This window comes from Rhizobium ecuadorense, assembly GCF_001187535.1.
Classification (GTDB): domain Bacteria; phylum Pseudomonadota; class Alphaproteobacteria; order Rhizobiales; family Rhizobiaceae; genus Rhizobium; species Rhizobium ecuadorense.
On sequence record NZ_LFIO01000270.1, the window covers coordinates 56,406 to 113,238 of the forward strand.

54 protein-coding genes and 1 pseudogene (2 of these 55 only partly in view) are annotated in these 56,833 nt (G+C 61.9%); 24 read left to right on the forward strand and 31 right to left on the reverse strand.

Annotation, left to right across the window (positions count from 1 at the left end; all coding sequences use genetic code 11):
- The 13 genes from AF337_RS06155 to iolD all read right to left on the reverse strand — a co-directional run.
- On the reverse strand, nucleotides 1-114 hold the start of the coding sequence (locus AF337_RS06155) for an SDR family NAD(P)-dependent oxidoreductase (protein WP_049731428.1). It extends 657 nt beyond the left edge of the window; 114 of the gene's 771 nt are visible here — the first part of the coding sequence; its start codon is at nucleotides 112-114; the stop codon falls past the left edge of the window.
- 25 nt (nucleotides 115-139) lie between these two features.
- Nucleotides 140-1,450 (reverse strand): histidinol dehydrogenase, encoded by a 1,311-nt coding sequence (gene hisD / locus AF337_RS06160; protein WP_049731429.1) that lies wholly within the window; start codon nucleotides 1,448-1,450, stop codon nucleotides 140-142.
- A gap of 119 nt (nucleotides 1,451-1,569) precedes the next feature.
- Nucleotides 1,570-2,574 (reverse strand): inositol 2-dehydrogenase, encoded by a 1,005-nt coding sequence (gene iolG, locus AF337_RS06165; protein WP_049731430.1) that lies wholly within the window; start codon nucleotides 2,572-2,574, stop codon nucleotides 1,570-1,572.
- Nucleotides 2,575-2,602: 28 nt separating this feature from the next.
- A complete protein-coding gene (locus tag AF337_RS06170; RefSeq protein ID WP_049731431.1) occupies nucleotides 2,603-3,472 on the reverse strand; it encodes an SMP-30/gluconolactonase/LRE family protein in 870 nt (289 codons plus the stop codon).
- 2 nt (nucleotides 3,473-3,474) lie between these two features.
- On the reverse strand, nucleotides 3,475-4,389 hold the full coding sequence (locus AF337_RS06175; RefSeq protein ID WP_049731432.1) for a TIM barrel protein: 915 nt from the start codon (nucleotides 4,387-4,389) through the stop codon (nucleotides 3,475-3,477).
- The gene (locus AF337_RS06180; RefSeq protein WP_049731433.1) at nucleotides 4,389-5,522 is read right to left on the reverse strand and encodes a Gfo/Idh/MocA family protein; all 1,134 of its coding nucleotides are present in this window, start codon (nucleotides 5,520-5,522) and stop codon (nucleotides 4,389-4,391) included. The genes AF337_RS06175 and AF337_RS06180 overlap by 1 nt, the downstream gene beginning before the upstream one ends.
- Nucleotides 5,523-5,543: 21 nt before the next feature.
- Nucleotides 5,544-6,347, reverse strand: coding sequence for an ATP-binding cassette domain-containing protein (locus tag AF337_RS06185; protein ID WP_049731434.1), 804 nt, complete (start codon nucleotides 6,345-6,347; stop codon nucleotides 5,544-5,546).
- A gap of 11 nt (nucleotides 6,348-6,358) precedes the next feature.
- A complete protein-coding gene (locus AF337_RS06190) occupies nucleotides 6,359-7,474 on the reverse strand; it encodes an ABC transporter permease (RefSeq protein WP_049731435.1) in 1,116 nt (371 codons plus the stop codon).
- Nucleotides 7,475-7,531: 57 nt separating this feature from the next.
- Nucleotides 7,532-8,467, reverse strand: a complete 936-nt coding sequence (locus AF337_RS06195; protein ID WP_049731436.1) for a sugar ABC transporter substrate-binding protein — start codon at nucleotides 8,465-8,467, stop codon at nucleotides 7,532-7,534.
- A 58-nt stretch (nucleotides 8,468-8,525) separates the two neighbouring features.
- Nucleotides 8,526-9,296, reverse strand: a complete 771-nt coding sequence (locus tag AF337_RS06200; RefSeq protein WP_049731437.1) for an HpcH/HpaI aldolase family protein — start codon at nucleotides 9,294-9,296, stop codon at nucleotides 8,526-8,528.
- A complete protein-coding gene (locus tag AF337_RS06205; RefSeq protein WP_049731438.1) occupies nucleotides 9,286-10,263 on the reverse strand; it encodes a hydroxyacid dehydrogenase in 978 nt (325 codons plus the stop codon). Before AF337_RS06205 ends, AF337_RS06200 begins: the two co-directional genes overlap by 11 nt.
- Before the next feature lie 13 nt (nucleotides 10,264-10,276).
- A complete protein-coding gene (locus AF337_RS06210; RefSeq protein ID WP_049731439.1) occupies nucleotides 10,277-11,110 on the reverse strand; it encodes an NAD-dependent epimerase/dehydratase family protein in 834 nt (277 codons plus the stop codon).
- Between the two features lie 3 nt (nucleotides 11,111-11,113).
- Nucleotides 11,114-12,961, reverse strand: coding sequence for a 3D-(3,5/4)-trihydroxycyclohexane-1,2-dione acylhydrolase (decyclizing) (iolD, locus tag AF337_RS06215; RefSeq protein WP_049731440.1), 1,848 nt, complete (start codon nucleotides 12,959-12,961; stop codon nucleotides 11,114-11,116).
- Between the two features lie 231 nt (nucleotides 12,962-13,192).
- Between iolD and AF337_RS06220 the strand changes: the two genes are divergently transcribed.
- Complete coding sequence (locus AF337_RS06220; RefSeq protein ID WP_160320255.1) at nucleotides 13,193-13,990, forward strand: IclR family transcriptional regulator domain-containing protein; 798 nt, start codon at nucleotides 13,193-13,195, stop codon at nucleotides 13,988-13,990.
- A gap of 194 nt (nucleotides 13,991-14,184) precedes the next feature.
- Here AF337_RS06220 and AF337_RS06225 read toward each other — a convergent pair whose 3' ends face one another.
- The 9 genes from AF337_RS06225 to AF337_RS06265 all read right to left on the reverse strand — a co-directional run bounded on the left by AF337_RS06225 (nucleotide 14,185) and on the right by AF337_RS06265 (nucleotide 22,651).
- Nucleotides 14,185-15,441 carry a Zn-dependent hydrolase gene (locus tag AF337_RS06225; protein ID WP_049731442.1) on the reverse strand — a complete coding sequence of 419 codons (1,257 nt, stop codon included), beginning with the start codon at nucleotides 15,439-15,441 and terminating at the stop codon, nucleotides 14,185-14,187.
- Nucleotides 15,438-16,271 carry a BtpA/SgcQ family protein gene (locus AF337_RS06230; RefSeq protein ID WP_049731489.1) on the reverse strand — a complete coding sequence of 278 codons (834 nt, stop codon included), beginning with the start codon at nucleotides 16,269-16,271 and terminating at the stop codon, nucleotides 15,438-15,440. Before AF337_RS06230 ends, AF337_RS06225 begins: the two co-directional genes overlap by 4 nt.
- Before the next feature lie 5 nt (nucleotides 16,272-16,276).
- Nucleotides 16,277-17,182, reverse strand: coding sequence for a PfkB family carbohydrate kinase (locus tag AF337_RS06235; RefSeq protein ID WP_049731443.1), 906 nt, complete (start codon nucleotides 17,180-17,182; stop codon nucleotides 16,277-16,279).
- A 16-nt stretch (nucleotides 17,183-17,198) separates the two neighbouring features.
- On the reverse strand, nucleotides 17,199-17,963 hold the full coding sequence (locus AF337_RS06240) for a glutamine amidotransferase (protein ID WP_049731444.1): 765 nt from the start codon (nucleotides 17,961-17,963) through the stop codon (nucleotides 17,199-17,201).
- Nucleotides 17,964-17,991: 28 nt separating this feature from the next.
- Complete coding sequence (locus AF337_RS06245; protein ID WP_049731445.1) at nucleotides 17,992-19,083, reverse strand: phosphotriesterase family protein; 1,092 nt, start codon at nucleotides 19,081-19,083, stop codon at nucleotides 17,992-17,994.
- A gap of 2 nt (nucleotides 19,084-19,085) precedes the next feature.
- On the reverse strand, nucleotides 19,086-20,096 hold the full coding sequence (locus AF337_RS06250; protein ID WP_049731446.1) for an ABC transporter permease: 1,011 nt from the start codon (nucleotides 20,094-20,096) through the stop codon (nucleotides 19,086-19,088).
- On the reverse strand, nucleotides 20,093-20,890 hold the full coding sequence (locus tag AF337_RS06255; protein WP_049731447.1) for an ATP-binding cassette domain-containing protein: 798 nt from the start codon (nucleotides 20,888-20,890) through the stop codon (nucleotides 20,093-20,095). The genes AF337_RS06250 and AF337_RS06255 overlap by 4 nt, the downstream gene beginning before the upstream one ends.
- 70 nt (nucleotides 20,891-20,960) lie before the next feature.
- The gene (locus tag AF337_RS06260; RefSeq protein ID WP_049731448.1) at nucleotides 20,961-21,902 is read right to left on the reverse strand and encodes an ABC transporter substrate-binding protein; all 942 of its coding nucleotides are present in this window, start codon (nucleotides 21,900-21,902) and stop codon (nucleotides 20,961-20,963) included.
- A 134-nt stretch (nucleotides 21,903-22,036) separates the two neighbouring features.
- Complete coding sequence (locus AF337_RS06265) at nucleotides 22,037-22,651, reverse strand: cupin domain-containing protein (RefSeq protein WP_406550017.1); 615 nt, start codon at nucleotides 22,649-22,651, stop codon at nucleotides 22,037-22,039.
- Nucleotides 22,652-23,036: 385 nt separating this feature from the next.
- Between AF337_RS06265 and AF337_RS06270 the strand changes: the two genes are divergently transcribed.
- From AF337_RS06270 to AF337_RS06315, 10 genes are all read left to right on the forward strand, one after another.
- Nucleotides 23,037-24,017 carry an AAA family ATPase gene (locus AF337_RS06270; protein WP_049731450.1) on the forward strand — a complete coding sequence of 327 codons (981 nt, stop codon included), beginning with the start codon at nucleotides 23,037-23,039 and terminating at the stop codon, nucleotides 24,015-24,017.
- Nucleotides 24,014-24,964, forward strand: coding sequence for a DUF58 domain-containing protein (locus tag AF337_RS06275; RefSeq protein ID WP_049731451.1), 951 nt, complete (start codon nucleotides 24,014-24,016; stop codon nucleotides 24,962-24,964). The genes AF337_RS06270 and AF337_RS06275 overlap by 4 nt, the downstream gene beginning before the upstream one ends.
- Nucleotides 24,964-25,473, forward strand: a complete 510-nt coding sequence (locus tag AF337_RS06280) for a DUF4381 domain-containing protein (RefSeq protein WP_049731452.1) — start codon at nucleotides 24,964-24,966, stop codon at nucleotides 25,471-25,473. The genes AF337_RS06275 and AF337_RS06280 overlap by 1 nt, the downstream gene beginning before the upstream one ends.
- Entirely contained in the window at nucleotides 25,460-26,449 is a 990-nt protein-coding gene (locus tag AF337_RS06285) for a vWA domain-containing protein (protein WP_049731453.1), read from the forward strand. Before AF337_RS06280 ends, AF337_RS06285 begins: the two co-directional genes overlap by 14 nt.
- A complete protein-coding gene (locus AF337_RS06290) occupies nucleotides 26,446-27,999 on the forward strand; it encodes a VWA domain-containing protein (protein WP_049731454.1) in 1,554 nt (517 codons plus the stop codon). The genes AF337_RS06285 and AF337_RS06290 overlap by 4 nt, the downstream gene beginning before the upstream one ends.
- An 8-nt stretch (nucleotides 28,000-28,007) precedes the next feature.
- The gene (locus AF337_RS06295) at nucleotides 28,008-29,288 is read left to right on the forward strand and encodes a BatD family protein (protein WP_160320256.1); all 1,281 of its coding nucleotides are present in this window, start codon (nucleotides 28,008-28,010) and stop codon (nucleotides 29,286-29,288) included.
- 76 nt (nucleotides 29,289-29,364) lie between these two features.
- Complete coding sequence (locus tag AF337_RS06300; RefSeq protein ID WP_049731456.1) at nucleotides 29,365-30,330, forward strand: formylglycine-generating enzyme family protein; 966 nt, start codon at nucleotides 29,365-29,367, stop codon at nucleotides 30,328-30,330.
- Nucleotides 30,331-30,548: 218 nt separating this feature from the next.
- Nucleotides 30,549-32,210, forward strand: a complete 1,662-nt coding sequence (locus AF337_RS06305; protein ID WP_049731457.1) for an arylsulfatase — start codon at nucleotides 30,549-30,551, stop codon at nucleotides 32,208-32,210.
- Nucleotides 32,211-32,244: 34 nt separating this feature from the next.
- Nucleotides 32,245-32,613 carry a hypothetical protein gene (locus tag AF337_RS06310; RefSeq protein WP_152970932.1) on the forward strand — a complete coding sequence of 123 codons (369 nt, stop codon included), beginning with the start codon at nucleotides 32,245-32,247 and terminating at the stop codon, nucleotides 32,611-32,613.
- Between the two features lie 141 nt (nucleotides 32,614-32,754).
- Nucleotides 32,755-33,762, forward strand: a complete 1,008-nt coding sequence (locus tag AF337_RS06315; protein WP_049731459.1) for an HAD family hydrolase — start codon at nucleotides 32,755-32,757, stop codon at nucleotides 33,760-33,762.
- A 23-nt stretch (nucleotides 33,763-33,785) separates the two neighbouring features.
- Here AF337_RS06315 and AF337_RS06320 read toward each other — a convergent pair.
- Nucleotides 33,786-34,180: pseudogene (locus tag AF337_RS06320) on the reverse strand (hypothetical protein); the annotation flags it as partial.
- Between the two features lie 365 nt (nucleotides 34,181-34,545).
- Nucleotides 34,546-35,136 (reverse strand): TetR/AcrR family transcriptional regulator, encoded by a 591-nt coding sequence (locus tag AF337_RS06325; protein WP_049731460.1) that lies wholly within the window; start codon nucleotides 35,134-35,136, stop codon nucleotides 34,546-34,548.
- Between the two features lie 103 nt (nucleotides 35,137-35,239).
- Between AF337_RS06325 and AF337_RS06330 the strand changes: the two genes are divergently transcribed.
- Nucleotides 35,240-36,337: a saccharopine dehydrogenase family protein gene (locus AF337_RS06330; RefSeq protein WP_049731461.1), complete on the forward strand. Its 1,098-nt coding sequence runs from the start codon at nucleotides 35,240-35,242 to the stop codon at nucleotides 36,335-36,337.
- Between the two features lie 27 nt (nucleotides 36,338-36,364).
- Here the strand turns inward: AF337_RS06330 and AF337_RS06335 are convergent, their stop codons facing one another.
- The 7 genes from AF337_RS06335 to AF337_RS06365 form a co-directional block, all read right to left on the reverse strand.
- A complete protein-coding gene (locus tag AF337_RS06335; RefSeq protein WP_049731490.1) occupies nucleotides 36,365-38,083 on the reverse strand; it encodes a glycoside hydrolase family protein in 1,719 nt (572 codons plus the stop codon).
- Between the two features lie 4 nt (nucleotides 38,084-38,087).
- Nucleotides 38,088-38,981, reverse strand: a complete 894-nt coding sequence (locus tag AF337_RS06340; RefSeq protein WP_049731462.1) for a carbohydrate ABC transporter permease — start codon at nucleotides 38,979-38,981, stop codon at nucleotides 38,088-38,090.
- Nucleotides 38,974-39,912 carry a carbohydrate ABC transporter permease gene (locus tag AF337_RS06345; RefSeq protein ID WP_049731463.1) on the reverse strand — a complete coding sequence of 313 codons (939 nt, stop codon included), beginning with the start codon at nucleotides 39,910-39,912 and terminating at the stop codon, nucleotides 38,974-38,976. Before AF337_RS06345 ends, AF337_RS06340 begins: the two co-directional genes overlap by 8 nt.
- A gap of 93 nt (nucleotides 39,913-40,005) precedes the next feature.
- A complete protein-coding gene (locus AF337_RS06350) occupies nucleotides 40,006-41,298 on the reverse strand; it encodes an ABC transporter substrate-binding protein (protein WP_152970933.1) in 1,293 nt (430 codons plus the stop codon).
- 36 nt (nucleotides 41,299-41,334) lie between these two features.
- Nucleotides 41,335-42,339: a LacI family DNA-binding transcriptional regulator gene (locus AF337_RS06355; protein ID WP_049731464.1), complete on the reverse strand. Its 1,005-nt coding sequence runs from the start codon at nucleotides 42,337-42,339 to the stop codon at nucleotides 41,335-41,337.
- 125 nt (nucleotides 42,340-42,464) lie between these two features.
- Nucleotides 42,465-42,785, reverse strand: coding sequence for a hypothetical protein (locus AF337_RS06360; protein ID WP_049731465.1), 321 nt, complete (start codon nucleotides 42,783-42,785; stop codon nucleotides 42,465-42,467).
- A 93-nt stretch (nucleotides 42,786-42,878) separates the two neighbouring features.
- The gene (locus AF337_RS06365; RefSeq protein ID WP_049731466.1) at nucleotides 42,879-43,583 is read right to left on the reverse strand and encodes a transcriptional regulator NanR; all 705 of its coding nucleotides are present in this window, start codon (nucleotides 43,581-43,583) and stop codon (nucleotides 42,879-42,881) included.
- Nucleotides 43,584-43,762: 179 nt separating this feature from the next.
- On the opposite strand from AF337_RS06365, the gene oiaX reads away from it, so the two are divergent.
- The 12 genes from oiaX to AF337_RS06425 all read left to right on the forward strand — a co-directional run.
- Nucleotides 43,763-45,019: a 3-oxo-isoapionate-4-phosphate decarboxylase OiaX gene (gene oiaX / locus AF337_RS06370; RefSeq protein ID WP_049731467.1), complete on the forward strand. Its 1,257-nt coding sequence runs from the start codon at nucleotides 43,763-43,765 to the stop codon at nucleotides 45,017-45,019.
- A 5-nt stretch (nucleotides 45,020-45,024) separates the two neighbouring features.
- Nucleotides 45,025-46,359 carry a four-carbon acid sugar kinase family protein gene (locus AF337_RS06375; RefSeq protein ID WP_049731468.1) on the forward strand — a complete coding sequence of 445 codons (1,335 nt, stop codon included), beginning with the start codon at nucleotides 45,025-45,027 and terminating at the stop codon, nucleotides 46,357-46,359.
- Nucleotides 46,359-47,162: a triose-phosphate isomerase gene (locus AF337_RS06380; protein WP_049731469.1), complete on the forward strand. Its 804-nt coding sequence runs from the start codon at nucleotides 46,359-46,361 to the stop codon at nucleotides 47,160-47,162. Before AF337_RS06375 ends, AF337_RS06380 begins: the two co-directional genes overlap by 1 nt.
- Nucleotides 47,159-47,605, forward strand: coding sequence for a D-erythrulose-4-phosphate isomerase (derI, locus tag AF337_RS06385; protein WP_049731470.1), 447 nt, complete (start codon nucleotides 47,159-47,161; stop codon nucleotides 47,603-47,605). Before AF337_RS06380 ends, derI begins: the two co-directional genes overlap by 4 nt.
- Nucleotides 47,606-47,684: 79 nt before the next feature.
- Nucleotides 47,685-48,512, forward strand: coding sequence for a phosphogluconate dehydrogenase C-terminal domain-containing protein (locus AF337_RS06390; RefSeq protein WP_049731471.1), 828 nt, complete (start codon nucleotides 47,685-47,687; stop codon nucleotides 48,510-48,512).
- Nucleotides 48,513-48,607: 95 nt separating this feature from the next.
- Nucleotides 48,608-49,549 (forward strand): D-ribose ABC transporter substrate-binding protein, encoded by a 942-nt coding sequence (locus tag AF337_RS06395; RefSeq protein WP_003592022.1) that lies wholly within the window; start codon nucleotides 48,608-48,610, stop codon nucleotides 49,547-49,549.
- 73 nt (nucleotides 49,550-49,622) lie between these two features.
- Nucleotides 49,623-50,267: a DUF2291 family protein gene (locus tag AF337_RS06400; protein WP_049731472.1), complete on the forward strand. Its 645-nt coding sequence runs from the start codon at nucleotides 49,623-49,625 to the stop codon at nucleotides 50,265-50,267.
- Nucleotides 50,264-51,814, forward strand: coding sequence for a sugar ABC transporter ATP-binding protein (locus AF337_RS06405; protein WP_049731473.1), 1,551 nt, complete (start codon nucleotides 50,264-50,266; stop codon nucleotides 51,812-51,814). Before AF337_RS06400 ends, AF337_RS06405 begins: the two co-directional genes overlap by 4 nt.
- Nucleotides 51,811-52,875 carry an ABC transporter permease gene (locus AF337_RS06410; protein WP_049731474.1) on the forward strand — a complete coding sequence of 355 codons (1,065 nt, stop codon included), beginning with the start codon at nucleotides 51,811-51,813 and terminating at the stop codon, nucleotides 52,873-52,875. Before AF337_RS06405 ends, AF337_RS06410 begins: the two co-directional genes overlap by 4 nt.
- A gap of 1 nt (nucleotide 52,876) precedes the next feature.
- Nucleotides 52,877-53,911, forward strand: a complete 1,035-nt coding sequence (locus AF337_RS06415; RefSeq protein WP_049731475.1) for a Gfo/Idh/MocA family protein — start codon at nucleotides 52,877-52,879, stop codon at nucleotides 53,909-53,911.
- On the forward strand, nucleotides 53,908-55,782 hold the full coding sequence (apnL, locus tag AF337_RS06420; RefSeq protein ID WP_049731476.1) for a D-apionate lactonase: 1,875 nt from the start codon (nucleotides 53,908-53,910) through the stop codon (nucleotides 55,780-55,782). The genes AF337_RS06415 and apnL overlap by 4 nt, the downstream gene beginning before the upstream one ends.
- A gap of 139 nt (nucleotides 55,783-55,921) precedes the next feature.
- On the forward strand, nucleotides 55,922-56,833 hold the 5' portion of the coding sequence (locus AF337_RS06425) for a dihydroxyacetone kinase subunit DhaK (RefSeq protein WP_049731477.1). 93 nt of this gene lie beyond the right edge of the window; the window shows 912 of its 1,005 coding nt (coding positions 1-912); it begins with the start codon at nucleotides 55,922-55,924; its stop codon lies off the right edge, out of view.

Genomic DNA, 56,833 nt, shown 5'->3' on the forward strand with positions numbered 1-56,833 from the left:
AGCTTCGGCAAGCGCGACGGCCGCCGCAAAGCCGATACCCGATGAGGCACCGACAACCAGCGCCCGCTTTCCATCGAGGCGAAACGAAGGGGTACGGGGGAGAGCGCTGATCATCAGAGCACCTTTCGATTAGAGTGGATCACTCCGCCGCTGCACCATAGGGAACGTTGCCGCCGCCATAGCGCCGGACACGGACGTTGGCTTGCTCGGCGTGACCTACGAAACCCTCGAGCATGCACAGACGGGAGCAATAAGCTCCGATTTCCGCTGCAGCCTGGTCGGTGATCACCTTCTGGTACGAGTGCGTCTTCAGGAACTTCCCTACCCACAGACCACCCGTGTATCGCCCAGCTTTCTTGGTCGGCAATGTGTGGTTGGTACCGATGACCTTATCCCCATTGGCAACGTTCGTCCGAGGGCCAAGGAACAGGGCACCGTAGGAATGCATGTTCTGGAGGAACCAATCATCCCGATCGGTCATGACCTGAACGTGTTCAGACGCAATGTCATTCGCAACGTCCAGCATCTCCTCATATGTGTCGCAGACGATGATTTCACCGTAATCGCGCCAGGAGGCGGAGGCGGTCTCGGCGGTCGGAAGAATCTTCAGGATCCGGTCGATCTCCGCGAGCGTGTCCCGTGCAAGCTTCTCTGAGTTCGTAACCAGAACCGAAGGCGAGTTATAGCCGTGCTCTGCCTGTCCGAGCAGGTCCGTGGCGCAGATCTCGGCATCGACGGTCTCATCTGCGATAACCATGGTTTCCGTCGGCCCGGCGAAAAGGTCGATGCCGACGCGGCCATACAGCTGCCGCTTTGCCTCGGCAACGAACGCGTTGCCTGGACCGACGAGCATGTCGACGGGCTTGATCGTTTGCGTTCCGAGGGCCATCGCTCCGATCGCCTGCATCCCACCCAGAACGTAAATCTCGTGTGCGCCACCCTTATGCATGGCTGCGATGATCGCTGGATGGGGCTCGCCTTTTTGCGCAGGTGCTGCCGCGACGATCCGCGGGACCCCTGCAACAGAGGCCGTCAGCACCGACATGTGCGCCGAGGCGACCATGGGGAACTTGCCGCCAGGAACGTAGCAGCCGACCGATTGGACAGGAATGTTTCGGTGGCCGAGGATAACGCCGGGATAGGTCTCCACTTCCACGTCTTTCATGGAGTCCCGCTGGACCTGCGCGAACTTGCGGATCTGGGCCTGAGCAAACTCGATATCGGCCATGTCTCGAGTGGACACCTTGTTGACCGCCGCTTCGATCTCAGATTTGGAAAGGAGGAAGGACGGCGGCGAATATTTGTCGAACTTTTCGGAAAGTTCGCGAACGGCAGTGTCGCCCCTCGTCTCGATGTCCTTCAAGGTAGCTTCGACAACAGCCCGGACCTTGGCGTCATCCTCGGCACGATCCGCCGCTGGCTTGCCCGTCTTCAAATGGCGAATGGTCATGGTGTAACCTCCTACAGAATTGTTGGCTTGCGCGATGGCGCAAAAGCTCTGGCAGACGGGGACCCGGGATCATCTTCACGAGTTCCTCGCCAATTCGTCAGCCGCTTCCGGACGACGTGTCACGCGTCCAGATCGAGCCGGATGACGGTTCCTTCCTTCAGCGACTTGCGCGCTGCGTCGGCGAGCAGCACTGCCTTGCGGCCACTGGTAAAGTCGGAGTCGATCTTCCGTCCGTTTGATACCGCATTGATGAAGTAATCGAGTTCCGTTGCGTAGGTCGGCAGGTAGCGTTCCATGAATCCTGGAAGCAGAGTATCCCGCGCATTCGTGGCGGCTTCGCCGAACCGCTCGATACCCGTCCTGAGCAGGTTAGCCGAAGTCACCATGCCCTTCGATCCGAAGACTTCGACGCGCTGGTCGTAGCCATAGGTTGCCCGACGGCTACAATCGATGCGGCAGAAGGCGCCGTTGGCAAACCGGATCATGACCTGTGCCGTGTCCGTGTCACCCGCCTCACCAATGGCCGGATCGACGAGATTGCTGCCCATCGCGCAAATCTCTATCGTTCCCGTGGCACCGGCCAGCCACAAGGCCATGTCGAAGTCATGGATCATCTGGTCGTGGAACTGGCCTCCGGACACCTTGATGTAGGACGCGGGCGGCGGAGACGGATCGCGGCTAATGATGGTGACGACCTCGACCTCCCCAACCTCTCCAGCGGCAACAGCCTTCTTCACTGCCATGTGCGTCGCGTCGAAGCGTCGCTGAAAACCAATCATGATCGGGACATCGAGCCCCTTGATCTGCCGCGCGCAGTAGTCCACTCGGGCGATGTCGAGATCGATCGGCTTTTCGCAGAGGATAGCCTTACCAGCCTTCGCCGCCTCGACGATCAGATCAACATGGGTGTTGGTGGCAGATGCGATAATGACGGCATCGACCGCCGGATCGTCCAGGGCCACACGCGGATCATCGGTCGCTTTCGCACCATATCGGTCCGCGAGCGCTTGGGCACGGCTGAGATCGACATCGCAAACATACTCGAGCACGGCATTCTCATTGGCCGCGACGTTCGCGATATGCTGCGCACCCATGCGGCCGGCGCCGAAAACACAGAACTTCATAGTCTCATTCCTTCATTCAAAAGCGAGTTCATAGAGCTGCAAGGCGTTGAGGAACGCCCGGGACCTTGACTTGGACCGCGAACAGCCCCCCGGCGAGAGGCGATGCCTCCAGTTCATCATCGGTGTGCATAACCCGCAACGTTGTCGCATAGAGGGTTCGACCGTCCTTCCCGCCAAGCGTGACGCAGGTCGGGCCCTTGGTTGGAAGCTTCACCGTCTCCTGAACTTGCCCGTCCTGCCCTATTTTTACGAGGCAGCCACCCCATACGCGGGCATTCCAGTAAGAGCCTTCGGAATCGACCACCGCCCCATCGGGACGTCCGCCGGCGACATCGGAACTGGCCAAAGGGGCGATTTCCCTCAGGCTCGACCAATTCTTGTCGTCGACTTCGAAGCGACGGATGGTTCCCTCTGGGGTGTCAGCAAAATACATGATTTCGCCCGACGGAGAAAACGCGATGCCGTTGCTGATCGTGATCCCTTCGAGGAGCTTCGTAAATTCGCCTGTGGGCGCGCAGCGGTAGAGAGCCGCGACGGGCTCGCGATCCCGCTCGTCGAACGTCCCGAATACGATACCGCCGAAAGGATCGACGGCGGCGTCGTTGACGCGGGTCTGAGGAAGATCGCCCTCGATCACGGCGACCGTCTCGAAATTCTTGAACCCTGCGTCGCTGATCACGATACGGGTAGCAAGACCGAGCACGAAACCGGACTTCTTGCGGGGCAGGATGAACCCTGCCCGCTCCGGCAGCGGAAAGACCGTCACTGCGCCGTCCGGGCCGAGCTTGTAGATTCGGCTCTCGGCGATATCGGTCCAGTAGACGCTTCCGTCGCGAGGGTCCCAGACGCACCCCTCCCCGAGCGTGTTCTTGCAATCGACGACGCAGGACGCTTCCATCTTCAGCTCCTGACTACAGTAGGCATGCCGATCGACGCCAGGTAGTCGTGGCTTTCCTTGGCATTGCTCAGCGGGGACGCATCGCCTGTGGGGTCGACGTCCTGCTCAACGACCGCCATGCCGCGGTAGCCGATTGCATCGAGAGCATCTCGGACTTGGACGAAATCAACTACGCCCTTACCCAATGGGCAGAAGATGCCGCGTGCGATTGCGTCGAAAAAGCCAGTTTTGTCGGCAACACATGCCGCGTGCACTTCCTTGTCGATGTTCTTGAGGTGCATGTGGCCGATGCGGTTGCCATAGCGACGGATCAGCGCGATTGGATCGATGCCCGCGTAGGCGGAATGCCCGGTGTCGACGCACAGGCCTACCAGATCTTCCGGAAGGTCGGCCATAGCGCGGTCGAGCTCGTCTTCATATTCGATGTAGCAGCCAGCGTGAGCGTGGAGATAGGACTTCACGCCGTAGTCGTTCTTTGCGATTTTGGCGAGTTCAACGATACGCCGGATCATCGCCTTCCAGTCTTCCGGAGCAAGGCGCGGTGCATCTGCCGGGCGGCCGGCGTATCTGCCGCGCTCGTCGGACACGCAGTCAATGATAACAAGCCGCGGGGCCTGAAGATCCTCAAGGATCGAGCACGTCCGCCTCGTCTTATCGACAACGGCATCAAACGAGCGCTCATCGGTCAGCGGATCGAACAACCCGCCTGCGGAGAGGCGGAGGTTCCGCTTTGACAGCTCATCCCTTAGTCTGGCCGGATCCGTCGGAAAATAATCGACAGGTCCAAGATCGATAGCCGAGAAGCCTGCCGCCGCCGCTTCATCGAGAACCTTGGTCCAGGCCGGGTTTTCGGGACGGTCGGCAAAATCCACGCCCCAAGAGCATGGGGCATTTGCGAGTTGGTATGCGACAGTCATCAGGCAATCTCCTCAGTCTTTACCCATCGGCCCTCGTCGGCCGAAACAAGAACCGCTTCGACCACGCGGTCGACGGTGTATCCAAACTCGAAATCGGCGACCCAGCTCTTGCCGGAAACGACGGACTCGATCAGGCGACGCGCCTCGATGATCTTGAGATCGTTGTAACCAAGGGGATTTCCCTGAAGCCCGAAGAAGGCCGCATAATCCGGGTGCTGCGGCGCGACGAGGACACGCTTGTAGCCCCGCTCTGCCGGATCATCGGTCTGGCGGTAGAGGTTCAGCTCGTTCATGCGCTCCTGATCGAAAAACAGCGCACCCTTGGTGCCCTGGATTTCGTAAGAGAGGTAAAGCTTGCGCCCGGTTCCGATACGGCTAGCTTCGAGATAGCCGGAAGCACCATTCTTGAAGCGGCAGATGAAGTGCGCGAGGTCATCGTTTTCAACAGTGCGCTCGGCGCCCTTTTCGTCACGACGCTTGGCATGAAGGATCTGGCGCGCGCCACTCACCTCTGTGACTTCGCCGACGAGGTAGTGAGCGAGGCTCAGCACGTGGCTCGCCATGTCGCCAAGGGCACCAGCTTTGCCCGCAGCAGCCGCGTCGGTCCGCCATGTGAACGGAAAGCTTTCATCGACCATGTAGTCGTTGTCGAAGGTGCCGCGGAAATGGAAGATCTCGCCAAGATCACCATTCTCGATAAGCTGCCGTGCATAGGCCTGAATCGGGCTGCACAGGTAGTTGAACCCGACCAGCGTGACGACGCCTGCCTCCTTGGCGGCCTCATGCATCGCACGTGCCTCGGCTGCAGTGTTCGCCATCGGCTTCTCGCAGTAGACGTGCTTGCCAGCGGCGATTGCCGCGAGAGCAATTTCCGGATGCGCGTCGTTTGGCGTCGTGATGTCGATGACATCGATCTCTGGATCGTTGACGATGCTTTTCCAGTCGCTGGTGTGGCGCTCCACGCCAAACCGCTCTGCAAAGCCTTTTGCCGCGGCTTCGTTGACATCGGCGACGGCCACGATTTTCAAGGTAGCAGGCTCTGCCCCGAAGATCCGGGTCGCATTCTCGAAGGCAGCCGCATGGGCTCGACCCATCCAGCCTGCGCCGATGAGACCAATTTTAATAACGGTCACTTTGCTTCTCCGTGAGTATTACTAGATCGTTCCGCCGAGCTCGTCCGAGAGGCTCTGCAATTCCTTACCGCCAGCCATCAGGTTCTGGAGTTCGTCGATGGCGATCTCGTCCTTCCTGAAGACGCCGAGGGTCTTGCCTCGGTTGAGAACCGTGAAGCGGTTCCCGACCGCGTAGGCATGACGCACGTTGTGAGTGATGAAGATCACGCCGAGCCCCTTCGAGCGAACCGCGTCGATATACTTCAAGACCATCGATGTCTGAGCGACGCCGAGCGCCGAGGTCGGCTCATCGAGGATGAGAACCTTCGCGCCGAAGTAAACCGCGCGGGCGATGGCGACGCACTGACGCTCGCCGCCTGAAAGCGTTCCGACGGCTTGGTTCGGGTCGCGGACATCGATGCCAATCTTCTTCATCTCGTCGTGTGTGACCATGTCGGCGAATTTAGTGTCGAACCACGAGATGGGACCCAACCGCTTCAGAGGCTCGCGACCCATGAAAAAGTTCCGGCTAACGGACATGAGCGGGATCATGGCGAGATCCTGGTACACGGTCGCGATCCCCGCATCCAGTGCATCGCGGGGGCTACCAAATTCGACAGGCTTGCCGTCGACCAAGAACTCCCCAGAGGTAGGCTTGTGGACACCGGATAATGTCTTGATAAGCGTACTTTTCCCCGCGCCGTTGTCGCCGAGAAGGCAGAGCACTTCACTTGGATTAACACTGAGCGATACGCCGTTGAGTGCGATCACGGGGCCGAAGTGCTTGACCAGGTTCTTGATCTCGATGAAGGGCGCTGTGGTGGTTGTGTTTTGATGCTGTAGCATGTTGCTTCTCCTCAACGCTCGCCTGTGACGCGCTTGCGAATGATGTTGTTGAAGAGGACAGCAAGCAGCAGCATGCCGCCGAGGAAAACCTGGTACCAGTCCTGGTCGATCTGCGTGTAGGTAAGGCCGATCAGAACCATCCCGAAGATAATGGAACCGAAGAACGCTCCGATGGCCGAGCCGTAGCCGCCCGTCAGAAGGCATCCGCCGATAACAGCGGCGATGATCGCTTCGAATTCCTTCTGGAAGCCGCGTCGCGCATCAGTTGAGCCTGCATCGAGGACGGTGAGAATGGCTACCAATGCCGCAGCACAAGCGGTCAGGATGAAAAGAGTGGTCTTTACGCGAGCGACCGGAACACCCGAATTGCGAGCGGCATTCGCGTCACCGCCGGCGGCGAAGATCCAGTTGCCGAAGCCCGTGCGGATGAGAAGGTACGTGGCAGCCAGCGCGATGACCAGGAACCAGAGCAGTTCCACCGGAACACCAGGCACCGTCGGGGAGCCGTTCGGAAATTTCGCAATGATGTCTTTGTCAGCGAGGGACTGGAAGAAATCTTTGAACGCGTCCCCGGAGAAGATCGGCGCCAGCGGGCTGCTGGCTACTGCATCCTTGATCCCGCGCATCTGAGTTGCGCCACCCGTCGCCCACTTCAGGCCGACCAGCGACAGTCCTCGCAGGACGAACAGGAATGCCAGCGTGACAATGAAAGAAGGCAGTCCAGTTCTCATGACGATCTGCGCGTTGACGATCCCGAGAAGGGCTGCAACGGCGAGGGTCAGAAGAATGGCTACACTCAGGGGCATACCCCAAACAACAACCGCGGTCCCGAAGATCATGCCGCTAAAAGCGATCATCGAGCCGATCGACAGGTCGAACTCGCCGCCAATCATAAGAAGCGCGGCTGCAACGGCCAGGATACCGAGCTGTGAGGCAGGTGCCATGAAGTTCATCACGCCAGCCAGGGTGAACATCTGGGGGCTTGCCGTCGTGAGGAAAAACACGAAGACAAAGATCAGTCCCGCAAGCGCTCCAAGTTCCGGTCGCCGAATAAGCGAGGCCATCAATGAAACGCGGTTCAGACGTTCGTCTTTCGCACCATGAGGTGCCTTGGTTATGTCAACCATTTCTCGTCTCCCGAGCAGGCATGGACGGCTCCAACACCATCCATGCCATCTCTCATGCTATCGGATTGATTTCTTGGCCAGTTCAAGGACCTGTGGCGCTTCCTTGGCGGTGATGAACTTCGGGCCGCTCTCGATCAGATCGTTCGTCGGCATCAGGCCATACCGGATGTAGTTCGTCAGCAGGACGGTGCTGAGGTAACCGTGGAAGAACGGCTGGTGTTCGACGGCGAAGGATGCCTTGCCATCAATGATGGCCTGCAGGAAGCCCGGCGACAGGTCGAAGGAAACAACCTTCACCTTGGTATTGCCCGTCGACTGGACTGCATCGACTGCAGGTTCGCCGGCCTGGCCAGCGCTGAGCGCTACGACGGTGTCGATCTCGGGATCGCTGGACAGGGCTGCGGTTACCTTGGACTTCACTTCCTGGAAGTCGTTGGTCGTCGGAAGCACGGTGACAGGTCCGCCGAAACCGTCGGCGACGCCGCGGCAACGATCATCGAGCGCCGTGTTTCCGACTTCGTGGTTGATGCAGATGGCCTTCTTCTGACCGAGTTCCTTGAGCTTTTCGCCAACGCGCTTGCCAGCCGGGTATTCGTCCTGACCGATATGGATCAGCGTTCCGAAGTCCTTGGCGACCGTTGCACCGGAGTTGACCGAGACGACCGGAATGCCGGAGGCAACCGCGCTCTTGATCGCGTCCTTGAGGGCGTCAGCGTCCGGGATCGTAACGATGATGCCATCTGGCTTCTGATTGACCGCCGAGGTGATTAGTTCGGACATGCGAACCATGTCGAAGGTTTCAGGAGCGACGTAGTCGAACTTCACGCCCATCTGCTTGGCGGCCATATCGCCGCCGTTCTTCACGATGTTCCAGTAAGGATCGTTCGCGAGGCCGTGGCTGATCATGATGATGCGCTCTTCGGCGAAGCTGCTGGTCGCAGCGCCGATTAGTGCTGCCGCGGCAAGAACCGCGGCCTTAATGAAAGTCTTCATGCCATTCTCCTCCCACATATGGAGATGGTGCATCCAATGCACCATCAGTTACCCGCACCTATTTGCGGACATTCACACGTGCTCCGTTCGCCTCAGCGTTGAGAGCCGATTTCAGAAGATTTGCGTCGCTGTTCGGAACGACGAAGTCGAAGCCATCGCTGCTGCGGCGTGCCGCAACCGCGCTGGATGGGCAGAAAATTCCGGCGTGCTTGCCGTGCTTCTTAGCCACTGAAAGGCACTGCAGGATTGCTTCCCGTACGGTTTCATCCGTCGGATCGCCGAGCGTGCCTTTGCCCAAAGCAAGCCCCAGATCGTTCGGGCCGACGAAAATCCCATCGAGGCCATCAACTGCACAAATCTCGTCGAGCGCATTCAGGCCATCGAGCGTTTCAATCATGCCCAGGCGGACGATCGACTTGTCGGCGTGTTGGAAGTAGTCGGCGCCCCCGTAGAGCAAGCCGCGCGCGGGACCGAAACTGCGGTTGCCCAGTGGCGGATAACGTGTTGCGGCGACGAAGGCCTCGGCTTCCGCTGCGTTGTTGATCATCGGGCAGATGATCCCGAAAGCTCCCGCGTCCAACGCCTTCATGATGACAGGCGCATCGCACGACGGCACACGCACAATCGGTGTAGCCGGGGTTGCCGAGATAGCCTGCAGCATCGAAATCATGGTCTGAACGTCGGTCATGCCGTGCTGCAGATCGACGAGGACGCAATCGTATCCCGACCAGCCGGCGATCTCAGCGGTGTAGGCGTTTCCGATCGACAACCAGGCAGAGACGACCGCCTCGCCACGTTCCCAGACATCGCGAATGTTGTTATTTCGCATCGACCGAAGCCTCCAAAACGGAGCGATTGACGACCAGCGCCGGATCCAGATTTCCATCGAGACCAGCGAGCGCGTTACGCGCTGTCATCACGCCCATCGCGATCAGGGATTCCTCAGTAAGCGCAGCGTTGTGGGGACTGAGGATGACCCGCTCCTCGGACGCCAGACGATCGGTTACGGGCAGCGGCTCCGTTGCGAACGTGTCGAGACCAGCGGCCCGAACCTGCCCCTCAGCCAAGGCGTCGGCGAGCGCGTTTTCATCGATGATCCCACCGCGAGCAGTGTTGATGATGATCGACCCGCGCTTGATCTGCCGGAGCGCATCAGCGTCGATGAGATTGCGCGTCGCATCCGAAAGCGGAATGTGAAGGCTGACGACGTCGGCCGCGGCAAGGCCGTCTTCAAGGTGATCCACGAATGAAGCACCATCGGCTTCGGTCCGCTTTGCGTAGGGATCGTAGACGATGATGTTCATGCCGAAGCTTGCGGAACGTTTCGCAACTTCCCGACCGATACGTCCGAAGCCGACGACCAGGAGCGTGCGTCCCCGAAGTTCGATGCCGATCAGCCTGGAGCGCGCGGCGAAGTCGCCTTTGCGAACCGCGGCATCGAGCTGGACGCCCGACTTGGCTGCCGCCAGCATGAGGAACATCGTCTGCTCGGCCACCGAGATGGCGTTCACATCGCCGACGACGGTGACGGGAATTCCGCGGGACGTGCAATGGTCGATCGGGATGTTGTCGTAGCCGACGCCGTGCCGCGATACGATCTTCAGATTAGGCGCAGCCTGGAGGACGTCTACCGGAAGCGGAGCATCGCGCACGGTGATGGCGTCCACATCGCTGACACGCTTCAGCAGGTTCTCGCGCGAGAAATCGGTGACGATTTCATACGAGACGTCGGATCTCTGGTCGAACAGGCGCAGGGCTTCCGGTCGAAGCGGCTGCACAACAAGTATCTTCTTCAATGGTAGTTCTCCCTCACCAACGTCTGCCCAAAGGCGGTGCCGAAGCGCCCGACGGCACAAGCTTCTCGCGACGACACGCAGCCCGATCCTTCAGCCAGCCTGTGAAACTCAATTCTGGTCGATGTCGCTCTAGCGGCGCATAGCCGATGACCCGACCAGCCTCCTCCAGATCCCAGCGCATACCTTCGTTGCACGAGACGATATTGATCGCGTGGAAGCCCTCGAACCGGATGGTCGCAGACTTCACGACAGCCTGTGCCCAGTCCTGATTTGCCAGCCACATCTGCTGGCCCCATGTCCCGAAGGCCATGTGAGACCCAGGCTTGTTCTCGCCCGGCTGGCAGTAGCCGATGCGGAGAGACAGGAATGCCATGCCAGTCTCGTTGCTAACCATCCGACCGTATCGTTCCACGAAGAGCTTGGACGCTCCGTATGGATTGACAGGCCGAGGCGGCAGCCCCGAATTCAATCGCTCGTTCCCGAAGCGGTAGCCGCCGAGCACCCAGTTGGAGCTGGCGAACACGAACCGCTTTACCCCTTCATGTCGTGCCGCGCGCAGCACATTGAGAGCGAGATCGATGTTCAGCGGCGAGACCGTGTCCCAGTCTCCCGCAGCTCGAGGATCGGCAGCCAGATGCAGGACCGTATCCACGCCATTGAAATGCTTCACCCAGTTCTCGTCGTAGTCTTCGAGATTGGCAGTGATCACTTCAGGATCCGCGCCGCCGTTGCGTCCGATGCGCGTCAAAGACACACCGTCGACCGCCTGGAGCGCCACGGTCGCCTTGTGTCCAAGGTTTCCCGTCGAGCCCGTTATGAGGACGCGAGTCGTGGCCGGAACCGACATCTGTCAGACCCCCTTGCGCTGATGCTTGCGCTGACCTTCCTGCGTCTCACGTGCGGTCGCGATCGAGGCGCGGTTCGTCACCTCGGGCATCCCGACATCCCACCAGGAGCCGCCATCCATCCATTCGTAAGGGTGTGTGCGGAGAGCGATCACGTAGGTCCGATCGCTTTGTCGCGCGCGACCGATAGCGGCCTCCAGCTCGTCGATCGTCGTGACGTTCTCGGATTCAGCACCCATCGACCGGGCATGCATCGCGAAGTCAATGCGCGGCACCTCGCCCACATGCTTAGATGATCCGAACAGGTTGTTGAACTCCGCGCCGCCCTTCCCGGTCTGAAGACGGTTGATGACCGCGAAACCGCCGTTGTCGCAGACGATGCAGATGATCTTGTTGCCCGTCAGGACCGACGAGTAGATGTCAGAATTGAGCATCATGTACGAGCCGTCGCCGAGCATCGCGATGATCTCGCGCTGCGGATTGGCGATCTTCTGCCCATAGGCTCCGGCGATCTCGTAACCCATGCACGAGAAGCCGTACTCGGATTCGAAAGTCCCCACGCCGATAGACTTCCAGGTACAGTAGAGCTCGCCGGGAAGCCCGCCCGCGGCGGACACGATCACATCATCGGTCTTCGCACTTCTCTGGACTGCGCCGATAACCTGCGGGTAGTTCGGCAGATCCTGGTTCGTCCGACCCGTCCGCTGCTCGACGATCGCATCCCAAGCGGCCTTCTCATGAATGGCCTCGTCGGACCACGCGGACGGAGCAGTCCAATCACCGAGTTTCGCGGCGATTGCCTCCAGCGAAAGCTTCGCATCGCCGACGACAGGTTGAGCCAAATGCTTGTTCGCATCGAAGCGGTTCGCATTCAGGGACAGGAATTTCACGTCGGGATCGCGGAAAACACTCCAGGATCCGGTGATCATGTCCGCCATCCTGGTTCCGATGGCGATCACGAGGTCTGCCTTCTGGCCGATGTTGTTGCCTGCATTTCCGCCCATCACGCCAATCGAGGCGATGTTGAGCCGGTGATCGTGCAGCAGTGCCGATCTGCCCATGATCGTCTCCGCGACCGGGATGCCGAATCGATCGCTGAATGCCGCCAGCTCACCGGTGGCGCCAGAATAGTGGACGCCGCCGCCGGCGATGATGAGGGGTCGCTTGGCTTCCTTGATCAGACGGATAGCTGTTTCGATCTGATATTCGGCAGCGGGGTAACGCGGGATCCGGTGAATGCGCTCGGCAAAGAACGCTTCCGGATAATCGAAGGCCTCACCCTGAACGTCCTGGGCAAGGGAGATTGTCGCCGGGCCGCAGGCGGCGGGATCAAGCATTAGCGCAACAGCCTGCGGCAGAGACGTAAGGATCTGCTCGGGGCGCGTGATGCGATCGAAGTAGGAGGAGACGGCCTTGAACGAGTCGTTGGTGGTCAGCGACATGTCGTGGAAGTGCTCGACTTGCTGCAGGACCGGATCAGGCAGACGCGAGGCGAAGTTGTCGCCGCAGAGGAAGAGAACCGGGAGGCGGTCAGAAAGGGCAACACCTGCCGCCGTCACCATGTTCGACGAACCCGGCCCAACCGAAGCCGAGCAAACATGGATCTGCTTGCGACGGCGGGCACGGGCATACGCCACCGCTGCGAGCGCCATCGACTGCTCGTTCTGGCCACGATAGGTCGGCAGCTCGTCCTGAACCTCTTCGAGAGCGGAACCGAGGCAGGTCACATTCCCATGTCCAAAGATAGCATGGACGCCGGAAAAGAGCGGCAGGACGTCGCCTTCGTCTGCGATCTTCTGCGCGACTAGAAAACGAACAATCGCCTGCGCAAGCGTCAAACGAACGGTACCCATGAATTTCCTCCTTCAGGCAGTCTTCCATCAGGTCGCGTGACGTTGGTGGCCGTAGCCCCCCGCACTCCTGCGACTGATGACCTCCTCATCTGTCTTCGCGTCGATCGGACATTCTTCCTCGTCCAGCGATGACGACACATATTTCACATCCAAAATTCAATGTCAACATATCGCGCAATTGCGCGATTATCGCACATTGACATGATATCGAGGACGTGAGATGAGATGCTTATGGACAACGACATTCAAAAGCGCGACTTCGCGCAGACCCTCGCGAGAGGTCTGAACTGCTTGGAAAAGCTGGCCGAAACGGATGCTCCGGCGACCTGCACCGAGGTCGCCCGCGCGATGGATGTCAGCCGCGCGGCGGCCCGAAGGATATTGCTTACCTTGGAGAGCCTGGGATACGTGAAGGAGGAGCGCGGTTTGTACGCTTCGACACCAAAAGTCCTATCGCTTGGACGGGGCGTCCTTCATCGGACGAATGTCTGGACGGCGGCGTCCTCGGTCGTCATGCGTCTTGCCGATGAGTTGAACGAACCTTGCTCGATTTCTGTGTTGGAAGGGCTCGACATCCTGTTCGTCAGCCGCGACGCCACGCGCCGGATCTATACGTCTCGGCTTGGGGTCGGCGATCGTCTTCCCGCCCACTGTTCGGCCAGTGGCAAGATGCTACTTGCTTCATTACCTTTCAACGAATTGGACCAGAGGCTCGGCGGTATCACACTGCGTAAACAAGGACCTGCCTCCATTACGGATGTCGATATCCTGAAATCGAAACTGGGCGAGGCTCGGCAGGCCGATTTCGCAACCGCAGTCGATGAGATGGAGAACGGCACCATCTCGATAGCCGTTCCACTTCGCGAGCGGAGCGGTCGCGTCATAGCCGCAATGAGCGTTGCGTCTCACCGAGACCGGATGGCACCTGGGGAATTGGAAGAAAGAATTCTGCCGCCGCTCCGACGGTCCGCGCGAGAGGTTCAAGATATATTGCGAGATTACCAAGATCGAAACTGGGCAGTACTTTAGAGGGCGCTCGGCTCAAAGCCGAAACCGATAATCTAAGCGATTGCCGTAGGCCCTAGTGTAAATCGTGTTCCTCTTTCGCCTTGATGGGAATCGAACCCTCGGACATCAACCTAAGACTGGGGAAGCATAACCCCAGGAGAGCGTTAGGCAATGTACCCCAAAGGTCCTCACTTACGAGACAACCGATAAAACAATCACGCGATCTGGTTCGTAAGCGCCAACGACTCGACCACTTTGAGCAACACCTGAGCACCGGAAATCATATGCGTGTCGGTTACGAACTCGGCCTCGTTATGGCTGATACCATCGCGACACGGGACAAAGATCATGGCAGTTGGGGCTATGCGACTAACAAACAGCGCATCGTGAAAGGCACCGGAAACCATTTGGCGGCTCTTGAGACCAAGGTCTTTGCAGGCCTCCTCGATGGTTCCTGTGATCGATGATGCAAAGCGGCCTGGTGCCATGTCGACGCGCTGGCTGATGGCAACATCACAGTCCCAGCGCGCGGCCGCTGCCTCGCATTCCTTCCGCACATGCTGGTCCATTGCGGCAAGGGTAGCGGCGTCCGGATGGCGGATATCGACCGTGAAGGCAACAGAACTGGGAATGACGTTGATGGAACCCGGTTCGGCGGTGATACGGCCGACCGTCAACCGTGCCTCCGGATCCGCGGGCATGACCGCAGATTGAAGACTTGCGATTGCGGCTGCTGCCGCACTCATGGGGTCCTTGCGGAATTCGAGCGGCGTCGTGCCGGCATGCGCGGCGACGCCCGAGAAGACCACTTCAAGCCATTTCGTGCCCTGTACCGCCGTGACCACACCGATCGGCACATCTTCTTGTTCAAGGATCGGGCCTTGTTCGATATGTAGTTCGACAAAGGCAGAAATGGCATGGCCTATTGGACGCACCGCGGCTTCGGGCAGCGTTGCCAGCGTTGTTGCCAGCTCATCGGCCAGCCGCGCGCCGTCCGTCGCATGTATCGACTCCCAGTCCGCCGTAGTTCCCACGCCGGCGAAGGCCATGGATCCCATGCAGCCCGGCGAATACCGGCTACCCTCCTCGTTGGTAAAGGCGACGACCTCGACGGCACGGTCGGTCTCGATGCCGGCGTCGGCGAGCGCTTCGAGCACCTCGAAGGCACTGAGCGTACCGAGCGCGCCATCGAAGCGGCCGCCGGTCGGCTGGCTGTCGAGGTGGCTGCCGATGAGGAGAGGCGGCAGGGAAGCATTCCGGCCCGCCCGGCGAATGAACAGATTGGCGATATCATCCTGGAAGACGGTGAAGCCGCGGGCAAGCGCACGCTCGGCAAGCAGCCGGCGCGCCGCACGGTCTTCGACGCCCAGGGCCTGCCGGTTGACACCACCTGCAGGCGTCGCGCCGATCGCCGCGAAATCGGCGACAGACGCAAGGAGGCGCGCGGCGTTGACCTCCGGATTGATGCTCATCGGCCGAGGCCTGCAATGAAGCGCTTGACCCGATCGAGCTCAACCGCATTCCACCAGACGCCGTCGTATTTGAGGGCGCTTGCAATGATCACGCCATCGGCGACGGACAAAATATCGTTGGCATTCTCATGCGTGACGCCGCTACCCACCAGTGTCGGCAGCGAACCCGCTTCCTTGATCATTCTGATATAACCAAGATCGGCGGCGTGGCCGGTGCGCTGACCGGTGGCGATGACGACATCGACATCGAAGAAAACGAGATCCTTCACCTGTTCTTCAACCGGCCGGTCCGCCACGATGGCGTGTGCACCGTGCTTGACGTGGGCATCGGCAAAGATGCGGATGCCTCGGGCGCGAAGATGAGCACGGTAACGCATGGCGCGTGCCGCTTCTCCTTCCACGAAACCCTCGTTGGCAATGTAGGCGTTGGCCCACTGGTTGACCCGAATGAAGGAGGCAGACGCGGCAGAGGCGATGGCAAGCGCCGGGATCGCCGCATTGGCGAGCACATTGATGCCGATCGGGCGACCGAGCTCGCGGCGGATGCGGTCGGCGATAACGGCCATATGCGCTGATGTTTCGTGGCCGATATCGTCGGGCTTGGCAAATGGCACATCACCATGGTTCTCGACGATGATGGCGTCGCAGCCGCCGGAAAGATAGGCCCGCGCATCCGAGAGACCGCGCTCGTATATCGCCTCAACGCCTTCGTCGTCATAGCGCGGTGCGCCCGGCAGCGGCATCAGATGCACCACGCCGATCACCGGCTTATCGCGCCCGAAAAGCGTCTTCAGCGTATCCTTGTCCTGCCGTCCGATGGGATTGCTCATGGCGTTCACACGTTTTCCAATTTGAATATCTTGGTGAGAGCGGCAAGCTCCGCCCGGGTTGGGAAGGAGGCGAGCGTGCCTGCACGGCCTACCGCGATACCCGCCGCCTGTGTTGCAAGTCTAGCCGCATCAGGAAGGGAAACGCCTTGCGCGATAAGTCCAGTCAACGTGCCGGCAAAACAATCGCCGGCCCCGCTGGTATCCACGGCCTCGCGCTTTTCAGCCGGGATCTGGAGGCGGGAAGCTGCGTTCAGAACGAAGGCGCCCTCCGAACCGAGCGTCACGATGACTGTGGCCGCACCCATCGCGCGCAGGCGGTCGGCAGCGCGGTCAGCATGGGTTTCGCCAGTCAAGGCTTCGGCCTCCGGCCTGTTGATGATTAGAAGCGACACCGCCGCCAGATCCAGCGCCTCAGCAGGAAGCGGGCTCGGATTGAGGACCGTGAAAAGCCCGGCCGCGTGCGCTGCCTTCAGGCATTGCGCTGTCACATCGGTACCAAGGTTGCCCTGCATCAGCAACATGTCTCTGGCGCACCACGTCGATACGAGTGGACACATCGCCAGTGGGTCGAACGCCTCGGCGCAGGCGGCGGCGGTAACGATGACGTTTTCGCCGTGGCGATCGATCAGGATCACCGAACGATCACTGGGCAGGTCGAGCCGCGAGAGGTGCAGGCCGGACATTTCGATGACGAGCAGGCTTTCCATCCGGTCGCCGGCAGCATCCCGGCCCGCGGGTGCCCAGAGCATCACCGACGCGCCTGTCCGGGAGGCGGCGACAGCCTGGTTCGCCCCCTTGCCGCCGACGCCTTCGCCGGCAGCGGCTGCGTTTAACGTTTCGCCCGGCCGCGGCAGCCGCTCCAGGCGAAAGCTCGTATCGACGCAGACATTGCCGATGACGTGGATGGTCATGGCTTTGGACCTTCCTTCAGTCCGTTGCCCAGGCGAGCATCTGCTCGAACAGGGTCTTGTAGCCCGGCCACGCGATGAATTCCGGCGGCAGCCAGTGCGGGCCAACATCGGACGTCCAGACAAGTGTGCGGCCCTCGCCATAGGTGCCCGTGACGAGCAGCGGCAACGAACCATATTCCGAGGAAACGGTCATAAGCTGGTTTGCACTCTCCTTTAGCGTTACCTCGTTAAAGCCGAGCAGATAGGGGAATTCTCCGGAAATGCCCGCAAGGATCGGATGGGAAGCGTTGCCCGAAACGACGGGTGTAAAGCCCTCCGGCACCTCGACGCGATCGTCGACGGAAAGGCAGGCTACCGGCAGCACTTCTTCGACCGCTGTGTTGCGGAAGCGCGCGCCGCCATTGATGCCCTGGAAGGAATAGTAGCCACCGAACATCAGGAGCGCACCGCCTTGGGCGACGTAATCGCGCAGCAATTTCAGACGGTTCGGCGTACGACGGGAATGTATCCAGGTGTCGGGATGCAGAAGCAGCGTATTGGCGCCGATATCCGAGAGCACGATGGCGTCATAGGTCTGAAGGCCTTCGAGTGTGCTCGGAAACTCCTTCTGCGCCTCGTGTGCCGGCATGAAGGTAACGTCGAAGGGGCTATCCTTCAGGGCCTTTAGCAATTCGTCCGCGCCGGTATGGTAGGTCACGGTCGGGAACTGGTCGAAGCCCTTGATATGGGTGGCAGTCGACACCCAGGATTCGCCGGCGAGCAGCACTTTCTTCTTGGTCATGGAAACTCCTTGGACAACGGGCCAGCGCTCAGCGCGCGGCGGAAAAGACGGATTTCGGATTGTCGATCAGCATGCGGTCAATGGCCGCCTGATCGACGCCATGGCGCTTCAGGCGCGGCAGGAAGTGCTTGAGAATGTAGCCGTAGCCAAAGCCGCCGTAGCGCGTCAGCATGATCTTCAAGAACACATCCTGCGACAGCAGCAGCCGGTCGCCAAACCCCTTGTCGACAAGGGTGGCGATAGCGCGGGCATTCTCCTCGTCAGAGGGCGACTGGGCGTCCTGATCGGCATAGTAATAATCCATGCCGATCATGTCGTATTCCAGGAAGGCGCCGCGCCTTGCCAGCGTCATCTGGTAGTCGAGATCGTTGTGGCTGGGGTTCATGTGGCAAAGGACGGTATGGCGCGGATCTGCTCCCTCCTCTTCCACCACGTCGAGCACGCGGTGCGCCAGACGCTCCCAGCCCGGCAAGTGAATGGAGAGCGGCAGGCCGGTGATACGTGCCGCCCGGGCCGAAGCGCGCAGCGACTTTTCTTCCTCGGCAGTGAAATGACGACTGACGCCGACCTCGCCGATAATGCCGGCGATGATTTTCGGCTGGCTCTCGGAGCCGCCGACATCATTGACGATGAACTGCGTAACCTCTTCGACGTCCATGGCTTTCAGCCAGTCGGGATGGGTGTGCTCCAGATAGAAGCCTGTACCCATGATGATCCGGAGTCCCGACATGCGCGCGATGCGGGCGAGCCCCGCCGCATCTCGGCCGATACCGAAATTGGTCGTTTCCACCACGGTGCAGCCGCCGAGCGCCTGGAACCGTTTGAGCTCTCCGAGCGCCATATCCCCGTCATCGAGCGAGACATTGTCCCGGTTCATGTAGGGGTTCATGCGTAACTCGCCGATAATCTCGATCGAGACTTTCTGTTCGGCGATCGCCTTTTCGTCCGGGTGGCAGGGGCAGATCCAGCTGGTCGCGCCATCGAGGAAAATGTGCTCATGCATCAGCGTCACACCGAGATCCTCCACCGGGACGGGGCCGGTGACGGTCATGGCTGTGCCGGAATTCACCCCGATGGGATGCCGCTTTTTCGGTGCGTCCGGGAACAGATGATCCAACATTCTCAGCGCCCCTTCGCGCCGCCGCGAAACAGGCGGAAATTCAGCCAGATCGCGATGAGGATGATGAAGCCGGTGACAATTGGCGTGAAGAAGGGCGACAGATGCGACAGGATGAGGCCGTTTGCGAGCACCGCAACGGTGAGCGCCCCGAGAATCGTGCCCACGAGAGAGCCGCGTCCGCCAAAAAGGCTGGTGCCGCCAAGCACCACGGCTGCGATGACATCCAGCTCAAAACCCTGTCCCGCATTCGACGAGCCGGAGCCGAGACGGGCGGAAAGGATGACGCCGGCAGCGGCGGCCGAGGTACCCGAGAGCACGTAGACCCAGAGGATGACCCGGCGCGTGTTGACGCCTGCCCGCCGCGTCGCCTCGGCATTGGCACCGACGCCCGTAACGTAACGGCCGAAATGAGTTTCGTTGAAGGCTATGTAGGCAATGGCGAGGATGACGATAGCGATCAGCGCCGGAGCGGGAATGCCGAGTACCCAGGCGCGGCCGAGCGCAACGAAGGGGCTCGTCGGCTCGATGGGGATCGAATAGCCGCCGGTGATGAGCAACGCGAAGCCACGGATCACGGAAAGGCCGGCAAGCGTAACGATGAAGGCCGGGATGCGCTCATAGGCAATAAAATAGCCCTGAATAACACCCACTACGCCGCCGAGCACCAGCATCAGCACGATGGCAAGCGGCCAAGGTACCCCCGCCTGCAGGGCTGCAGCCGAAAGCGTGGCCGTCAAGGCCAGAACCGAGCCCACCGAAAGATCGATACCGCCGGTCGTAATAACGAAGGTCATGGCCGCCGCGACGATGAGCAGCGGGGCTGATTGCCTGATGACGTTGAGCAGATTCTGCGCGGTCAGGAAGGCATCTGTCGTCACCGAGAAGAACAGGCAACAGACGACGAAGAACAGCGCAATCGACATGACGCCGCCATTGGCCACGACCTTGTCGAGGATCGTCGCCTCGCGCATGCGGGGCAATTGGCTGGCATAGGCGTTGGGTTCGGAACTCATGCGGAGGCGCCTTCTTCCCGGTTACGGCCTGCGGACCGGGCGGTAAATTTCCGCCCGACGATGAGATTGACGACGTCCTCGATATTGGTGTCCTCGATCCGGCGCTCGGCGACGCTGCGCCCCTCATACATCACCTGGATGCGGTCGCAGACGAGGAAGAGGTCCTGCAGGCGATGTGTGATGAGGATGACGGAGACGCCGCGTTGCGAGACGGTGCGAATGAGTTCGAGCACCGCCTCCACCTCGGCAACCGCGAGCGCCGCCGTCGGCTCATCCATGATGAGCACCGAGGGGTTGAAGGACGCGGCGCGGCCGATGGCGATGGACTGGCGTTGGCCGCCCGAGAGGTTTTCCACCTTCATGCGCGTATCGGGAATGACGATGCCGAGATTGGAGAGCATGTCGCGCGCCCGATCATGCATCAGCTTCTTGTCGAGCATCGGTATCCCGGCCATCCGCCGTTTCGGTTCGCGGCCAAGGAAGAGATTGCCAGCGACATCGATCGTATCGCAGAGCGCCAGGTCCTGGTAGACCATCTCGATACGCGCTGCGCGCGCATCCGCCGGCGAGGTAAAGGCGACCGCTCTGCCATCGATCTCGATCGTGCCGGCGTCCGGGATCACGGCGCCGGACAAAACCTTGCTGATGGTGGATTTGCCTGCGCCGTTGTCACCCACCAGGCCGAGGACTTCTCCGGGCTTCAGATCGAGTGAGGCGTTTTCGAGCGATTGCAGCGCGCCATAGCGCTTGGAAATGCCGGTCATGCGAACGCGGCTGACTTGCGTGTCGGTCATATTCAGTGGCCCTTGCTGGAATCCGGCCGCCTGGCCTGATCGACAGGCCGGGCGGCGACGGCAGTTCGGCTTACTTGAACATATCGCGGTACTGATCGACATTCGCCTTGGTGACGATGGTGACCGGCACGTTGATGATCGGCTCGATCTTCTCGCCCTTTTTGACGTTGACGAGCGCCTCGACCGCGGCCTTGCCCTCACCGGCCGGATCCTGCTGGATCACAGCCGTAACGAATCCTTGGTCGATGCCATCGATGGCAGACTTCGTCAGATCCCATCCGAAGACCTTGATGCTATCAGCGCGACCCTGGCTGGCAACGGCGGAAACCGCACCGAGCAGGGCCGGCTCGCCGGTCGCATAGAGCGCCGTCATGTCAGGGTTGGCCGTCATCAGGTTTTCGGCAGCGGACAGTGCGACGTCCTGCACGTTCTGGCCATCAACGGTGTTGAGGAATTCAACCTTCTGGCCGCCCTTGTCCACCGCCGCCTTGAAGCCGTCGAGACGCTGGTTCTGGATGAACGAGTTAAGCGCTCCGACGACGCCCACCTTCGCGGCACCGCCCATGTCGCTCTTCACGTAATCCGAGAAGAACTTGCCAATCTCGCCACCGGCCGCGGTATTCTCGACACCGACGAAGGCTATGTTGTCGCCTTCGGGAATCTGAGCATCGATAGCGATGACCGGAATGCCGGCATTCTTCGCAGCAGTAATGGCCGGTTTCACGCCGTTGACATCGATGGCGACCAGAATGATGCCGTCGACTTTCTGAGTGATGTAGGTCTCGATCGCATCGTTCTGCGCCGAAGGCACGTTGTTGGCGTTGAAGATGACGAGATCGACGCCGGCAGCCTTGGCGGCGGCGTTGGCACCATCATTGATCTGGTTGAAGAAAAGTGCCTGCTGATTGATCGTGACGAGTGCGAATGTATTGGCAAAGGCGCCTGAAACACCCATGGAAAGCGTCATGACGACGGCTGCGGCGCAACCGAGAAGATATTTGGTCCGACCCATTTTTAGGTTCCCCTTGTTTGAAGCCGCGGGCGGCAACAGAATTTACAAGGAGGACTATTCAAGCTTGTTGAACTGTTGTCAAGTAACTTGAATAGCCGTATCGCAAAAGTTATTTCAGCGCTTTTTTCAGAAAATCAGAATGTTGGAGGCGTATTAACCCAGAAAATCGAGGCACGCTGGCTGCCGACATTGCGATACCAATGGGCCAGTTCTGAATTGAACACGAAACTGTCTCCGGCGGACAGGCGAAAGGTCTTGTCGCCGATCATCAACTCGATCTCGCCGACGAGCACATAGCCCACCTCTTCGCCGACATGCTGGATCGGCCCGGCGCTCTCGCCTCCTACATCGATGTGATGGATGTTGCATTGGAGCAAATGGCCTTGCGAATAGGGAATTATGCGTTCGAGCGATATGCCCTCGCCGCGCCGCAGCGGATCAAGTGAGATCAACGGCCGTGTGCCGGCGCGAAACACCACGCCTTCGTCGGCATCGGTCTCCTCGAACATCCAGCCGATATTGGAATCGAGCGCCTGCACCAACCGGTGCAACATGGGTAACGATGGCGAAGCCTTGCCGTTCTCGATCTTGGACAGCAGGCTTTCGGAACAATCCGCAGCCAGCGCCAACGCCTTCAGCGTCAGCCCACGCGTCTGCCGCGTAAGCTTGAGACGCGCACCAAGCCGCACCGGATTCGACTGAATCTTGTCCTCCCGGCTACTTTCAGACGGCAAAGGCGGATTGACCATGTTCATGTTAAAGGCATCGCATTGATCGGCGCTCCAATCATAAGTCCTTCGGTCAAGCCCTGTCCAGTTAGAATGCTTTAAGCCAAGAGGTTACGCTGGCTTGCGCGAACATGATCTGCTGGTGGCTCGTCGGACTTACAAAGCGCCTTGAAGAGATCTTAACCGCCGACACCTTATTCCGATGGATCAAGCGTTCGACAAAATCGGACTTGAGGCATAACGCATGATCATCGAGATCCTCACGGCGCTTGAAGGCGAGCCGCTGATTCGACTGCAGTCGCTTTAGGCCAAGTTTACGGTAGCATTTACCGTTGCGTACTTCCGCACCTGACGGAAAAGGTGAAGTCTTCGGGCTGCAAAGACGATTGCAGCACGGGAGATGAGTGTGGCCGCTCGGGATGATATCCGCGATCTGGGAAAGCGTGTCGGGCAGTCGATCATCGGCCAGGACACGATGGTCGAGCGGCTGTTGTTGGGGTTGCTTGCCAATGGCCACCTTTTGGTCGAGGGGCTGCCGGGACTGGCGAAGACCCGGGCTATCAAGAGTCTGGCGAAGAACCTCGATTCCGAGCTGTCGCGCGTGCAGTTCACCCCGGATCTGCTGCCGGCCGACATCACCGGCTCAGAGGTCTATTTCTCCGAAGGCGGCAAGGGCGAATTCAAATTCCAGCAGGGACCGATCTTTGCCAATCTGATCCTCGCCGACGAGATCAACCGCGCGCCTGCCAAGGTGCAGTCGGCGCTTCTCGAAGCCATGGAGGAACGGCAGGTAACGGTCGGCGGCAAGAGCTATCCGCTGCCGCCGCTGTTTATGGTGATGGCGACACAGAACCCGATCGAGCAGGAAGGCACCTATCCCCTGCCCGAAGCCCAGCTCGACCGCTTCCTCATGCATGTCGAGGTCGGCTACCCCGACGAGGCATCGGAAGGCGCCATCATGCGCCTCAACCGCGACGAGGAAAATGCAGCCCAGGGCGGCAAGGCGCACAGCCAGCCACCCGAGCGGCTCGATCCGCAGGCGGTCTTCGATGCGCGCAAGGAGATCGGTGCGGTCACCGTTTCCGACCCGGTCCAGAAATATATCGTCTCGCTGGTCGTCGCCACGCGCTATCCTGATCGCTACGACAAGGATCTGGCGAAGCTTTTGCAGGTCGGTGTCAGTCCTCGCGGCGTCATCGGTCTCGATAAGGTGTCACGCGCCTATGCCTGGCTCAAAGGGCGCGATTACGTCACGCCTGACGACGTCAAGGCGATCGTCAACGATGTCTTCCGCCATAGGCTGATTCTTTCCTACGAGGCCCATGCCTCCAACACCACCGCCGACCAGGTGATCGGGCGGATCGCCGAACTGGTTGCCGTCTCATGAGCGGGCCGCCCGGCTGCGGCGGCGTCCATGTGACGACGCAGGATCTCGTGGCGCTCGAGGGCCGCGCCCGGGATATTGCCTTCCTGCAACGGGCGCGCAGCCACCAGCAGCTCGCCGGCCGGATGCAATCGGCCATGCGCGGGCGCGGGCTCACCTTCGAGGAGCTGCGGGAATACTTGCCCGGCGACGACGTCCGCTCGATCGACTGGCGGGTGACCGCCAGAACCATGCGGCCGGTCGTGCGGGTCTATAGCGAGGAGAAGGAACGGCCGGCGATCGTCATTGCCGACCAGCGCATCAACATGTTCTTCGGCAGCCGCCGCGCCATGAAATCGGTCACCGCGGCGGAAGCGGCGATCCTTGCCGCCTGGCGCATTTTGGGATCCGGCGATCGCGTCGGCGGCTTCGTCTTCAACGACGAGGAGATCGGCGAGGTCAAGCCGCATCGCAGCCGCAACGCCGTGATCGCGCTCGCCTCGAAGATCGCCGCCATGAACGGCAGTCTGCAGGCGAGCTACACAGGGGCACCGTCGCCAGGCGCCCTCGACCGGGTGCTGGAGAAAGTGGCGGGCATCGCCCACCACGATTTCCTGATCGTCGTCGCCAGCGATTTCGATGGCCATGGCGAGACGACGCGCGAGCTTCTGCTGCAGCTTTCGAGCGCCAACGATGTCATCTGCCTGCTGATCTATGACCCCTTCCTGCTGGATCTGCCGAAGGCCGGCGGCATCGTCGTCAGCGGCGGATCGCTGCAGGCCGAACTCTCCTTCCGGCAGGCGGGCGTGCGCCAGTCGATCGACAAGTTCGCAAGGGACCGTGGCCGCGAACTGCGCGACTGGCAGCGCCAGCTCGGATTGCCGATGCTGCCGATCTCCACTGCCGAAGAAACGGCGCCGCAACTGCGCAGCCTGCTCGAACAATCCGCCTGGCGGCAGCGGAGGCGCTGATGGAGCAGCAGCCGAAGCTCGATCCGCTGACGGAAACGGCGCTGCGCTCGCTCAAGGACATCGCGCTGCCGCCGCCGGTCTCCATCATGCCGCAGACCTGGGGATGGCTGCTGGTGGCAGTGCTTCTCGCCGCCGCAGCGCTCACCTGGGCCGTGGTCGCCTATCGGAGATGGCAGCGCAATGCCTATCGGCGCGAGGCGCTGAAGCGTCTCGACGACATCGAGACGGCGATCGGCAATCCGCAAGGACAGGCCGAGGCCGCCGAGGCGCTTTGTGAGCTCGTCAAACGCACGGCGCTTTCCGCCTGGCCTCGCGCGCAGGTCGCGGGACTGTCCGGCGCCGAATGGGCAAAATTCGTCGCGGCCCATGGGGATGGCGCCGGCGAACGTCTGAAAGTGCTCTTCGACGATCTCGAATACCGGCAGCAGACGCCGCTGGACGCCGATGCCGCAGGCGATCTCGTCCTCGATACGCGGCGTTGGATCGAGGAGCATCATGTATCAGCTTGATCTCCCCTGGATGCTGTTCCTGATCCCGATGCCGCTGCTCGTCTGGTGGCTGTTGCCGCCGCACCGCGAGACCTCGGCCTCGATCCGGCTTCCCTTCTTCGATCAGGTGACCAAGGCAGCCGGCATCGAGCCGACCGAGGGCTCGGTGGTACCACGACGCTCCTGGCTGCAGACCGGCGTCGACGTGCTCGCCTGGCTGCTGCTTGTGGTCGCACTCAGCCGCCCGCAATATGTCGAGCCGCCGCTGGAGAAGACCGAACCGCAGCGCGACATTCTCCTCGCCCTCGACCTGTCGCAATCGATGGATACCCGCGACTTCGCTTCGCCGGACGGTGCGGCGAATGCGAGGGTCGATGCGGTCCGCGCCGTGGTTGGCGATTTCATCGCCAAGCGGCCGGGCGACCGCCTCGGCCTGATCGCCTTTGGCGATGCGCCCTACCCGCTGGCGCCCTTCACCATGGACCATGCGCTTGTCCGGACGCTGGTTGATGGCCTGCTACCTGGCATTGCTGGGCCGCGCACCGCGCTTGGAGATTCGCTCGGCCTGGCGATCCGCATGTTCGAGAAGACCGACGTGCCGGAGAAGGTGCTGATCCTGCTGACTGACGGCAACGACACCGCCAGCAAGATGCCGCCACTAAAGGCGGCCGAGATCGCCAAAACCAAAGCGATCGTCATCCACGCGGTCGGCATCGGCGATCCTGCGGCCACGGGCGAGGACAAGCTCGACACCGCTTCCCTGCAGAAGATCGCCACCACCACCGGCGGCCGCTATTTCTTCGGCGCCGACCAGAGCCAATTGCAGGGGATCTACGACGAGCTGGACCGGATAACGCCGGAAGATCAGAGGCAGCTCTCCTGGCGTCCGCGCATCGAGCTGTTCTACTGGCCGCTTGGCGCATCGGTGCTGCTCGTCTGTGTCTGGTACGGGGCGAGCGGGCTTGCGGGCGTCATGCGCCGGAGGTCACCTGCATGATCTCGGATTTCCATTTCCTGCGCCCGTTCTGGCTGCTCGCCCTTCTCGCTCCGCCGGCAATGCTGTGGATGGCGGCCCGCTCCAGCGATCTGCGCAATCGGTGGAGGGGCATGATTGCGCCGCACCTGCTGGACAGCCTGATCGTCGAGCCGGCAAGAACGCGCGGCTATTCTCCCGCCTGGATCATGGCGATCATCATCGCGCTCGCGGCTCTCGGTGCCGCCGGGCCGACGTGGAAACGCGAAGCTCCGCCCTTCGTCTCGGACACCGCCTCGCTGGTGATCGCGGTCGATCTTTCGCAGACGATGGATGCGATCGACGTTACGCCGAGCCGGATCGAGCGTGCGAAGCTGAAGATCCACGATATCCTGGCCGGTCGGAACGGCGCGCGCACGGCGGTCGTCGCCTATGCCGGCAGTGCGCATCTCGTCGTCCCGCTCACCGACGATATCGACCTGATCGAGACCTACACCGATGCGCTCGCCACCCGCATCATGCCGAAGCCTGGGAAGGACACCGTGGCCGCCATCACGCTCGCCGATGGGTTGATGCAACGCGACGGCGCCGCGGGCACCATCGTGCTGCTGACCGATGGCATCGAGCCGGGGGCCGCGGCTTCGCTGAAGGGCATTGGGAGCAGCATCGCCGTGCTCGGCATCGGCACGCCGGAGGGCGGGATCATCAAGCCACCGGGCGGCGGCCTGGCTTCCGGTAGCGGCGGCGCGCGTCTCAACAGCAAGCTGGATGCGACAGCGCTCAAACAGTTCGGCAGCGATGCCGGCGCCGATGTGGCGACGGTCACCGGCGATGACGCCGATATCCGCTGGCTGGCGCAGCGGATCCGCACGAATTTCTCCGAGCAGACTGCAGACCAGGGCGATCGCTGGCACGATCTCGGCTGGTGGCTGATCATTCCGGCCGCGCTGTTATCGGCCCTCTCCTTCCGCCGCGGCTGGCTGGTGAAGCTTGCCACGATGCTGCTCTCGATCCGTCTCCTCCTGCCCGTACCGGCCGTTGCCGGTGCGCTTGAGGACATGTGGCTGACGCCGGACCAGCAGGGGCGGGTGGCCTTCGAGAAGGAACACTATGTGGAGGCTGCCCAGCACTTCCACGATCCGATGTGGAAGGGCGCGGCCCTCTACAAGGCGGCGCAATATCAAGACGCGCTCGACGCCTTCGCATCGGTGGAGAGCCCGGAGAGCTGGTACAATCAGGGCAACGCGCTCCTGCATCTCGGCGACTTTGCCGAAGCGATCGCCGCTTACGGCAAGGCTCTGGAGCAGCGTAAGGATTGGCCGGACGCGGCGGCGAACCTTTCGGTCGCCCAGCGTCTCCTGAAACAGGAGGAGGATAAAGAGCGGGAACAGGAGCAGGACCCCAACCAGAAGCCCGACAGCATGCAGTTCGACGACAAGGGCAAGAAGGGCAAGGCGGGCGAAGTCGCCGCGGCCGAACAGACATCCGAAATGTGGATGAAGAATATTCAGGTCAGCCCGGCGGATCTGCTGGCGCGGAAGTTTTCCCTCGAAGAGGAGAAGGCGGGACAATGATCCGAGCAATGGTAATATTCGCTCTGCTGATGCCATGCGCTGCCTTGGCCGCCGGCCCGTTTGCACAGGTCAGCGTCGAGGATGGCGGCAAGATCGTGCCCGGCCAGCAGGTGCGGATCGATGTCGATGTCTTCGTCCCCGACTTCTTCACTTCGCCGCCGCAATTTCCGCTCTTCGACATGCCGAATGCCTTGGTGACACTTTCCGAAGGCCGTTCCGAGAATGTCCGCCGGACCCTCGACGGCGTCGATTACTCCGGCATTCGAAAGACCTATGCCATTGTTCCGCAGGTCTCGGACACCTTCACGACGCCGCCGATCGAGATCGCATTCGGATATTCGGTCAATGGTGCTCCAGCCAAGGGCAAGGTCGAAGCACCCTCCATATCCTTCACGGTCGTGCCGTCTTCCGGGGAAAACCCGATCGCCTTCGCCGCGATCAACCTGGTGATGGAGCAGTCCTTCGATCGAAACCCGCAATCCCTGAAAGCGGGAGACGCCCTGGTCCGGACGATCACCCTCTCCGCCGGCGAAACGCAGGCAATGCTGATGCCGCCGGTCAGTGCGGGAACCGCCGATGGGCTGCACCAGTACCAGAAGCCGCCGAAGATCGACGATGGCATCGCCACTGGGCGCGACACCGTCAGCCGCCGGACCGAGACCTATGTCTACACGGCAGACAAGGAGGGATCATTCCGCATCCCGGCAATATCCTATCCATGGTTCGATGTCGCATCGCACGAAGCGAAGATTGCGTCACTGCCGGCAATTCCGGTGACAGTTGCCGCCGCGCAGACCGGAACAGCGATAAAACCGGTTCTCGACGACGCCCCACGGCGATCGCCGCATGCCATCCGGCAGATGCTGTCACTGGTGATCGCCGGGCTGCTCGCCATCGCCGCGTTCGTCTGGATTGCCCGCCGGACTTTGCCGCTATTTGCTGCAGAGATCAGAAACGCCAGACAGCGCCACCTGACTTCCTACGGCAATCGCCTGAAGCAAGTGCGCGCGGTCATCCACTCCGGAACCGAGGCGGAAATCTATGCCGCCCTTCAATCGTGGAGTTGTAGTCTCGGCCATCGGACGCTCGCCGATTGGAGCGCGAATGGACCTGCGAGCCTGAAAACCCAGACCGGCAATCTCTCGCAACGGCTCTTCCATTCGGGCGGGGCGGAGATCGACAGGCGGCAACTCGCTGTCGATGCCGGCTTCCGGCAATCGGCCGAGATCGTCAGGGCCTCACCGCTCGCGGCGCTCAATCCGCATGGGCCTGGAGGCCGCGTAACGTAACGCCCATTTACAGTAACGTACTTCTCCGCGCCCCGCTCTTGCGCAACACTGCCCCCATCAAACCTGGGAGGCGGTCATGGCATTGGCATTCGAGGACAGTCAATCCTCCCAGACCGATCCAGGAGGCATGCTCTGGATCCCTGGACGAACCTTCACGATGGGATCGGATGATCACTATCCGGAGGAGGCTCCCGCCCATCCCGTCCGGGTCGATGGCTTCTGGATCGACGAGATCCCGGTCACCAACCGCCGATTCATGGAATTTGTCACGGCCACCGGCCACGTCACCATGGCCGAGAAGACCCCGTTGGCTGAGGACTATCCCGGCGCGCAGCCGGAAATGCTGCGCGCCGGCTCGTTGCTCTTCGTCCAGCCGAAAGGCGTCAATGGACCCGATATCCGCCAATGGTGGACGTTCAAGTTCGGCGCTACCTGGCGCAGGCCGCTCGGCGGCATCAGCGATCTCCGCGGCAAACTCGATCACCCGGTCGTCCACGTTGCCTGGTCCGATGCCAAGGCCTATGCCGATTGGGCGGGGCTGGATCTGCCGACCGAGGCCGAGTGGGAACTCGCCGCGCGGGGCGGCCTCGACGGCGCCGAATTCGCCTGGGGCAGCGAGCTGACGCCGGATGGCAGGCTGATGGCCAATACCTGGCAGGGCGTCTTCCCCACGAAGACAACGAAGCCGAAAGGCCACGAGCGGACGTCGGCCGTCCGCTCCTTCCCGCCGAACGGCTACGGTCTCTACGACATGATCGGCAATGTCTGGGAATGGACGAGCGATTACTGGACGACGCGCCACCCGGAACCGGCGCAGAAATCCTGCTGCATCCCGAGCAATCCGCGCGGCGGCGCAGCCGATCAAAGCTACGATGCGAACCAACCCAAGATCCGCATCGCACGCCGCGTGCTGAAAGGCGGATCGCATCTCTGCGCTCCCAATTACTGCCGCCGCTACCGCCCCGCGGCCCGCCATGCGGAACCGGAAGACACCTCGACAAGCCATGTCGGCTTCCGCTGCATCAAGAGAGCCGCCAGCTGATCGGCCTCCGCGATCAGCGCCGATAACTCGCCATCATCGGTCTTGACCGTTTCCAAAGCGGCCAGGACATGCATAAGCGACTGCTTTTGCTCTATAAACTCAGGAAGTTTGGCCGCTCGACGCGGCATTTACGCTGCCATTTACCGTAACGTACTTCCGCAACTGGCAGGTTTGCGAGAGGACTTTCGGCGCATATTCACCACTGGGGAGTATCATCGATGAAGGACCATGAAACCGGACCGGCGGCGGACGGCAAGACATCTGTCAGCCGTCGAGACCTTCTTCTCGCGGGAAGCTCGCTTGCCATTGGCGCGCTTGCCGTCGGCGCAACTGCCGAGCATGCGAGCGCGCAGACGCAGCAGCAACAATCGACCGGCAGCGGATCCGCCAAGCCGCCGAACATCCTCGTCATCTTCGGTGACGATATCGGCATCCCGCAGATCAGCGCCTACACGATGGGCCTGATGGGATATCGCACGCCGAATATCGACCGCATCGCCAAAGAGGGTGCAATCTTCACCGATAGCTACGGCCAGCAGAGCTGCACCGCCGGCCGCGCCTCGTTTATCCTCGGGCAGGAGCCGTTCCGCACCGGCCTGCTGACGATCGGCATGCCGGGCGATCCACACGGCATTCAGGACTGGATGCCGACCATCGCCGACGTCGTGAAGACCAAGGGCTATGCCACCGGCCAGTTCGGCAAGAACCATCTTGGCGACCAGGACCAGCACCTGCCCACCAACCACGGCTTCGACGAGTTCTTCGGCAATCTTTACCATCTCAATGCCGAGGAAGAGCCGGAAGGCTATTTCTATCCGAAGGACCCGGCCTTCCGCCGCCAGTTCGGACCGCGCGGCGTGATCCACTCACGGGCGGATGGCAAGATCGAGGATACCGGTGCGCTGAACACCAAGCGCATGGAAACGATCGACGAGGAATTTCTGGCCGCGGCCAAGGATTTCATCGACCGCCAGGCAAAGGCCGACAAGCCGTTCTTCTGCTGGTTCAATTCGTCACGCATGCATGTCTTCACCCATCTCAAGGCAGAATCCATGGGCAAGACCGGCAAGGGTATCCATGCCGACGGCATGGTTGAGCATGACGGTCACGTCGGCCAGCTTCTCGACCAGCTGGATGCGCTTGGCATCACCGAGAACACCATCGTACTCTACACGACAGACAATGGGGCCGAACTGGCGCTCTGGCCGGATGGCGCGCAAACGATGTTCCACGGCGAAAAGGGCACCACCTGGGAAGGCGGATTCCGCATCCCGATGATGGTCCGCTGGCCGGGCGCCGTCAAACCGGGCACCGAGGTCAACGACATCGTCACGCTGATGGACTGGCTGCCGACATTCGCAGGCGCTGCCGGTATCGATGACGTCAAGGAACAGATGAAGGCGGGCTTCCAGTCGGGAACCAAGACCTTCAAGGTTCACCTCGACGGCTACGATCTCGGCCCGATGCTGAAAGGCGAGATCCCGGCAGGGCCGCGCGATTCCGTGTATTATTTCGACCAGGGCGGCAACCTGAACGCCATACGCTGGAACGACTGGAAACTGGCTTTCGCAATCGCCAGCCACGGCAATATCGCAACGGCCACCCGCGAAGTCCCAAGCTGGGCCATGATCTCCAACCTGCGGATGGATCCTTATGAACGCGGCATGGAAGACGGCGGCGGCGCCATCGAATTCCTTGCCCGCAACATGTGGCTGCTGGTTCCGATCCAGGGCAAGATCAAGGACTTCTTCTCCGACTTCGACAAGTATCCCTACCAGGAAGGCAGCTCGCTGAACGCCAGCGGCATCAACTACGGCATGTTGAGGCAACAGGCGGCGCTCAAGCGGCTGAACGAGCTGGAGCGCCTCGCGCCACAGTAATCCTCTCGGACGGGGAGGCCGTGGCGGCCTCCCCGTGCAGCCGCGCTTACGGGTGGCGGGCGGTCTTTTCGGGTTCGCGTCTGGACTGGAAAGCCATCGCATTCTGGGTTCGCGGCATCGACATGCGCCCACCAATTGGCGGCTGTTCTCGGCGCCCGAGCTGCCCATCCTCCAGATCAGGCGTCAGCATCGCCGTCTTAACCGGATGTTCCGTGTGTGGTGGCCGGCCTTGTCCTGCAACGGCGGATCGGTTGCACAGATAAAGACGAATATCGGCGCCTATCCCTTCGGCGTCCTCGGCAACCGCACACGGAACATCGATCGCCTCGCCAAGGAAGAAGCGCGCCTGCCATCGAGCTCGCCTCACAAGCCTCCGGCGGCATTTACAGCCGCGTTAACGTAAGCACCCGCGGCGTTTACCGTAAAGTACTTCCGCACCGCCTTTCGCTGCGCAATTCTGCGTGCGAACTTCAGGCATCAGGGCTGCCACCTGCTGGCAGATCCCGTCTGCGGCTTCGTCCATAGTCCCGATGGGAGAATATCCATGCAGAAGGCCTTTCGTGACATCGACACTATTCTCGTTTCGATCCTCTCCGCATTGGTGCTGCTGGCGATCGGCATCGTGCCGACGCTGGCGCAGGAACCGCTGCCGTCGTGGAACGACACGCAGGCCAAGACCCGCATCATGGAGTTCGTCAAGGCAACGGTCACTGAAGGCGGCCCCGACTTTGTTGCGCAGCAAGACAGGATTGCCGTCTTCGACAATGACGGCACACTTTGGTCCGAACAGCCTTATTACACCCAGCTTGGTTTCGTTCTCGATCGTGTGAAGACACTGGCGCCGCAGCATCCGGAATGGAAGACCAAGGAACCGTTCAAGAGCGTTCTGGGCGACGATCTCACGGGCGTCGCCAAGGGTGGGGAGCGCGGGATGGTCGAGCTTGCCATGGCCACCCATGCCGGCATGACGACCGACGAGTTCAACGATATCGTCGCCAAGTGGTTCACCGAGGCGAAGCATCCGAAAACCGGGAAGCCCTATACCGAAATGACCTATCTGCCGATGCGCGAGCTTCTCGACTATTTGCGCGCCAACGGCTTCGTGACCTATATCGTCTCGGGCGGCGGCGTCGAGTTCATGCGCCCGGTGACGGAAACTCTCTACGGCATCCCCCCCGAGCAGGTGGTTGGAAGCACCATTCTTACCGAATATGCGATCGTCGGCGATCTTCCCGTCCTCAAGCGCCTGCCGAAGATCAACTTCATCGATGACGGCCCCGGCAAGCCGGTCGGCATCAACGAGTTCATCGGCCGTAAGCCGATCTTCGCCGCCGGGAATTCGGATGGTGATTATGAGATGATGCGCTGGACGACGGTCGCCAAGAAGAGCTTTGCCATGCTGGTCCACCATACCGATGCCGGCCGCGAATATGCCTATGACCGGCAATCGGCCTTTGGCAAGCTCGACAAGGCGCTTGAGGAAGCCAACCGCCGCAACTGGCTGGTCGTCGACATGAAGGCTGACTGGAAGAAGATCTTCTCGTTCGAATGAGGCGGACGCGGCGTTCTGCCTCCTCAGAAGTGGACGACGGCGCCGAGGATCGGGCCGTGCTCGACGATATCGTTGGTCAGGGTATCATTGCTGTAGTTCACGCCGAGGGCGCGATAGCCGATGAAGGCCGAGATCGTGTCGTTCCATTTGTAGCCGACGCCGCCCACATCCCAGTCGAGGTCGGCGCCCCCGGCACCGATCAGCCCCCAACCCGTCAGATAGACGGTCGGTGTCAGCGAATAGACGCCGCGCAGACCAGCCATCGCATCCACCCAGGTAGTGTCATCTCTCGCCGAAGAGCCGCCGAGCGGTCCGCCGCTCAGTGAGATCGTGGTCTCGACCGACCAGACCTTCAGGCCGCCGATGACATCGAGCTGCCCTTCTCATCCTCGAGCACGGTATAGCCGACGCCGAGCATAAGGTGCGTTCGAAATCCGGATCCTTGCGGCGGATATCGGCCAGCCGCTGCAAGGCCTCCGGCGAGCTCAACTGCCCGAGAGCCGCCGTTCGCAACCACGAGACCATGAAATCCGTGCAATTGATCTGCTCTCGCCGTGCCAGAACCGGCGATCCCGCTATTTCAGTGTCAGTGGTGTAAGAGGTATTTATGGAACCAGCCGTGCCTTTATTGACAAGATCTTCGGCTGCCGACGCCGCAGCGCTTATGGCCGCAGTGGAAGCACGCCTCCCCGATCTGGGCATGGGTATCGCGCTGGACACCGGCTCCAAGTAGCCAGTTCCTTTGACCCATTTCCCAACGCTTGGAAATGTGCCGCCAGTGAATCAATTGCGGCCAGCGGCGATCAGGGCGTGAGCGGCATCGCGGAGCAGACCCGTCGCCTCGCCGGGTTCGAAGACCTGCATGCTGACAAAGGCGCCGTTGATCAGCACCGCAAGTTGCCCGGCAAGCCTGTCGGGTGCAGCAACCGCCAGTCTCCCGGCGATGGTCTTCAAGCGCCGCCGCATTTCATGCATGTGGGCTTCGGCGACTTTGCGGGCGGGGTGGCCGGCTTCCGGAAACTCGGCCGCCGTGTTGATCTGTGGGCAGCCCCGGTAATTGTCCCGCCCTACCCGTTCGCCGATCCACTCGAAATGGGCGTCGAGTTCAGCCCCGGCGTCATCCGCGTGCTGTTCGGTTACCCGGTCCCAGGTGCTCCAGAAGTCCAGGTCCTCGCGCTTGAGAAAAGCCGCGATCAAATCGTCCTTTGTGCCGAAATGGCGGTAAAGACTGGTTTTGGCGACACCGGATTTTTCGACCACCAGATCGACGCCGACGGCGCGGACGCCGCGCCGGTAGAAGAGCTCCGATGCCGTCTCGAGAATTCTGTCCCGCACCTCGTTCACTACAGGGGCGTTGGCTGTGCTTTTCGTCATTCGCTTATCTCCAATTCAGTCACACTAGCAGAAAGTCGGTTGACACGCTACAGACCTGTATGTTTTATAGAGGACAGACAGGTCTGTAGCGCAGGAGAGAGCAATGACCACGCATCAAGCCGACATCATCAGAACACCCCAGGCCGTCGCGGTCTTCGGCGCCAACGGCCATACCGGCCGGTTTGTCGTCGCCGAACTGTTGCGGCGCGGGCTGAAGCCGATTGCAATCGGACGGAGTATCGGGCGACTGGCCGAAGCGGGTTTTCCGGAACGTGGCGTCGAATGCCGTGAAGCAGCGATAGAGGATGACGCGGCGCTGGACAGGGCGCTCTCCGGCGCGGCTGCCGTCATCAACTGCGCCGGCCCGTTCATGGACACGGCCGATGCAGTCGTGCGTGCCGCGCTGCGGGCTGGCATCCATTATCTCGACGTAACGGCTGAACAGCCGAGCGTACAGGCCATATTCGACCGGCATGAGGTCGCGGCCCGGGAAGCGGGCGTCGTCGTCATCCCGGCTATGGGATTTTACGGCGGCCTGGCCGATCTGCTGGTGGCAGCCCTGATGGACGAACGGCAGCATGCCGACACCATCGAAATCCGGGTCGCTCTCGACAGCTGGCTGCCGACGAAAGGCACGCGCGTGACCGGGGAGAAGAACACCGCACAGCGCCTGGCCGTCAGCGGCGGGGAGCTTCGGCCCGTGCGTCGGTCGCCGGCCGAGAAGGTATCCGTTTTACCGGCCCCGTTCGGCCGGCAGACATTCGTCGAGCTTCCATTTTCGGAAGTGCCGCTGATCGCCAGCCGCGTCCGCACCAGGGAATTGCACAGCTTTCTCAGCACGACAGCCCTGCGCGATGTTCGCGATCCATCGACGCCCCTGCCCCAGGCCGTCGATGAAACCGGACGTTCGGCGCAGCGCTTCGCCGTCGAGGTGATCGTCACGCAAGGCGACCTGCACCGCCGGATTCTCGCCCAGGGACAGGACATCTATGCCGTCACGGCGCCGATCATCTGCGAAGCGGCCCAGCGTATTCTGTCGGGTGACATCCGCGATACCGGCGCAAAGCCACCGGCTGCCATTTTCCATGCCGCGAATTTCCTGGGCGCGCTCGGCCCCAGTCTGTCGGTTGAGACATCGATATCGACGGAGACTGGATCACCGGAACGGCATCATAATGCTTGCGGGCTTCCTCAATCGTAACCGATGCCATGTCGGTTCCTCCGGGGATCAAAGACCGAGCTGCCAGATTTCGGCGGCGGCGATATTTCCCTCGGGTGCGGCCAGGCGTGCCGCGCTCACCCCCTTAAAGCCGGGCAGCCGCTTGGTTCCCGTCCAGCGGCCATCGTCGGCGAAGACCTCGATCGAGCCTGCATCGAGGAAGATCCGGACGGTCGAGGGCCGTGCGCCGGCGGCGATATAGCGGGGTGACGCCTTGGCACTGGCCACCGCGAAGAGAATGCTCAGCCCGTCGTCGTCCGACTGAACAGCGACCGTCGCCGCGGGATGTTCGAGATCGAGGCGGAAAGCGTTGCCGGCCTGGCCGAGGGTGAGCAGGATTTCGACGGAGCCATTGGCGAGATCGACGGTCCGGCCATCCAGAAAACCTCCAGCATCCAGCCGCCGCCGCCGCAGGCTTTCGACAGCTGAGACCGGCGGCGTGATCAGCGCCCCGCTTTGAATTGCCAGCCGGCGCGGCAGGGTCATCGCCGTCGGCATGTCGATCTCTCTGGAGATATCCGTCCAGTTCGCAAGCCAGGCGATGCCGATCGGGCCGGTCTCGTCGACGAAGGCCTGGAAGGCGTAGGCGTCGGTGCCGAAATCCAGTTCCTGCTCGAATTCGACGGAGAAGCTGCGGCCATCGAAACGGCCGACGGTCGCAAGCGTCATGTTGCGCCGGCCGGTTGCCGGGTCGCGGCTGGTCAGCAGACCGAAGATCAAGGCCCAGCGTGTCATCGGGTCGTTGGCGGGACCGTCGAGCGGCACCATGCAGGGGCACTCCGCCGCCGTCATCCCGAAGCGGTTCTCGCGGTGAAGCATGCCGAGGAAGGTCCATCCCGTCGCCGCGGCCGGATCATCGGTTTGGTAGAGCAGAATGACGCCGCCGTCGCGGTCGCGCGTGCCGAGCAGCATCTTCCATTTGCCGTCGGGCCCGAGGAAGACGTAAGGGTCGCGGAAGTCGGTCGTCAGGCCGAGCCCGGCAGGACGCGCCGGCAGGATCAGGTCTGCCGGCTCGACATTGACAAGATCGCGGCTGATGGCGGTGAACTGAACCTGTTCCTCCGGTTCCCGATCCTTCATGTGCTCGGTGAAGAAAATGCGAAGGCCGGCTTCCCCGCCGGAAAGAGCGATCGCTGAGCCGGAAAATGCCCCGCCCCGCCCGTCGGCCCGGGTGGCGAGTTCATCGGAAGGGAAAAGAAAGATCGGCAGATGCGTCCAGCGAAGATAGTCCTTCGAGACCGCATGCCCCCAATGCATGTTGTTCCAGCGAAGGCTGTGGGGATAGTGCTGGTAGAAGAGGTGCAGCTTGCCGCTGAACCTTCCAAACCCGTTGGGATCGTTCATCCAGCCAAAAGGCGGGCGGAAGTGATAGCCGCCGGGGGCCTCGGGTGTGGCATTGCCAGGGCTGACATGCAGCAGCCGGATGCCTTTTTCGAGAACGCGCGGCTGAAGGAAGGCATAGAGGACCGAGACCTTGGTCGTCGCGGGATCATAGGAGAAGGCCGCCTCTCCACCGCTTTCCAGCATCAGCAGCCGGAACTCGAATTCGTCAGGATTTGACGTTTCGACAGCGCCGGCCGGGTCCCCATCGACATGTGCCGTCAGCCTTCCCGGGGCGCCCCCATGCGACGCCCTGATCCAGGCATGGATCGTGGCCCCTGCGGGTAGGACGGCGCTGATCGTCTCCAGCCGCACGTCATCGGAGGGAGAAATCGCTTGGCTTGTCATCAATTCAACCTTTCACGGCGGAGCCGATAAAGGAACTCACGAACCAGCGCTGGAATGCGAGGTAGAGCCCCAGGATCGGTATCATCATCAAAACGGAGGCGGCCATCGCCCGATCCCAGTAGATGCTGTCCTGTCCGAAGAAGGTCGCGATGGCCACCGCGATCGGCCGAGCATAATCGGTCTGCGTCACCAGGATCGGCCAGAGATACTGGTTCCAGGTCTCGATCCCCATGAGGATCGACACGGTGGCGAGTGCGGGCAGGCTGAGCGGCAGGAAGATGGAGCGATAGGCCCGGAAAAACGAGGCGCCGTCGATCTCGGCGGCCTCCAGCAATTCCTTCGGCAGTTGCGCGAAGAACTGGTAGAACAGGAAGATATAGAGCGGGCTGGCGACCCAGGGCACGATCTGCACCGCGAAGGTGTCGGACATTCCCGCCCTGGAAACCATGATCACCAACGGCATGATGATGCTTTCCTGCGGGATCACATAGAGCGCGATCACGATCGACAGGATGACGGCGCGGCCTTTGAACGATCCCCAGGCCAGGACAAACGCCGCCATCGAATTGACAATCAGGCCGGAACAGACCGTCGTGACCAGGATGATCAGCGAGTTGATGAGGTAGCGCCCGAAGGCGAGTTCACCCGAGAGGTGGCCGACCTCGGCATAGTTGTTAAGCGTCGGGTTCGAAACCCAAAAGGCCCGGAAGCTGCCCATATCGGCCAGAATTTGGAACCGGTCATCCTTGAGGCTTGCCACGACCAGGAGCAGCAATGGCGAGACGATCACCAATGCGATGATGAAAATGCACATCGTCTGGATGGCACGGAGAACCATTGCGGCGGAATGGCGCCGCGCTGTGCGAGCCTGCGGGATAGAGAGTGCGATATCAGACATCGAAGCGTCTCAGCAGCTGGCGCTGGATCAGCGCGATGACGAGAACGATCACGAACAATATGACCGAGACGGCGGAGGCATAGCCCATTTTCTGCTCTTCGAAGCCGGCGCGGACCATGTAATGCACGACCGTTTCGGTGCTGCTCTTCGGCCCGCCCTGCGTGAGAATGGCGACCTGGGTGTAGAGCTTGAACGCCTGGATCGTGGTGATCACCAGCACGAAGACATGGGTCGGCCTGAGGCCGGGCATGGTCACGTGCCAGAACCGGCGGAACGCGTTCGCACCGTCGATCTTGGCGGCATCGTAGAGTTCGTCCGGAATGCCCTGAAGGCCGGCGAGATAGACGATCATCTGGAAGCCGTAGGCCTGCCAGGCCGAGAGCAGGACGAGCGAGAACATCGCCCATTGCGGATCGCCGAGCCAATCAATCGGCTGGATCGCCCCACCGGAGAGGAAGCCGAGGATCTGGTTGAACGGCCCGGTGGGATATTGGAACAGGGTGCCCCAGATGACGCAGACCACGACCATCGAGGTGATCGCCGGCAGGAAGAACATGCCGCGCAACAGATTGCGGAACGGCAGCTTCTGATGCAAAAGCAGCGCCGTCGCGAAAGCGAGGCCGCACTGCGCCGGAATGATCCAGAAGGTGAAGCGCGAGACGTTCCAAAGGGCCGTCCAGAACAGATCGTCCTGGAAGATGCGGATGAAATTGTTGAACCAGACGAAGCGGACCGGCGTCGGCCGCGGCACCAGAGGCTGGTTGGTCATTGCCGTCCAGAAGGACAGGAGGAACGGCAGGATCAGAAAGACGGTCAACAGGATGACGGCCGGCGCCAGCATGGCCGCCTCCTGCGTCAGCCGTCCCTTGTCATGGCGGCGCGGCGGAGCCTTTCGAATGAATGTCGACGATGTCGATTGTTGCGTGACCATCTAGTTCCTCCTCTCCGAGCATGGGTGCCGGCTCCGCCCTGCGATGTCTGCCCGGTACATCGCAGGACGTTGACCTGTCAGAGGCGATCGCGCCTATTGCTCGTCGCCGAACGGCGGATAGCCGTCATTGTCCTCGATATCCTGATCGATCTTCTTGGCGGCCGATGCCAGCGCCTCCTTGGGATCGCCGCCATTAAACACCTCGTCGACCGCCTGCATGAAGGCGGAGGTGATTGTGGGATAGGCTGGGTGCGGCGGGCGCGCGACGGCCGTCTTCGATGCCTGCTCGAAGGCGATCGCCATCGGGCCGCCGTTGGCATAGAGCGGAGATTCGGCAGCGAAGCTCTTTAGGCCGGGATAGCCCGACTGGCTTGCAACGTAAGCCCGATACTCCTTGTCCTTCAGCAGGAAGCTGATGAATTTGGCCGCGATGTCGGGATGTTTCGATGTCTTGGTGACCGCCCAGATCCAGGTGCCGTTGGGGCTCGCGCCCTTGGTGCCGAACTTCGGGAGCGGCAGCACGACGATGTTGTCCTTCATGGTTGCGGCGGCCTCGGCGTAGACCCAGTGTCCGCCGAGCGCCAATGCTGCCGGATTGCCTTCGGCGAAGAACTGGTTGGTTCCGGCCGACTGCGGCACCACCCAGCCGTTCTTGACCCATTTCTGCATCATCGCCAGCGCATCGACGCAGGCGTCACTGTCGAGCGTGCCCTCGGATTTCCAGGCCTTGCGGTCGATCAGGTCGCAGCCGGCCGATTGTAGGATCGGGCCATAGGCATAGGTGATCCATTCGGTCTTGATGCCGTAGCCGCGGAAGGTGTCGATCGGCCATTTGACGCCGTCGAGCTTCGAGAGCTTTTCGAGATAGGTTTCGAACTCTTCCCGGGTCCAGGCATCGTCGACGGATTTCGGGATGCGGGCGCCGATCGCTTCGAGATATTTCTTGTTGCCGTAAAGAACGACCGACGAGTCGGTCAGGCCGATTGCATAGAGGTCCTTATCGATCGGATAGGTGCCCTGGGCGATGTTGGACTCCGTCATGTCGTCGAGGACATCTTTGTCGATCAGCGGCTTGATGGGCTGAAGATAGCCCGACCAGACGTAATTGGCGAGGAACGGCGCATCGAGTTCCATGACGTCGGGCAGCTGCTTGGCCATGACGGCGGCGCTGAACTTCTCGTTATAGGCATCGTGCGGCGCATAGATGAACTGCACGTCGACATCGGGATTGGCGGCCTCGAAGCGTTCGGCGACCTTGCCATAGGCGGCGACAAAACCGGGATCGCCCTGGTGCATGACCTGGATTGCGGTTTTCTCGGCTGCCTGCGCCCCTATGGCTGATAGCGCCGAGGACAGGACCAGCGACCAAAGTAAACGTTTACCCATTAGAATTCCTCCTCAATTGAATGGGCCTATCTCAATTTATACGGATGCCCGCTCCACCAACTGGAACGGCAGTTTCTGCACCCCGACCGGACCCCGGTCTTCGGCAAGCAGGATGTGCGCGGCCTGACGGCCCATGGCGCGATGGGGAAGCGCCATGGTGGTCAGCGGCGGGTCGAGACGCGAGGCGATCTCGACCTGGTTGTCGAAACTTGCAACGGCGACGTCGTCGGGAATGGCCGCGCCTGTCCGGCGCAGCGCGGCATAGACCTCCATCGCCACGCGGTCATTGCCGCACAGGATGGCATCGGGGCGCCGGGGGCCGTTCATTAGCGCATGCACATGCGTGGCCACCAGGCTGTGTGCCCGGTCGCTGTAGATCGCCTTGCTGACGGCGGGCAGGACGATGGCGCCGGCTCCGTCGATTCCGGCATGATCGAGCGCTTGCCGGAAGCCGAGTTCACGCAGGTCGCCGGCGAGCAGCCCCGGCAGATTGATGAAGGCGATATTGCGCCGGCCTGCATCGATGAGGTAATTGGTAATCTCCAGCGCCGCCCCGGTTTCATCGGGTACCAGCGAGGTGACGCGGTCGTTGGCATCGCGACAGTTGATCATGACGCCGACCGTGTCGGCAAATGCAGGCGGCAGGTCGACGCTCTTGTGATACATGGCGGCATAGGCGATCGCCCGCGGGCGAAAGCGCCGCATCTCGTCGAGGATCGACGCGACACTGCGATGGCCGCCGAGCGTCATGGCGAAGACGGCCATGTCGGCGGCGCGCACGGCGCCATCGAGCCCCCTGATGATTTCGGTCGCGAAAGGCGAAGTGATCAAGTCGTCCGCGACCAGGCCGACAAGCGGCATCCAGCCTTGCCGCATGCTGCGTGCGGCGAAGTTGGTGACATATCCCAACTCCTCGGCGATCTCCTTGATCCGCTGGCGGGTATCTTCCGACATGCGCGCCGAGCCGCCATGCAAGGCGCCTGAGACGGTCTTGACGGAAACACCTGCGCGGGCAGCTATATCGTTGAGTGAGGCGGTCACGGCATCTCATTGGGTTATCGATTACCCAATCTGATATCGCTCGTTATGCGATAAGTCAAGCATCCCCGGCGCAAAGCAGCGCACGCAAAAACCCCGCCGAAGCGGGGTTTTTGTGATCTGGTCGATCAGTTGTTATGCGCGGCGCAGGCTTCGTCCATCGGCGTGGCGTTGCTGGTGCCGCCCTGGGTCTGGAGGTTGGCGGAGTTGTTGACCGGGTTCGGGCACTTGGTCTTGTCCATTTTCATCGTGCCGCCAGTCGTGGAACCGGTCGTGGTGGTATCGGTCGCCATCGGCTTTTTGGCCTTCATGTCGCTGGTCGCGCCGCCGCCCTGATCGGCCTGGTTCTTGTCGATCGTGGCGCCGGCCGGCGCCGGGTTGGACTGGGCGAAGGCTGAGGTGGCCATGCCGAGGGCGAAAAGCGATGCTGCTACGAGTTTCATACGCATTCTCATATCCTCCTTGGGATTTTTGCCTGACGGGCCTATCCACAACCTCGCCGGCACATCATTGTTCCCAAGCAGCCGCTAAACAAAAGCGCCCTACTTCGCGTAAAGCGCCCGCGAGCGTTCGAGGTGTTTGAGCAGCGCGGTTTCCGAGCCGTCGACGTCGTTGGCTTCGAGGCGGTCGACGATCTCGTCGTGTTCGGCGAGCGTGAACTTTTCCTTGCCGGTCCAGATCAGCATCTCGGTATGATATTCCTTCAGCCAGGCAAGCATTGCTTCGCTGACGGCCACATAGATCGGGTTGCCGGAGATCTGGGCGATGCGGGTGTGAAATTCCATATCGGCATCGATGAACGCTTCGGCCCGGCCGAGCGACATGCGCTGGCGCTCGATGATATCCCTGAGTTCGGCGATGTCGTTTGCCGAGGCGCGCTGGGCGGCCTCGCGCGCCATGCCGCGCTCGAAGAAGATGCGGGCGCTTTTCAGATGCTCCAGCGAATCCGCCGATTGCGACAGCATGATCTTGGCGGTGAGATCGACCTGGCGGAAGATCGACTTTGCCGTCAGCCGCAGGACCTTGGCCCGCTCGCCGTGCGAAATGCTGACGAGACCCTTGTTGGCAAGCGACTGCATGGCTTCGCGGATCGCCGGCCGGCCGACGCCGAAGCGCTCCATCAGCACCCGTTCCGAGGGCATTTCATCGCCGGGCTGAAGCTCGCCCGAGGTGATCATCCGCTCCAATCGATCAAACACTTCGTCGGAGAGTTTGCGGCGGACGATCTGTTCGAGGGGCTGGGTCATGAGATCTCGCTGGCTCAAAATGTCTCCTCCTAACAGTTTTCCGGACCAAGGACAAAGCTTGCGGCCGAAAATTGCGCGGCCGAAGATTCCGCTTTTCAACGGTTGGAATACTCATTATACCAGATCACAAGTTGACGCCATGACAATCTGCGTGGGCCGAGAGGAGCAGCCGTCCGTTGATGATGATTACCCTGACCTACCGCATCGAAACGCCCGGCAGCGTCGCGGCGATGGCGGACAAGATCGCCAGCGACCAGTCGACCGGAACCTTCGTGCCGGTTCCCGGCGAAACCGAGGAGCTGAAATCGCGCGTCGCCGCCCGGGTGCTGGCGATCCGCCCGCTCGAGGATGGGCGTCATCCGACCTGGCCGGAGGCGGCTCCCGCCACGCGGCTCCACCGCGCCGATGTCGACATCGGCTTTCCGCTTGAGGCGATCGGCACCGATCTCTCGGCGCTGATGACCATCGCGATCGGTGGCGTCTATTCGATCAAGGGCATGACCGGCATCCGTATCGTCGACATGCAGCTGCCGGAGGCGTTCAAGAGCGCCCATCCAGGGCCGCAGTTCGGCATTCCGGGAAGCCGCCGCCTCACCGGCGTCGAGGGCCGGCCGATCATCGGCACGATCGTCAAGCCGGCGCTCGGGCTGAGGCCGCACGAGACGGCGGAACTCGTCGGTGAGCTGATCGGATCGGGCGTCGACTTCATCAAGGACGACGAGAAACTGATGAGCCCGGCCTATTCGCCGCTCAAGGAGCGCGTCGCCGCGATCATGCCGCGCATTGTCGATCACGAGCAGAAGACCGGCAAGAAGGTCATGTATGCCTTCGGCATCTCGCATGCCGACCCCGACGAGATGATGCGCAACCACGACATCGTCGCCAAAGCCGGCGGCAACTGCGCCGTCGTCAACATCAACTCGATCGGCTTCGGCGGCATGAGCTTTCTGCGCAAGCGCTCCGGCCTGGTGCTGCATGCGCATCGCAACGGCTGGGACGTGCTGACGCGCGATCCGGGCGCCGGCATGGACTTCAAGGTCTACCAGCAGTTCTGGCGGCTCTTGGGCGTCGACCAGTTCCAGATCAACGGCATCCGGGTCAAATATTGGGAGCCGGACGAGAGCTTCGTCTCGTCCTTCAAGGCTGTCAGCGCGCCGCTGTTCGACGACGCCGATCGCCCGCTTCCGGTCGCAGGCTCCGGCCAGTGGGGCGGACAGGCGCCGGAGACCTATCAGCGCACCGGCCGGACCGTCGATCTCCTCTATCTCTGCGGCGGCGGCATCGTCAGTCATCCCGGCGGAGCTGCGGCCGGCGTTCGCGCCGTGCAGCAGGCCTGGCAGGCCGCAGTCGCCGACATCCCGCTGGAGACCTACGCCAAAGACCATCCGGAGCTTGCCGCCTCGATCGCAAAATTCAGCGACGGCAAGGGCGCGTGACGGCGATGGATGGACATCTCGTTAGCTATTACGGCGATGATTTTACCGGCTCGACCGATGTCATGGAGGCGCTTGCCTCGAACGGTGTCGAGACCGCGCTGTTCCTCGGCATCCCCACGCCGGAGTTGCTCGCCCGCTTCAAACACTGCCGCGCGATCGGCCTCGCGGGAATGAGCCGCAGTGAAACGCCGGCATGGATGGAGGAGCATCTTGCGCCTGCCTTCGACTGGCTGAATTCGCTGGGTGCCGCCATCTGCCACTACAAGGTCTGCTCGACCTTCGATTCCAGTCCCGGCATCGGCAATATCGGCAAGGCGATCGAAATCGGCCGCACGCGTTTCGGGCAATCCATCGTGCCGGTTATCGTCGGCGCGCCGCAATTGAAGCGCTATACGGCCTTCGGCAATCTCTTCGCCGCCTATCAGGGGCGCATCTTCCGCATCGACCGCCACCCCGTCATGAGCCGCCATCCCGTCACGCCGATGGATGAGGCCGACCTTGCGCTGCATTTGTCGAAACAGACCTCCCTCACCGTCCGGCTTGCCGATCTCGTCGCAATCACCGCGGCGGATGCCGACCAACGGATCGACGCGCTGACATCGAATGGCGAAGGCATACTGCTCCTCGATGTCGACTCCGAAACGACGCAAGCGGCCGCCGGCCGGCAGATGCTGCGGGTCACCGACCGCTCGGGACGCTTCGTCGCCGGCTCGTCGGGGGTCGAATATGCCCTGCTCAGCGCCTGGCGGCAGGCCGGCCTGATCGGCGAGGACAGCGCCGAATTTCCGGATATCGGCTCGGTCGATCGCCTTGCCGTCGTTTCCGGCAGCGTCTCGCCGACCACCGAGCGCCAGATCCGCACGGCTGCCGAGAACGGTTTCGAGAGCATTGCGCTCGATCCGCTCGTGCTGATTTCCAATGGCGAAGCCGCCGTGGAGGCGGCCGTGCAGGCGGGTGTCGGCAAGCTGAAGGAAGGCAAGAGCGTCATCCTCCATACGGCGCTTGGCCCCTCGGCGGACCGCGGTGCCGATATCGACCCGCTGCCGGGCGCCCGTCATCGGCTCGGCGGCGCGCTCGGCACGATCCTGCGGCGGCTGATCGAAGCCGAAGGGCTGTCGCGCGCGGTCGTCGCCGGCGGCGATACGTCGAGCCATGCGCTCCGGCAATTGAAGATCGACGCGCTGACGACGCTGCTGCCGCTGCCCCAGACGCCGGGCTCGCCGCTCTGCCTGGCGCATGGCGACTATGCGCCGACCAACGGCCTGCAGATCGCGCTGAAAGGCGGCCAGGTCGGAACGGATGGCTATTTCGCGCAGATCCGTCTGGGAAGGAAGAACTGATGGTCGTCTGGGTCGGCACCAGCTTCAAGATGAACAAGACGGTGGAGGAAGCGCTCGCTTTCGCGCGCCGCCTCGCAACGACGGATGCGGAACGCGATATCCGTGTGCAGCGCTTCGTCATCCCCGCCTTCACCGCGGTGCGCGAGGTCAAGCGCCTGCTGGCCGAGACCTCGGTGAAGGTCGGCGCCCAGAACATGCACTGGGAGGATGCCGGCGCCTGGACCGGCGAAATTTCCCCGCTGATGCTGAAGGACTGCGAGCTCGATATCGTCGAGCTCGGCCATTCCGAACGGCGCGAACATTTCGGCGAAACCGACGAGACCGTCGGCCTTAAGGTTTCCACCGCGCTCCGCCATGGCCTGACGCCGCTGATCTGCATCGGCGAGACCTTGCAGGAGCGCCAGGACGGTCGGGCCGACGCCGTTTTGCGGCGGCAGGTCGAGGCCGCCTTGCGGGGCGTCGACACCGAGGCCGGCGAGGCGCCGATTCTGCTTGCCTACGAGCCAGTCTGGGCGATCGGCGCCAGGGGTATTCCGGCGACCGCCGACTACGCGTCGGAGCGGCACGGAAAAATCGCCGAAGTGGCCAAGGCCATTCTCGGCCGTGCAGTACCGGTTCTCTACGGCGGCAGCGTCAATCCTGAAAATTGCGAGGAGCTGGTCGGCGAGCCGCATATCGATGGCCTGTTCATCGGCCGCTCCGCCTGGTCCGTCGAGGGCTATCTCGACATTCTCGGCCGCGTCAGCGCGGCGATCGACCGCTCATCTCCACGCCAGACGGCGAGTGAAAGGAAACTGCCATGAAGATCGCAATTGGCGCCGACAGCGCCGGCAAACCGCTATTGGATGTCATTGCCGCCCATCTCGCCGGCAAGGCGGACCTCGAAGTTCACGATCTCAGCCAGTCCGGCTTCTATGCCGATCTCTCCCAGCGTCTGGCGCAGACGATCGTCGACGGCGAACATCAGCGCGGCATCCTGTTCTGCGGCACCGGCATCGGTGTGTGCATTTCCGCCAACAAGGTGCCGGGTATTCGCGCCGCACTCACCCACGACACCTATTCGGCGGAACGGGCAGTGAAATCGAACAACGCCCAGATCATCACGATGGGCGCGCGCGTCATCGGGCCGGAACTGGCGAAATCGATCGTCGACGTCTGGCTCGCCTCCGAATTCGACCCGGATGGCCCATCGGCCGGCAATGTCGAGGCGATCGACCGGCTCGACGCCGAAAAACATGGGGCTTGAACAACTAAAGTAATGATATGGTGATTGACTCATCATACCAGTATATGGTCCTATCCGGAATTGAAAAGGTGAGGAAAACATGACCAAGATTGCTCTCTTCGGCGCCGGCGGCAAAATGGGATACCGGCTTGCCAAAAACCTCAAGGGGTCGCGCTTCCAAGTGCGCCATGTCGAGGTGAGCGACGCCGGCAAGGCGCGTTTGAAGAACGATCTCGGTCTCGATTGCGTGCCCGTCGATGCTGCCCTCGACGGCGCCGATGTTATCATCCTCGCGGTGCCGGACACGGCAATCGGCAAGGTGGCGTCAGGGATCGTCGACAAGCTCGCGCCCGGCACCATGGTGGTCGCGCTCGATGCTGCCGCCCCCTTTGCCGGTCACCTGCCGAAGCGTGACGACCTCACCTATTTCGTCACCCATCCCTGCCATCCGCCGATCTTCAACGACGAGACGGAGATGCAGGCCAAGAAGGACCATTTCGGCGGCCTCTTCGCCAAGCAGCACATCGTCTCGGCGCTGATGCAGGGTCCCGACAGCGCCTATGCGCTGGGGGAGGAAATCGCCAAAATCATCTGGGCGCCGGTCATGCGTTCGCACCGGGTGACCGTCGATCAGCTCGCCATGCTTGAACCCGGCCTTTCCGAAACCGTCTGCGCATCGCTGCTCGTCGTCATGCGCCAGGCCATGGACGAATGCGTGGCGCGCGGCGTGCCTGCAGAGGCCGCTCGCGACTTTCTGCTCGGCCATATGAACGTGCTCGGCGCGGTCATCTTCAAGGAGGTTGACGGTGTGTTCTCGGACGCCTGCAACAAGGCGATCGAGTTCGGCATCCCGGCGCTGATGCGCGACGACTGGAAGAAAGTATTCGAACCGCAGGAGATCGCCGAAAGCATCCGGCGCATCACCTGAACCGGCTTGGGGAGGCATGCCCTCCCCCTTAACCGCTCCGGGGACGGGGCACCGCTCCGGGGAGACGGGGCGTCATTCACAACAGGGAGGAAAAAATGAAACTGACACGCAGACTGACACTTGCAGCCTTTGCCAGCGCGCTCGCGCTCGGAACGGCGATGCCGGCCTTTGCGGCCGACCTCATCGCCATCATCACGCCGGCGCATGACAATCCCTTCTTCAAGGCCGAGGCCGTCGGCGCCGAAGCCAAGGCGAAGGAACTCGGCTACGAGACCCTCGTCATGACCCATGACGACGACGCCAACAAGCAGTCGGAAATGATCGATACGGCAATCGGGCGCGGCGCCAAGGCGATCATCCTCGACAATGCCGGCGCGGACGCTTCCGTCGCCGCCGTCAAGAAGGCCAAGGATGCCGGCATCCCCTCCTTCCTGATCGACCGCGAAATCAACGCGACCGGCGTTGCCGTCGCCCAGATCGTCTCGAACAACTATCAGGGCGCGCAGCTCGGGGCGCAGGAGTTCGTCAAGCTGATGGGCGAGAAGGGCAATTACGTCGAGCTGGTGGGCAAGGAGTCCGACACCAATGCCGGCATCCGCTCGCAGGGCTATCACGATGTCATCGACGATTATCCGGAGCTGAAATCGGTCGCCAAGCAGTCTGCCAACTGGAGCCAGACGGAAGCCTATTCGAAGATGGAAACCATCCTCCAGGCCAATCCCGATATCAAGGGCGTCATTTCAGGCAACGACACCATGGCCATGGGTGCGATCGCAGCCCTTCAGGCCGCCGGCCGCAAGGACGTAATCGTCGTCGGCTTCGACGGCTCCAACGATGTGCGCGACTCGATCAAGGCGGGTGGCATCAAGGCGACGGTTCTGCAGCCCGCCTATGCGCAGGCCCAGTTGGCGGTGGAACAGGCCGACGCCTACATCAAGAACAAGACGACGCCGAAGGAAGAGAAGCAGTTGATGGATTGCGTTCTCATCAACGCCGACAATTCCGGCAAGCTCGAGACCTTCGCCCTGACGAATTGATCAGCACCAATTGCGGAGGGTGCAGCGTTGCGCCCTCCGCAATGCATTTTGCAAGACGTCGAGGTTCACCCGCATGTTGAGAATGAAGGGGGCATTGCTGGCTGCCGTCGTGGCGGCGGCCCTGCCCGGTTGCAAAATCATCAAGACGCCGACTGCGGAGGAGAAGGCGGCGGCTGCGGCCAAGACCGCTTTCGATCCGAATGCCAAGGTCGAGGCGATCTGGCAGCCAGACGTCGTGCCCTATTTCGAAAAGCGCGCCGGCGAGCTGAAGGACGTCATGCAGCTCGTTGCCACGAGCCCCGATGCCGCGGGCGAAAAATACGGCAATCCGCGCAAGCAGAGCAGCTCGCCCTGGACCTATGCGGTGAAGATTACCGGCACCGTCGTTACCGCCGATACGGCTTCGCGCGCGGCAACGCTCGATGTTGACGCCGATGGCGACGGCAAGGCCGATGCGAAGGTGCAGATCGGCCCGGCGCTGCGCGGCACCGCGCTGCGCGACACGCTGGAATTCGTCAACTTCAACGAATTCAAGAACCAGATCGAATGGGCGCAGTTCGGCAAGGCGTTCAACGAGAAGGCCAATACTGCTTTTCTCTCCGCCGTTCCGCGCGATGGTCTTACCGGCAAGACGGTGACGGTGATCGGCGCCTTTCCGCTGCCGAGAAGCGGCGAGCTTCCGCTCGTGACACCTTCGGAACTCAAGGTGGGCTCATGACGGTGGCAGAGGCACGAGAGGACGATATCATCCTGCGTCTCGACGATGTGTCGAAGGTCTATTCCGGCATCGTCGCCGTCAAGCGCGCCAATCTGGAGCTGCGCCGCGGCGCGGTGAACGTTCTGGTCGGCGAAAACGGCGCCGGCAAATCGACGCTGATGAAGATTATCGCCGGCGTCGAGCGCCCGACGCTCGGCCGCATCATCCTGGAAGGCAAGCCGGTCTCCTTCGACAGCCCGGCCGACGCGCAGGCGAACGGCATCGGCATGATCTTCCAGGAACTCAATCTCTTCGCCAACATGTCGGTGGCCGAAAACATCTTCGCAAGGCGCGAAATCACCCGCGGCCTGCTCGGCATCGATCACAAGGCACAGGTCGAGAAGGCCAATGAATTTCTGCGGCGTCTCGATGCGGGCATCGAGGCGGATACGATGGTCGAGGATCTGCCGATCGGCCAGCAGCAACTCGTCGAGATCGCCAAAGCAATGTCGCTCAACGCCCGCATCCTGATCATGGACGAGCCGACCTCGGCGCTGTCGGCGGCCGAAGTCGAGATCCTGTTCAAGGTGATCGCCGAGCTGAAGGCGCAGGGGGTGGCGATCGTCTATATCTCGCATCGGCTGGAAGAGCTGATGCGGATCGGCGACTACATCACGGTACTGCGCGACGGCCAGATCACCGGTCATGCCATGGTCCGCGACATCGACACGCGGTGGATCGTGCGCTCGATGATCGGCTCGGATGCCAAGGATTTCGCCAAGTCGGTCACCCATTCCGTCGGCGGCGAGGTGTTCCGCGCCGAAAACATCAGCCTTCCCAGGCCGACCGGCGGGCTGGCGGTCAATGATGTCTCCCTGTCGGTCAAGGCGGGCGAGATCCTCGGCATCTACGGCTTGATGGGCGCCGGACGCAGCGAGTTTTTCGAATGCGTGATCGGGCGCCATACGCATTCGACCGGAAAAATCTTCATCGACGGCAAGGAGGTGCGCGCCCGCGACACCACGCGGCGCATCCGCCGCGGCCTTGCGCTCATTCCGGAAGACCGGCAGCGCGAGGGGTTGGTGCAGGTGCTCTCCATCGCCTCCAACCTGACGCTGGCCAGCCTTTCCCGTTTCACCCGGCTTTTCCATATCGACAGCGGTGCGGAAAAGAACGCCATTCAGGAAGCGATCCGCGATCTCTCGATCAAGGCGCCGAACCCGGATTTCGAGGTCACCTCGATGTCCGGCGGCAACCAGCAGAAAGTCGTCATCGGTAAGGCGCTGATGACCAATCCAAAGGTCTTGCTGATGGACGAGCCGAGCCGCGGGATCGATGTCGGCGCCAAGGCCGATGTCTTCCGCACCATGCGCCGGCTGGCGGCAAACGGGCTCGCCATTCTGTTTTCGACCTCCGACCTCGAAGAAGTCATGGCGCTATCTGATCGCATCGCGGTCTTGAGCAACGGCCAGCTGGTCGCCGTCTTCGAAAGAAGCGAGGCGACCGAAGAGGCCATCATCGCGGCCTCGGCCAAGGGACACGGACATCAAGGGAAACTCGCGTCATGATGGCGGCTACGTCTACCACTCTTGCGCCGAAAGGCGCCAACGGCTCGGCGCTTCTGACGCTGATGAAGCTCCGGACCTTCATCGCTCTTTTCGCCGTCATCATCTTCTTTGCGATCTTCGCGCCGAACTTCACCTCGACGGCGAACATGATCCTGATGTCGAAACATGTGGCGCTGAACGCCTTCCTGGCGATGGGCATGACCTTCGTCATCATCACCGGCGGCATCGATCTCTCGGTCGGTTCGATCGTCGGGCTGTGCGGCATGGTTGCCGGCGGCCTGATCCTCTACGGCATCGAACTGCCGATCGGCTACACCATCTATTTCAACCTCTTCGAGATCGTGCTGATCACGCTGTCGATCGGCCTTGTCATCGGCCTGATCAACGGCCTGTTGATCACAAAGCTCAACGTCGCGCCGTTCATCGCCACCCTCGGTACGCTCTATGTCGCCCGCGGCCTGGCGCTGCTGTCCTCGGACGGTCAGACTTTTCCGAACCTCGTCGGCCGGCCGGAATATGCCACGACCGGCTTCGATTTCTTCGGCGCCGGACGCATTCTCGGCCTGCCGGTGTCGATCTGGATCCTGATCGTGCTGGCGCTCGCGGCCGCCTATGTCGCGCGCTCGACGCCGATCGGCCGCCATATCTTCGCCGTCGGCGGCAATGAGCGGGCAGCGCGCATGTCAGGTATCCGTGTCGATCTCGTGAAAATCTTCGTCTACATGTTCTCCGGCCTTTGCGCGGCAATCGTCGGCGTCGTCATCTCCTCGGAACTGATGGCCGCCCATCCGGCGACAGGCGAAAGTTTCGAACTCAATGCGATCGCCGCAGCCGTTCTCGGCGGCACCTCGATGTCGGGCGGGCGCGGCACGATCGGCGGCACGATCATCGGCGCCTTCGTCATCGGCATTCTCTCCGACGGGCTGGTGATGATGGGCGTCTCCTCCTTCTGGCAGATGGTCATCAAGGGCCTCGTCATCATCATCGCGGTGGTCGTCGACCAGGCGCAGCGCCGCCTGCAGCAGCGCGTCACGCTCATGCAGATGGCAAAGGCAGGTTGACATGACCGAATTGAAAGGCGCGTTGATCGGCTGCGGCTTCTTTGCGATCAACCAGATGCATGCCTGGAACGATGTCGAAGGTGCTGAGATCGTCGCGATCTGCGACCGCGATCCGGAGCGGCTTGACATCATCGGCGACCAGTTCGGTATCGAGCGCCGCTACAGCGATGCCGAGGCCTTGTTTGCCGATGGCGGCTTCGATTTCGTCGATATCGCCACGACCGTTCAGAGCCACCGCGCCCTGGTGGAAATGGCGGCTCGGAATAGGGTGCCGGCCATCTGCCAGAAGCCCTTCGCCAAGACGCTGGCGGATGCCAAGGCGATGGTCGCGGCCTGCCGCAATGCCGGCGTGGCGCTGATGGTGCACGAGAATTTCCGCTGGCAGACGCCGATCCAGGCGGTGCGCAAGGCGCTCGACGCCGGCGCCATCGGCACGCCCTTCTGGGGCCGCTTCTCCTTCCGCTCGGGCTACGACGTCTTTTCCGGCCAGCCCTATCTCGCCGAAGGCGAACGCTTCATCATCGAAGACCTGGGCATCCATACGCTGGATATCGCCCGCTATATCCTCGGCGATGTCAGCGCGCTCACGGCCCGCACCAGGCGGGTCAATCCAAAAATCAAAGGCGAGGACGTGGCGACCATTCTGCTCGATCATGAAAGCGGCGCCACCTCGGTCGTCGACGTCAGCTACGCCACCAAGCTTTCCAAAGAGCCGTTCCCCGAGACCCTGATTGAGCTTGACGGCACCGACGGCACGATCCGCCTGAGCCAGGGTTATGGCCTCGAGATCACCAACGCCAACGGCACGACCACGACGGATGTCTCGCCGAAGCTGCTGTCCTGGGCCTCGCGGCCCTGGCACAATATCCAGGAGAGCGTCTATGCGATCCAGCAGCATTGGGTCGACCAGCTCAAGCGCGGCACTGAGCATTCGACGTCAGGGGCCGACAATTTGAAAACCTTCGCCCTTGTCGAGGCGGCCTATGACAGCGCTGCCCAGGGACAGACGATCGATGTCGGGGCGATGCTGCGATGACGGCCGACGCGTTCCAGCTCTACGGCACCCGGGCAGTGGAAACGCCGGCGGTTCGCCTGACGGCTGGAGAGCTGACGACCGATCTCGCCGAGGGCAATCTGCGCACGATCCGCTACGGGGGGATCGAGGTGCTGCGGGCGATTTCCTACCTCGTCCGCGACCGGGATTGGGGCACCTACAGCCCCGAGATCGGCGATCTCAGGATCGAGCAGGGCGATGACCGTTTCGAAGTCGCCTACCGGGCGTGTTGCGAGGGCTCCGGCGGAACGAGCCTCGTCATCGATGTCCGCATCACAGGATATCAGGACCGGCTCGATTTCGAGGCCGAAGCCGTTTCGGAAACCGGCTTCGAGACCAATCGCTGCGGCTTCTGCATCCTGCATCCGATCGTCGGTGTGGCCGGTTCAGCGGCAAGGGTCGAACACGTCGATGGCCGGATCGTCGAGACACGCTTTCCCGATGTCATCGAGCCGTGGCAGCCGTTCAAGGATATGCGCGCCATTTCTCATGAGGTCGTGGCGGATGTTGCGGCGGAATGCCGGATGGAAGGCGACACCTTCGAAATGGAGGACCAGCGGAACTGGTCTGATGCCTCTTACAAGACCTATGTCAGGCCGCTCGCTCTGCCCTGGCCTTACCGGATTCCCGCCAATCAACCGGTCCGGCAGAAGACGTCGCTGATTATCAGGGACACCAGCCGCTCTGCAGCAATCCCAGCTGCGAAGTCAAGCGAAGTCATAAGGCTCGAACTCGGAACACGGACCGGCACCATGCCCGATATCGGCGTGGTCGTGACGCCGGAGGAGGCCGATGCGACGCTCGCGGCCGGATCTCTCCTGTCGGAGATCGCGCCTCGGGAACTGCTCTTCCATTTCGATCCCGATGCCGGGCACGGCCCCGAAGCGTTGAATAATTTCGCCGCGATCGTGGCCGTCCATCGCGGCTGCTCGACGCTGGAGATCGTGCTTGCCTGCAAGTCGTCGCCGGCAAGCGAGGCGGCCGAGATTGCCCGCCAGATGCAGCGCGCGGACTTCCGGCCGGATGCGATCCTGATCTCGCCCTCCGTCGATCGGCAATCGACGCCGCCCGGCAGCAAATGGCCGGACTGCCCTCCCCTCGAAGAGATCTATGCTGCGGCCCGCACCGCCTTCCCCGGCATGCGCATCGGCGGCGGCATGCTGAGCTATTTCACCGAACTCAACCGCAAGCGCGTGCCGGCAGGCGAGATCGACTTCGTCAGCCATTGCACCAATCCGATCGTGCATGCGGCTGACGATCTCAGCGTCATGCAGACATTGGAAGCGCTGCCCTTCATCACGCGCTCCGTTCGCGCGATCTACGGCGACAAGCCCTATCGCATCGGCCCGTCGACGATCCCGATGCGGCAGAACCCTTACGGCAGCCGCACGATGGACAATCCTGCGGGTGGACGTATTGCGATGGCCAACCGCGACCCGCGGCATAACGGGCTTTTCGCCGAGGCCTTTGCGCTCGGCTATGCGATCCGGGTGCTGGAGGCCGGTCTCGAATGCCTGACGCTTTCGGCGCTGACCGGTCCTTTCGGCCTGATCGCCGGGCCCGGTGAGCCGGTCGAGCAAGGCGGGCGGCGGCCGCTCTTCAACACGGTGCGGACCTTGTCGGCGCTCGCGGGTGCATCCTGGCAGGAATGCGTCTCGTCCTCGCCGTCGGAAGTGCTGTCTTTCCTGGCGCGGGATGCCGATGGCACCAAGCTCTACGTGGTCAATCTCACGGGCGAAGAACGAAGGGTCGGCGGCGGCGCATTGGCCGAAGAGCTGCGGCTCGGGCCGTTTGAGACGGTCGCCTTACTGCTAGAACAGGATGATTTTAGGCCCGGTTGGCCTAAAATCTGAATCCTGTTCTAAATTAAAGAGTTAGAGCATGATGTCGTCCGAAAACCGCTCACACTTTTCGGCATCATGCTCTAGTGGATTGACCTCCGGCCCGCCCGCCGCATCTATGCAGTGGGAGTTCGTTCTGGGGAGGATCGGCGTGAAGACGAAGAAGCTTATCAATGCGGGGGCGGATGCCGTCGATGAGATGCTGCAGGGGGTTCTGGCGGCGCATCCCGAGCACCTCTATGCCGTGGACGGCGTGCCGCGCGCCATCATTGCCAGGAACGGGCCTCGCAAGGGCAAGGTCGGGCTGGTGATCGGCGGCGGGTCCGGGCACGAACCGACATTCCTCGGCTATGTCGGCAAGGGGCTCGCCGATGCCGCCGCGATCGGCAATGTCTTCGCCTCGCCGCCGCCCGATCCGATCATGGCCTGCGCAATGGCCGTCGACGGCGGCGTCGGCGTGCTCTTCATGTACGGCAATTATGCCGGCGACGTCATGAACTTCGACATGGCCGCGGAAATGCTGGCGCTCGACGATATCGCGGTGCGCACCGTGCTCACCACCGACGATGTCGCGTCCGCGCCAGCCGATCAGAAGGACAGGCGGCGCGGCGTGGCCGGCAATGTCTTCATCTTCAAGGCCGCCGGTGCGGCCTGCGATCTTCTCTATTCCTTCGACGAGGTCGAGCGCGCCGCCCGCCATGCCAATGCGCGCACCTATACGATGGGCGTGGCGCTCTCGCCCTGCTCGCTGCCCCAGACCTTGAAGCCGAACTTCCAGATCGGCGAGGAGGAGATGGAGATCGGCATGGGCATCCACGGCGAGCCCGGCGTGGCCCGCGGGCCGCTTGGAACGGCCGACGCGGTGACCGACGAACTGATGGACAGTCTTCTCAGGGAGATGAAAGCCGAGCGGGGCGATCGTGTCGCCGTGCTCGTCAACTCGCTCGGCTCCACGCCGATGATCGAGCTCTACATCATGATGCGGCGCGTCAAGGCGCGGCTCGATGAAGCGGGGCTTGTCATCCACACATCGCTCGTCGGCAATTACTGCACCTCGCTCGAA

Excerpts from the sequence above, each read along its gene's own strand:
- AF337_RS06260 (WP_049731448.1), bottom strand. The coding sequence starts at position 21,902 with ATGGGTCGGACCAAATATCTTCTCGGTTGCGCCGCAGCCGTCGTCATG.
- AF337_RS06375 (WP_049731468.1), top strand. The coding sequence starts at position 45,025 with ATGGATGGACATCTCGTTAGCTATTACGGCGATGATTTTACCGGCTCG.
- AF337_RS06255 (WP_049731447.1), bottom strand. The coding sequence starts at position 20,890 with ATGACCGACACGCAAGTCAGCCGCGTTCGCATGACCGGCATTTCCAAG.
- AF337_RS06325 (WP_049731460.1), bottom strand. The coding sequence starts at position 35,136 with ATGACGAAAAGCACAGCCAACGCCCCTGTAGTGAACGAGGTGCGGGAC.
- AF337_RS06225 (WP_049731442.1), bottom strand. The coding sequence starts at position 15,441 with ATGAGCATCAATCCGGAGGTCAACGCCGCGCGCCTCCTTGCGTCTGTC.
- AF337_RS06330 (WP_049731461.1), top strand. The coding sequence starts at position 35,240 with ATGACCACGCATCAAGCCGACATCATCAGAACACCCCAGGCCGTCGCG.
- AF337_RS06170 (WP_049731431.1), bottom strand. The coding sequence starts at position 3,472 with ATGGAAGCGTCCTGCGTCGTCGATTGCAAGAACACGCTCGGGGAGGGG.
- AF337_RS06295 (WP_160320256.1), top strand. The coding sequence starts at position 28,008 with ATGGTAATATTCGCTCTGCTGATGCCATGCGCTGCCTTGGCCGCCGGC.
- oiaX (WP_049731467.1), top strand. The coding sequence starts at position 43,763 with ATGATGATTACCCTGACCTACCGCATCGAAACGCCCGGCAGCGTCGCG.
- AF337_RS06305 (WP_049731457.1), top strand. The coding sequence starts at position 30,549 with ATGAAGGACCATGAAACCGGACCGGCGGCGGACGGCAAGACATCTGTC.
- AF337_RS06365 (WP_049731466.1), bottom strand. The coding sequence starts at position 43,583 with ATGACCCAGCCCCTCGAACAGATCGTCCGCCGCAAACTCTCCGACGAA.
- AF337_RS06315 (WP_049731459.1), top strand. The coding sequence starts at position 32,755 with ATGCAGAAGGCCTTTCGTGACATCGACACTATTCTCGTTTCGATCCTC.
- AF337_RS06200 (WP_049731437.1), bottom strand. The coding sequence starts at position 9,296 with ATGCGAAATAACAACATTCGCGATGTCTGGGAACGTGGCGAGGCGGTC.
- AF337_RS06175 (WP_049731432.1), bottom strand. The coding sequence starts at position 4,389 with ATGACTGTCGCATACCAACTCGCAAATGCCCCATGCTCTTGGGGCGTG.
- AF337_RS06395 (WP_003592022.1), top strand. The coding sequence starts at position 48,608 with ATGAAACTGACACGCAGACTGACACTTGCAGCCTTTGCCAGCGCGCTC.
- AF337_RS06195 (WP_049731436.1), bottom strand. The coding sequence starts at position 8,467 with ATGAAGACTTTCATTAAGGCCGCGGTTCTTGCCGCGGCAGCACTAATC.
- AF337_RS06350 (WP_152970933.1), bottom strand. The coding sequence starts at position 41,298 with ATGGGTAAACGTTTACTTTGGTCGCTGGTCCTGTCCTCGGCGCTATCA.
- AF337_RS06220 (WP_160320255.1), top strand. The coding sequence starts at position 13,193 with ATGGACAACGACATTCAAAAGCGCGACTTCGCGCAGACCCTCGCGAGA.
- AF337_RS06190 (WP_049731435.1), bottom strand. The coding sequence starts at position 7,474 with ATGGTTGACATAACCAAGGCACCTCATGGTGCGAAAGACGAACGTCTG.
- AF337_RS06185 (WP_049731434.1), bottom strand. The coding sequence starts at position 6,347 with ATGCTACAGCATCAAAACACAACCACCACAGCGCCCTTCATCGAGATC.
- AF337_RS06415 (WP_049731475.1), top strand. The coding sequence starts at position 52,877 with ATGACCGAATTGAAAGGCGCGTTGATCGGCTGCGGCTTCTTTGCGATC.
- AF337_RS06275 (WP_049731451.1), top strand. The coding sequence starts at position 24,014 with ATGAGCGGGCCGCCCGGCTGCGGCGGCGTCCATGTGACGACGCAGGAT.
- AF337_RS06335 (WP_049731490.1), bottom strand. The coding sequence starts at position 38,083 with ATGACAAGCCAAGCGATTTCTCCCTCCGATGACGTGCGGCTGGAGACG.
- AF337_RS06290 (WP_049731454.1), top strand. The coding sequence starts at position 26,446 with ATGATCTCGGATTTCCATTTCCTGCGCCCGTTCTGGCTGCTCGCCCTT.
- AF337_RS06340 (WP_049731462.1), bottom strand. The coding sequence starts at position 38,981 with ATGTCTGATATCGCACTCTCTATCCCGCAGGCTCGCACAGCGCGGCGC.
- AF337_RS06230 (WP_049731489.1), bottom strand. The coding sequence starts at position 16,271 with ATGAGCAATCCCATCGGACGGCAGGACAAGGATACGCTGAAGACGCTT.
- AF337_RS06390 (WP_049731471.1), top strand. The coding sequence starts at position 47,685 with ATGACCAAGATTGCTCTCTTCGGCGCCGGCGGCAAAATGGGATACCGG.
- iolD (WP_049731440.1), bottom strand. The coding sequence starts at position 12,961 with ATGGGTACCGTTCGTTTGACGCTTGCGCAGGCGATTGTTCGTTTTCTA.
- AF337_RS06400 (WP_049731472.1), top strand. The coding sequence starts at position 49,623 with ATGTTGAGAATGAAGGGGGCATTGCTGGCTGCCGTCGTGGCGGCGGCC.
- AF337_RS06235 (WP_049731443.1), bottom strand. The coding sequence starts at position 17,182 with ATGACCATCCACGTCATCGGCAATGTCTGCGTCGATACGAGCTTTCGC.
- AF337_RS06410 (WP_049731474.1), top strand. The coding sequence starts at position 51,811 with ATGATGGCGGCTACGTCTACCACTCTTGCGCCGAAAGGCGCCAACGGC.
- AF337_RS06285 (WP_049731453.1), top strand. The coding sequence starts at position 25,460 with ATGTATCAGCTTGATCTCCCCTGGATGCTGTTCCTGATCCCGATGCCG.
- AF337_RS06280 (WP_049731452.1), top strand. The coding sequence starts at position 24,964 with ATGGAGCAGCAGCCGAAGCTCGATCCGCTGACGGAAACGGCGCTGCGC.
- hisD (WP_049731429.1), bottom strand. The coding sequence starts at position 1,450 with ATGACCATTCGCCATTTGAAGACGGGCAAGCCAGCGGCGGATCGTGCC.
- AF337_RS06265 (WP_406550017.1), bottom strand. The coding sequence starts at position 22,651 with ATGGTCAATCCGCCTTTGCCGTCTGAAAGTAGCCGGGAGGACAAGATT.
- iolG (WP_049731430.1), bottom strand. The coding sequence starts at position 2,574 with ATGAAGTTCTGTGTTTTCGGCGCCGGCCGCATGGGTGCGCAGCATATC.
- AF337_RS06345 (WP_049731463.1), bottom strand. The coding sequence starts at position 39,912 with ATGGTCACGCAACAATCGACATCGTCGACATTCATTCGAAAGGCTCCG.
- AF337_RS06360 (WP_049731465.1), bottom strand. The coding sequence starts at position 42,785 with ATGCGTATGAAACTCGTAGCAGCATCGCTTTTCGCCCTCGGCATGGCC.
- AF337_RS06245 (WP_049731445.1), bottom strand. The coding sequence starts at position 19,083 with ATGTTGGATCATCTGTTCCCGGACGCACCGAAAAAGCGGCATCCCATC.
- AF337_RS06210 (WP_049731439.1), bottom strand. The coding sequence starts at position 11,110 with ATGTCGGTTCCGGCCACGACTCGCGTCCTCATAACGGGCTCGACGGGA.
- AF337_RS06240 (WP_049731444.1), bottom strand. The coding sequence starts at position 17,963 with ATGACCAAGAAGAAAGTGCTGCTCGCCGGCGAATCCTGGGTGTCGACT.
- apnL (WP_049731476.1), top strand. The coding sequence starts at position 53,908 with ATGACGGCCGACGCGTTCCAGCTCTACGGCACCCGGGCAGTGGAAACG.
- AF337_RS06380 (WP_049731469.1), top strand. The coding sequence starts at position 46,359 with ATGGTCGTCTGGGTCGGCACCAGCTTCAAGATGAACAAGACGGTGGAG.
- AF337_RS06250 (WP_049731446.1), bottom strand. The coding sequence starts at position 20,096 with ATGAGTTCCGAACCCAACGCCTATGCCAGCCAATTGCCCCGCATGCGC.
- AF337_RS06405 (WP_049731473.1), top strand. The coding sequence starts at position 50,264 with ATGACGGTGGCAGAGGCACGAGAGGACGATATCATCCTGCGTCTCGAC.
- AF337_RS06300 (WP_049731456.1), top strand. The coding sequence starts at position 29,365 with ATGGCATTGGCATTCGAGGACAGTCAATCCTCCCAGACCGATCCAGGA.
- derI (WP_049731470.1), top strand. The coding sequence starts at position 47,159 with ATGAAGATCGCAATTGGCGCCGACAGCGCCGGCAAACCGCTATTGGAT.